The organism is Xenorhabdus sp. KJ12.1, assembly GCF_963876495.1.
Lineage (GTDB): Bacteria > Pseudomonadota > Gammaproteobacteria > Enterobacterales > Enterobacteriaceae > Xenorhabdus > Xenorhabdus stockiae.
Genome location: NZ_CAWNQH010000076.1, coordinates 1 through 47,863, shown reverse-complemented (window position 1 = coordinate 47,863; position 47,863 = coordinate 1). Strand labels below are relative to the sequence as shown.

The window sequence follows — 47,863 nt, the reverse complement described above, 5'->3', positions numbered from 1 at the left end:
AAGAGCATGTAGACCCCTTCAAGGGGTAGGCCAAAGCAGCAAAGACACTTAGCTTGAACGAAGAGAAAGCCGCGTCATTTAGGCGCAGTCGGTAACAAGCCCTTATAGGGCAAGAGCAAACCACCCGTTATACGGGTGGTTATGATTTTTATGAAGAATTTAAACATAATATTTTTATAATACGTAATTAATAATCGTTATTGACCCTAATTATTTGTTATATATATATACAGCAAGTGTTATAGTAGTTATATGTCTACATAAATATATTCTATATGGTTATAAGAGAATAACTATTAGCAATATAGAGCTGATATAAATTACAAAAAACATTCGTATATAAATTACAATTTAGGGACAGTGCTGATATGAAACTACAGCAATTACGTTATATCGTTGAAGTGGTTAATCACAACCTGAATGTCTCTTCTACGGCGGAAGGATTGTATACCTCTCAACCAGGGATCAGCAAACAGGTAAGAATGCTTGAAGATGAGCTGGGTATTCAAATATTTGCGCGCAGTGGAAAACATCTGACACACGTTACACCGGCTGGTGAGGAAATCGTCCGTATTTCACGTGAAGTCCTGTCAAAAATTGATTCGATTCGCTCAGTTGCCAGTGAACACACTTACCCTGATCGTGGGTCTTTATATATTGCGACTACACACACACAGGCAAGATATGCATTACCGCCTGTTATTAAAGGTTTTATTGAACGTTATCCTAATGTTTCCCTTCATATGCATCAGGGCTCACCAACTCAAATTGCAGAAGAGGTCTGTAAAGGGAACAGTGATTTTGCAATTGCCACCGAAGCGCTTCATCTTTATAGTGATCTCATCATGCTGCCTTGCTATCACTGGAATCGTTCGATTGTTGTCACCAAAGATCACCCATTGGCGACAAGGCAGAATGTTACCATTGAAGAGCTGGCAGAATACCCGATTGTGACCTACACCTTTGGTTTTACAGGGCGTTCTGAGCTGGATGTTGCTTTCGACCGTGCAGGGCTTAAACCTAAAATTGTATTCACCGCGACAGATGCTGATGTGATTAAGACATATGTCCGTCTGGGATTGGGAATAGGGGTTATTGCCAGTATGGCGGTAGAACCGGTTCAGGACAGTGATCTGGTTCGAATCGACATGCGTGATAAGTTCAGTTACAGCACAACTAAGATTGGTTTCCGTCGTAGCAGCTTCTTGCGTAGTTATATGTACGATTTCATCTGGCGTTTTGCTCCACATTTAACCCGTAATGTTGTGGATCAAGCGGTTGCCTTGCGATCTAATGAAGAGATTGAAGAAATGTTCAAGGATATTGAATTACCGATTATATAAAATGGTATATACACTTCGTCTTTCAAGTTGCCTCTTTGTTGGCTGCGCCCGTTCACCCCAGTCACATAGTTATCTATGCTCCTGGGGATTATCTCCCTTGCCGCCGCGACGCATCTTGAAATCCATTGTGTATAAGCGCAGTACGGGTCAGAGAAAAGCAGAGGAAAATAGCCAAGGCTATTTTCCTCTGCTTTTCTGTATCTCATGAATAAAAGCAAGCAATAAATAAACAATCTTTATAGAGTTAAAAGACTGTTTAATTATTCTCCGGTTCCGACGTTACGTATTTTCATATAATTAGCGAGTTCTTTATTGTCGGGCATTTTACTTTCCTTCAAAGCGGAAAAAACACCTCTTTGATCACCCTGATTTTTATGCTGCCCTAGTTTTTCTTTTGCATCTATTTTTGTGATGATGATTTTAAATCCGACAATTGCCTGACGTTGTTTATTGAGATATTCCTCTGGCATTAATTCCGTATTGTTCATTAACCCCGGCTCATACTTATTAACTAAATCTTCTAAAGCTGATTGAGTTTCATCGCCATTTAAAAATTTTGTGACACCGTAACAGTGAACAGCAGTATAATTCCAGGTGGGTACGGCGTGTTCAGATTCATACCATGTAGGTGAGATATAGGCATGAGGGCCGGTAAAAACGGCCAGAACAGGCTGATTTTCTAATTCTTTCCAGTGCGGGTTGGCCTTAGATATATGGCCGTATAGCGTACCATATTCTCCTTCATCGGGATTCAATACTAAGGGAAGATGTGTTCCGGCCAAAGAGGGAGAAACCAGCAATCCAAAGCTATAAGTAGAAATAAACTTAGTAATATCTTCTCTGTCCTGCATTTGCATTTTGTGAGGCGTATACATGTCTATCACTCCGATAACAATAAATTTAACTGGTTTCAGAATAACGCTGACATATTAATATAACAATCATATATGAATATATTATTCAAACCAAAATTTATAACTTTCTATTTTTAAAATTCACCGCTAAAAAAGTTATCTGATTTTTCTATTGATGCTCGTTTGTTTTTAAGAAGAAAATTTTCAAAAGCCGATTTTATTTCTGGGTCTTCCAATGCCTGATAATCAAATAGTGACACGCAGGAAGAGTAATTAAATTCAACATTGATAGTTTCATTGGAAGCGCAATTTGATGTAACTTCTGAATTTGTTCTGTCAAAATCCAGCTTAAAAAGCTTTATTTTGGGAATATATATGACTTGATTATCGTTACCGACCGCCTCAATGATGCTTGCCAGTGTGATTGTTGAATAATGGTCATCATTTTTTTTCAGCCCGAGCCTGATAGCATCCCCCTGTTTTTGCAGAAACTGTGAAAAACTCTTCATACCCGGAGAGTTAGTATTCACAACGATATCCATGATCAGCTGTAATAAATTGGTTGCGATAGAAAATCCTTTCATAACATGTTGATATGTTTGCTTTTCAATATTTCTGACGCTCATTAATGGCAGCTTTCCCATAATATCACCCCAGAACTGGACATCTGTTCTGTACTGTCGTCCACGGGTATCGGAGTATCTGATAATGTAATCAGTCGCAATAGAAGAAAGGGCTATCTGAGTTTTTTTTATATCGTCCATCTTCTTCATAACATGCGATTTATCATTGAGTTGTGAGGCAATGACAAATTGAACTAAGCCATCAGCATCGCTGAATCGATGGTCAGAGAGAGTGAAATGATCTTCAATATTATGACAGAAAAATTGTTCAGCCTGTTTTATCTGATTCAGATAATTTTCACGCTTAATAATAATTTCGTTATCCATAATTCGCCTTCCAATAGTTAATAAACAATAATATGGTTGATGATGATATTCGGGGCGCTGAATATCAGTTCCGGCCATCAATAGAACATATCTATTTTGTGGGTGTCATCACTAAAGTTTGTCAATAAGTGAGGAATTACAGCGGGTTGGCAAAATATGTGAAAGCTGAATAACAATTATCTACTAGTATGTTATGTTTAATCATATATATCCGTCGTTTTTCAAATTGAAATTCATAGGGTGTAGCTGGTCATAAATATAAAAATGGAGGAGTTATGTCGTCTAAATTGAAAACGGACTGTGCTTCAACACTTTCCATTAGCAGTGAAACTTCTGGCAGTAAGACCTACCATTATTACAGTTTACCTCTGTTATCTGAGCAACTGGGTGAAATATCCCGCCTCCCTAAGTCCCTGAAAGTTCTGCTTGAAAACCTCCTGCGTAATATTGATGGTGATTCTGTTGTTGAAGATGACCTGAAAGCGCTGGTGGCATGGCAACAAAGCGGTCATGCTGAGAGGGAAATTGCCTATCGTCCTGCCCGTGTATTAATGCAGGATTTTACCGGTGTACCCGCTGTCGTGGATCTTGCGGCAATGAGAGAGGCTGTTTTAAGGCTTGGTGGCAATGTAGATCAGGTGAATCCTTTATCACCGGTTGATCTGGTGATTGACCACTCTGTCATGGTGGATAAATTCGGCACTGAGCAGGCGTTTGAAGAGAACGTTCAGATTGAGATGGAGCGTAACTATGAACGCTATTTATTTTTACGCTGGGGGCAAAAAGCCTTCAATCGATTCCGGGTTGTTCCTCCCGGAACAGGTATTTGCCATCAGGTTAACCTTGAATATTTAGGCAAGGCGGTTTGGTATGAAAACCGTGACGGAAGGGATTTTGCCTACCCGGATACATTGGTTGGTACCGATTCTCATACCACAATGATTAACGGTCTCGGTGTGCTTGGTTGGGGCGTTGGCGGAATTGAGGCCGAAGCCGCTATGCTAGGGCAGCCAATTTCCATGCTGATCCCGGATGTGGTTGGTTTCAAACTGACAGGAAAATTACGCGAAGGGATCACCGCAACTGATCTGGTACTGACAGTTACACAGATGTTGCGTAAACATGGTGTGGTCGGCAAATTTGTTGAATTTTACGGCGATGGTTTGGCTGATTTGCCACTGGCAGATCGGGCGACAATTGCCAATATGTCGCCGGAATATGGCGCAACTTGTGGTTTCTTCCCTGTTGATGATATTACCCTGAGTTATATGCGGTTAACCGGACGCAGCGAAGATGAAATTACGCTGGTTGAGGCTTATAGCAAACAGCAGGGATTATGGCGTCATGCCGGAGATGAACCAATTTTTACCAGCAGTCTTGAGCTGGATATGTCTACGGTAGAAGCCAGTCTGGCAGGGCCAAAACGTCCTCAGGATAGAGTCGCGCTGGGTGGGGTTCCACATGCCTTTCAGTCCTCGATGGAGCTGGATATTAATAGAAAGCAGGGGCTGCAATCATCTATCCCTGTGACAGTAGATAATCAGACGTTTTCTTTGCAGGAAGGGGCGGTAGTGATTGCAGCTATTACCTCTTGTACTAATACTTCCAACCCCAGCGTATTGATGACCGCCGGCTTACTTGCTAAAAAAGCGGTTGAGAAGGGGTTACAACGGCAACCGTGGGTTAAAACGTCACTGGCACCGGGTTCTAAAGTGGTAACAGAATATCTGAACCTGGCCGGATTCATGCCTTATCTTGAAAAGTTAGGTTTTAATTTAGTGGGATACGGCTGCACCACCTGCATTGGTAACTCAGGGCCGTTACAGGATGAGATTGAGGCTGCGATTAAACAGTCTGACTTGACAGTCGGAGCCGTACTTTCCGGCAACCGAAACTTTGAAGGGCGTATTCATCCATTGGTCAAAACTAACTGGCTGGCTTCTCCGCCACTGGTCGTGGCCTATGCTCTTTCCGGTAGTATGAAGCGCGATCTGACCAGTGAACCAATTGGGCAGGATCAGCAGGGGCGTGATGTCTATCTGAAAGATATCTGGCCGAGCAGTAAGGAAGTTGCTGAAGCGGTGGAGAAAGTCAGAACCGAGATGTTCCACAAGGAATATAGTGCGGTGTTTGACGGCGATGAAAACTGGCAGGCACTGGAAGTCGAAAGTTCAGCCACTTATTCCTGGCAGCCGGATTCAACCTATATACGTCTTCCGCCTTTCTTTAGCCACATGACACAAGAACCTGAGCCGGTAACGGATATCCATCAGGCTAATATTCTTGCTATTTTGGGTGATTCAGTAACAACAGACCATATTTCTCCCGCCGGGAATATCAAGGCAGACAGTCCGGCAGGGCGATATTTACAGGAACATGGTGTTGCTCCGAAAGATTTTAACTCGTATGGTTCAAGGCGCGGAAATCACGAAGTTATGATGCGTGGAACATTTGCTAATATTCGTATTCGTAATGAAATGGTGCCCGGTATTGAAGGGGGATATACGCGCCACATCCCGTCACAAAGCCAGCTGGCTATTTATGATGCGGCTATGCGTTATCAGGAAGAGAAAAAATCGCTGGCCATTATTGCTGGTAAAGAATATGGCTCCGGTTCCAGCCGTGACTGGGCGGCGAAAGGAACCAGCTTATTGGGTGTAAGAGTGGTTATTGCGGAATCTTTTGAGCGAATTCACCGTTCCAATCTGATTGGTATGGGGGTATTACCGCTGGAGTTTCCACAAGGAATCACTCGTAAAACTCTTAACCTGACAGGGGATGAATTCATTGATATCGGCGGATTGAGTGATATCAAGCCTGGTCAGATTATTGTTGTGAAAATTACTTACCCTAATGGGGAGGTAACTCAAGTTAATGCCCATTGTCGAATTGATACCAATACAGAGCTCGCCTATTTCTATAATGGCGGCATACTGCATTATGTTATCCGCAATATGTTGAAGTAAAAATAAGCATTACTGAAATGAAAAACTGCGCCCACACCGACGCAGTTTTTATTTTCTTTTCTGTAGAAAGAAATTAGCTGGATTTGGACAGCAGATGCCCCATCAGGCGCGCTTTTGTATCAAGGTAGTAAGCGTTATTAGGGTTACGCCCTACAATAAGCGGCACACGCTCGACAATGTTAATGCCGGCTCCGACCATAATCTCCATTTTTTGCGGATTATTCGTCAGAAGACGGATAGCATGTACACCCAGTAATTTATACATGTCTGAACACAGAGTGAAATCTCGCTCATCGGCAGCGAAACCTAACTGATGGTTCGCTTCGACAGTATCAACACCTTTATCCTGCAATGCATAGGCCCGAATTTTATTCAGCAGACCAATATTGCGGCCTTCCTGGCGGTGATACAGCAGAACACCCCGACCTTCCTTGCTGATTTGTGACAGAGCAGCTTCGAGCTGAAAACCACAGTCGCACCTTAAGCTAAATAAAGCATCTCCGGTCAGGCACTCTGAATGGATACGGGATAAAACCGGCTCATCACCAGAAATGTCACCATACACAAGGGCAACATGATCGCGGCCTGTTTCTATCTCTTCAAATCCAATCATCAGAAATTCGCCCCAGGGAGTAGGCAGTTTGGCTTCAGCTACTCGTGTTAGCTGTATGTTTGTATTCATATGTTGATTTAGCTCGTTACAATGACAATATTGTGATACTCAGAACAATACCAGTTTGGAAATCAGCTAAAACTACGCAAAAATTTTCTCTGATTACAGCGCATGTACGCATCGCGAGTATAACAGAAATTATGCTTATGTCCGTAGATAAAGATATGCCGGATTTTCGGATAAAGCACAGGAGAGACTATTGCAGTTTGCAGTAATATTAACATGCTAAACTGTAAATATATTTTTGTAGACATATCCGGTGCCTTTATGCCGGTGAAAATTCATATATAGTGATACATCTAGTTATTTGTTTTATTTGGATATGCTTGTTCAACGGAAAACAGTGACGGAATTACAAGCAGCAAAGTAGAATATTGTCACAAAAAGGGTGAAATATTGGTTTAGTGCAATAAAATACTTCCTTTGCGTAGATGAGAAATGCTAATTTAGCAAGCCACTATGTCTGTTATTTGGCATATCAATCAGCAACAATCGATAACAGGAAACAATGTGAAATATTTTCTGATCTTATTACTGGCACTGGTTGTTTTTGTTATCTCAGTGACACTGGGAGCAAATAATAATCAAGTGGTAACCTTCAATTATTTGATTGCCAAAGGTGATTATTCGATATCCACTTTGCTGTCGTTTTTATTTGCTATCGGCTTTGCTCTTGGATGGGGAATTTGTGGCGGGTTTTATCTGCGCACCAACATGTCGTTAAGACGCGCAAAACGTAAAATTAAGCGCTTGGAGACCCAGTTGGAGCAGCCAGTTGAATTATCGACAAAAACTGCCTCCCAAGCCTCAGTGGTTCTGGACAAGGAATAATACTCCATGTTAGAGCTGTTGTTTCTGTTGCTTCCTATTGCTGCCGCGTATGGCTGGTATATGGGACGCAGAAGTGCTCAACAAGATAAGCAACAATCGGCAGACCGTCTGTCACGTGAATATGTTGATGGGGTTAATTTTTTACTTTCTAACCAACAGGACAAAGCAGTCGATCTGTTTCTTGATATGTTAAAAGAGGACAGTTCCGCGTTTGAAGCACATTTAACGCTGGGAAACCTGTTCCGCTCCCGTGGTGAAGTTGAAAGAGCCATCCGTATTCACCAGTCCCTCATGGAAAGTGCCTCCCTGACATTTGAACAACGTTTACTGGCTACTCAGCAGCTCGGTAGAGATTACATGGCTGCCGGGCTATATGATCGGGCAGAAAATATGTTTGTTCAGTTAATTGATGAAAAAGATTTTCGGGAGAGCGCGCTTAATTCTTTGCTGACTATCTATCAATCAACCAGTGACTGGAGCAAAGCCATCGAGGTGGCAGAAAAACTGGTCAGGCTGGGTAAACAGCAATTCCGCGAAGAAATCGCCCATTTTTATTGTGAGTTAGCTCTACAGGGAATGAGGGAAGACGGTTTCAGTGATGCTATCGGGTATTTGAATAAGGCTGCTCAGGCGAATAAAAATTGTGCCCGTGTATCGATTATGTTTGGCCGTATTTATATGGCGCAGAAAGAATATACCAAAGCAACTGAGGTGCTGAAACGAGTTCTCGAGCAGGATAAACAACTGGTTAGCGAAGTTTTGCCGATGTTGCAGGAGTGCTATAGGGATCTTGTTCAGCCGGAAGGGTGGGAGGCTTTCATCCTGCGTTGCGTGGAAGAAAATTGCGGAGCAATTGCAGAGATCCATCTGGCCGACATTATTGAGCAAAAAAAGGGCCGTGATACAGCCCAGATTTATATTAATCGGCAGTTGGAACGTCATCCGACGATGCGCCTTTTTTATCGCCTGATGGATTACCATCTGGCTGATGCAGAAGAAGGGCGGGCCAAAGAAAGTTTGCTTCTTCTGCGTAATATGGTGGGTGAACAGATCCGAACCAAACCCGATTATCGATGCCATAAGTGTGGCTTTACTTCTCGTTCACTTTATTGGCATTGTCCTTCGTGTCGTTCGTGGGACACAATTAAACCCATTCGTGGTTTAGACGGGCAGTGACAATGTCACTTTATTGGTGGCGTTTTTTATTTATAAAATTTTTATGCGCGAAATAAAATTCATTTTAAAATTAAAGGCTAAAAAATGACATCCCATACAGGTCAAGCTTTAGGTAAGCAAGTTGAATCACCGGTTGTTGTTGCGTTGGATTATGACAATCAGGATGCAGCATTGGCATTTGTTGACAAGATTGATCCTCAATCTTGTCGTCTGAAAGTGGGCAAGGAGATGTTTACATTTAATGGCCCGCAATTTGTCCGTATGTTGCACCAGCGTGGTTTTGACGTGTTTTTGGATCTCAAATTTCATGATATTCCTAACACCACAGCAAGAGCTGTAGCCGCAGCGGCAGAATTGGGCGTTTGGATGGTCAATATTCATGCCGGCGGTGGGGAAAGAATGATGACCGCTGCTAAAGAAATTTTATTACCTTATGGTAAAGATGCTCCATTATTAATCGCCGTTACTGTCCTGACCAGCATGGATCAGTCTGATTTGTTAGGCACCGGGATTGATGTGACACCCGCTCAGCACGCTGAACGTCTGGCGAAACTGACTAAACAGTGTGGTCTGGATGGTGTGGTTTGTTCAGCTCATGAAGCACAACAACTGAAAGCAGCATGTGGTCAGGAATTCAAACTGGTTACACCGGGTATTCGTCCTGAAGGTTCAGATGCCGGGGATCAACGCCGTATTATGACACCACCACAGGCAATTCAGGCCGGTGTGGATTATATGGTGATCGGGCGTCCGATTACCCGAGCTGAAAATCCAGCATTGGCATTGCAGCAAATTAATGAATCAATCGGGATTGTTCATGGATAATAACTCACGTCTGGTTTATTCAACAGATAGCGGCCGCATTCAGGAAGAAAAAACTCCACCGGCTCGTCCTAAAGGTGATGGGATTGTGCGTATCCAACGCCAGACCAGTGGACGTAAAGGTAAAGGCGTTTGTGTTATCACAGGAATCGATGCTGATGATCAAACCATTGCTAAGCTAGCCGCGGAATTGAAGAAAAAATGTGGCTGCGGTGGTTCAGTTAAAGATGGTGAAATTGAAATTCAGGGTGATAAGCGCGATTTACTAAAACAGTTATTGGAAGCGAAAGGCATGAAAGTCAAATTGGCTGGTGGCTGATTTAGCTTTTCATCTCACTTTATCAATCTTCACAAGCTATGCAATATAACAGACTTATGGCATAGCTTGTGTTCATGATTCCCGTTACAGAATCTTATTCAGCCTGAATTATTATACGAGCCGCTTCTGCTAAGACATCGGGGCGGGCTTTAGCATTTTTATCACCGGGTTGAGTGAAATAAGTCACCAACACCAGTGGTGCTCGGTTTCCTGACGGCCAGATTACGGCAATATCGTTGGTTGAGCCATAATCACAGCGACCGGTTTTATCCCCGACAATCCAGTCTTTCGGTACTCCGGCGCGAATACTGGCATTCCCTGTAGTATTTCCTTTCAGCCATTCCACCAGTTGCGTACGTTGATTTGTTGCGAGGAAATCACCTAAAGCTAGTTTATATAGGCTTTCTGCCATTGCTTGAGGTGTTGAAGTATCACGCTCATCACCCGGCTGAACCAGATTTAATTCCGGTTCTTTACGATCCAGCCGAAACATCATGTCACCGAGAGTTCGGGCAAATGTTGTCACCCTTTCAGGGCTACCTAACTGGTTAATGATCAGGTTCATGGCGGTATTATCACTGTATTGTAAAGTTGCTGCACTTAGCTCCGCCAGTGTCTTACCCGTTTCAATATATTTTCCAGTAATCGGACTGTATTCAACTAGATCAGACTGTTTGTAGTTCACTCTTTGCTTTAGCAAATTTTCATCTGTTTCGCTTTTTTTCAGCAGAGCAGAAACTGCCATAAATTTACTGGTGCTACATAATGGAAAACGCTCATTTGCGCGATAGCCGATGGTTGAATTGTCTGCGCTATTGATTAAGACCACGCCAAGATGCCCATTGGCACTTTGTTCCAAAGCAGTGAGCTGATTAATTATTTGCTTTTGCTGAACGTTACCGAAAGATGCCTGAGAAGGAAAAATTATCAGGGTACTCAGCAAAGGTAAGAGGGTTACAGCACCATGTATAAATTTGGGTATGAATTTAGAGATGATTTGTTGTGTAGGGAATTTCATATGAAATTAAACGATGATTTAAGTTTTGTTATGAAACTGCCGCCTATAATAGCGGCAGTGTGTTTATGTTCTGGAAATCCCCGTTTTATTGGGCATAGTCTATTATGTTGATCCTGTGTTAACTAACAGGACGCGCCACGATATTACGGGTTTCCATTCTGACTTCTTCAAGGCGCACATCGATAATATCGTTCAGGCGATAAACTGCTTCGCCTTTAATCAGGACAGAACCGGTTTCCTGACTGCATTGAAGCTCATCACGAACGGAATGCAGGAATGGCCCCGGAACGAAAGCAATTGCACCATTGTCGACCAAACGAACACGCAGGCCACCACGAGTGATATCAATAATCTCAGCAGCAAAGATTTTATCTGTGCCAGCATAAGGTTTGAGATAACGGGCATAGAGCCAGTCACCAACATCGCGTTCGGCCATACGGTTTGCGCGTCGACGTTCGGATAGCTGTAAACAGATCTCTTCAGCCGGTTTCTCTGCCTCAGTGTGTTGAATAACAGCTTTCAGCAAACGATGATTGATAATATCGCTGTACTTACGGATAGGGGACGTCCATGTGGCGTATGCGTCAAAACCTAACCCAAAGTGTGGACCCGGTTCAGTTTTAATTTCCGCAAAGGTCTGGAAGCGGCGGATACGACTATCAAGGAACTGAGTCGGTTGCTTATCCAGCTCACGGCGTAATTCACAAAATCCTTCCAGCCCAATAAGTGCTTCCGGGCAGGTTTCAATACTGTGTTCTTTGAGTACGTCAACAACCTGTTCAATCTGTGTTGGCTCAAAGCCGGTGTGAACGTTATAAATACCAAAGCCTAACTTATCGCGCAGGACTTTCGCAGCACAAAGGTTAGCTGCAATCATTGCTTCTTCAACAATGCGGTTTGCAGAACGGCGTTGTTCAGTGACAATATCAGTGACATTCCCGCCTTCATCCAGAATAAACCTGTAATCAGGGCGATCTTTAAACACCAGAGCGTGCTGTTGACGCCAGTTATTACGGCGTTCACACATCTCTTTCAACAGTGTGATTTGTTCAGTGACAGCATCTGAACTCGGTTTCCAGCCTTCCTTACCTTCCAGCCAATCAGAAATCTCGTCATAAACCAGTTTGAATTTCGATTCGACCCAAGCGGCAAAGAATTGAATATCATCACCCAATTGCCCGTCTTCCAGAATAGAAACCTGACAAACCAGAGCAGGGCGGCGGGCATTCGGACGAAGAGAACACAAATCATCAGAAAGTTCGCGGGGCAGCATTGGAATATTGAAGCCCGGCAGATAGTTGGTAAAGCTGCGTTGATAAGCGATTGTGTCAAGATCGCTGCCCGCCTTGATATAGGCTGTCGGGTCGGCAATAGCAATAGACAGTTTCAGGCTGCCATCATCATTTTTGACAATATGCAATGCGTCATCCATATCTTCAGTTGTTGCACTGTCGATTGTGACGAAATTAAGGGAGGTCAGGTCGATACGCTCAAGAGAATCATCATCCAACTGGCAATCTGCCATTGATGGTGCTTCACGTTCCAGACTGTGGCGAGTAAGAGTAACCCACCACGGAGCGAAGTGATCATCACCACGAGTAATATAGCCGGTTATTTCAGCATGAAACCCGCGATCACCTTTCAATGGATGACGGCGCATTTCAGCAACTGCCCAGTCACCTTGTTCAAAATTATGAGTGACCTGACTGGATGGTCGGCATGGAATAGAGTCTTTTAATAACGGATGGTCGGGAATAATCCACAGTCGGTTGTCGTTTTCTTTTTTCTGAACACGGCCAACAAAACGGGTCAGGAAAGGTTCAATGAGTTCTTCTGGTTCAGCGACTTCTTTTTCTTTATCGGTATGAATAGCAGCACTGACTCGATCGCCGTGCATCACTTTTTTCATATAAGGAGGAGGAATAAAGTAACTTTTTTGACCATCGACTTCCAGAAAGCCGAAGCCTTTTTCTGTTCCTTTGACTAAACCTTCTACGCGCAAGGTTTGAGAATGTAGTTGCTGTTTTAGCTGAGCAAGCAGCGGATTGTTTTGAAACATAATAATCAGGAGAGTTGTGGAGTTATTATCGATAATTTAGGTAATAGTTTTACGCGAATCGAGGGTATCGGGCAAGTAACATCTTATCAAAACACGAAAAAGTACCTAGTGAGAGTAATATTTATACAGCTCACGGATGATCATGCAGTAACAATAATAATATAAGATAAGGTGCTGAATATTCACTCAAAGGTTAGCGCTGAATTTAATATCTGATGAATATAGTTGTTTATTTAAATATTTTATTAGCTTTAATTAAATATTGTTAATTAAACATTTATAAACGTTATTTGACTAGATTATGTTGTTGTGTAAATTCATGGTTGATAATACACGAAGGTGTTTTTTCTTTTTCATCATAACTGAAGTCCTTTTTATCACTCCTGGTTTAATTTATCTTTTTGATTTTTATGTTTATTGTTTATTGTCTGTGCTTTTGGCTAACCTATTTTTCTTTAGGTATATAAGAGGCTCATAGCGATATTTACGCTATTAAAATAAATATAGCATTTAAATTGGTGACTATTAAAAAAGAGATAGGCATGGATAATTTTCAATTTTATTATCAGTGGGAATTGGATTACCTACAGCAAATTGAAAAATTAGCCAGTAAAGAAAAACCACATTTAGCAGAAAATTTTAATGGATGTGATCCTGATATTGAACGGCTGAATCAGGGTTTTTCTGTGTTAATGGCTCGTTTACATCAAAAAGTAGATGATACTTTTCCTGAAATTACTTTGCCTCTGCTACAACAATTAAAAGCATTACCTGTTAAAGGAATTCCAGCAACCAGTGTTGTTCAGTTTAGTGCAATGGAAGGAATTAAATCCGCCGATATATTACGGCGTGGATCAGAAATTTCATCAAATACAGGGGTAACTTTTGTTACAGGCAGAGAGTGCAATATTGAGCCTCTGATGCTGGTCGCTCGGGAGATGAGTTGTCAGGAGGAAACCAGCAGTATTACCCTGACTTTCCAATATACAGGCGGGGATGATTACTGGCCCATCAGCCCCATTAATCTGTTTCTCAGCCCTGATGAGACAGTAGCCGATGCTTTGATGCTTGCTCTGTGCCGCAACTTACGGGGTGCGATACTAAACCATAACGGATTGAGTTATTCGGCTGAACCCTTTTGGTTTGAACCTTTGTCGGGAATTTCACGCCTGATTTTACCAGCTCCCGCGTTAACAGCAGGGAACTGGGCACCTCAGATGTTAATAGAATCACTTTACCTGCCACATGTTCACCATTTTCTGACGTTATCGCTACCCACAGTCATGCGTAATCGGTTGTCCATGACCGAAAACCGACAATTCAGCATCACATTAAAGCTCAATGAAGCCTTGTTTCTTACTGAGGCCCAACTGGCCGATGCTTTTCATCTCCATTGTGTACCTGTAGTAAATCTAGAACGTGAATTGAAAATCACCCTTCCTTTTGCGCCGGATACCGCTCGTTACCCATTGCCTTTGCCATCAGAGCAGGGGATTTTACGCATTACTGAGCTTCAGCTAAAAGATGAGCCAGGTAAGGAGCGGGGAAAACGAATCCAATTTTTACCTATAAGCCAGTTCACGCATTTCTTTCGCGGCGCAGATGAAAAAACCTGGTTTTATGCGTTGGATATTACCCGTGATGCGTTCGAGCGTCTGGAATATGCACTGGTGTTTTATGACAACAATGCTTGCCTGATGGAACAGCCACCAGAGCAGGAATTCACCTGCCGCTTAACGACGTTTAATACTGCTTTGCCGAGTTTGGGGGGAGGGGATATCTGTTTAACGGAAGAGGATATTCCTGACGGGTTGCAGGCCAGAAATCTGACGCCTGCTTCTTGCGCCTATCCTCCCGTGACAGATTGTTCCCGTTACTGGGGAATATTGTCACACCATGCTGCCAACGGGTTCTGGCTGAATTCGGTATCTGCCCTTAAACAACTGCTGTTGGATTATGATTTTTATGCTGATTTGGATCGCAATACGCACCGCGAAATTCGACGAATGACGGCAGGTATTGTGGAGATCCGGTCTACACCCGGTGACTGGCTTATCCGGGGTGTGCCTCATCGTTGTGTCCATGTTGAGCTAATACTGGATGAATCAGCTTATATCAGTCAGGGAGAACTATTCCGGTTCGCTAACGCTCTCTACCAATTCTTACCATTTTGCCTTAGCGAAGATATGCGCATACGTATGACGATTATCTGGCAGAGCTCCAATATTCGATGGCTGCTATCACCTTGCCCGCTGCAAGGATATCGTCCAATTATGTAAGGAGATACAAATGGATGGGTTAGTTTTTACTTGTCAGATAGGTGCGTTATCTGGGACGACCTTTCAGGTTGTGAATTTCAGCTTACAGGAGGGGCTGTCACAGCTTTACCACTTGTCCCTGACGGTGGTCAGTTCCCTTAATAATATTGTTCTCAATGACCAACTGGGAACTTATGCTTCTTTAACAGTGACTCGCGATGGTAAAGCGGAGCGTAAAGTTAACGGTATTGTGGCAGGTGCTGTACAAGGCAATACTGACGGAAGGCAAACCTATTATATTTTCACTATTCGGCCAGAAATGTGGCGTATGACTCTTCATCAGGATAGCCGCCTTTTTCAGCGCCAGTCAGTGCCGGATGTCCTCAAAAAATTGTTGAAAGAACACCGCGTCAAATCTGATAGCAAATTCTATGAAGATAGTAATCTTCATCCTGTACGGGAATACACCACACAGAAACGTGAATCTGCCTATGATTTTTGGTGCCGGTTGGCGGCTGAAGAGGGTATTGCGTTTTGGTTTGAGGAGGAGCAACTCTTTTTCAGCGATTCCCATTTAGGTATGACAGCAGATCTGAGCCTGACTTATAACAATCAACCCAATACTGATAATAAAGATACTACAGCCTGGCAGTGGCAATATGGGGAATATCTCTGCCCGGATGAATACATCCATAAAGATTACAATTGGTTGCGGCCTTCTCAGCCCTTGCAGATTCAGGCCGATTTACCGCAAGGCGGGCGTCACCCAATATTTGAAAGTTCCGGTCGTTTCCCGTGGAGTAAAGAAGGTAAACCGCTGGGTGAAATACGCCTGAGCCAACTTAATAGCGAAAGTAAACTGGGTTCGGCCCAGACAAACTGTGTTCAGTTACGTCCCGGTAAAATTTTTACTTTGAAATCCCATCCGATTGCAGCCATGAACAACCGCTGGCAAATCGTTACCGTTAACCATTACGGTTCCCAGCCACAAGCGGCAGGTATTGCGGGAGAAGGCACAACCCTGACCAATAACGTCACTTTTATTCCGGGAAAAAACGACTGGCGACCACCATACCGTTATAAGCCGCGGGCAGATGGTGATGAGCTAGCAACGGTAGTAGGGCCACCGGGTGAGGAAATTTTTGTTAATGAACACGGTGCTATTAAAGTCCATTTTCACTGGAATCGCCACGATGAAGCAGGAGATAGTTCCTCCTGTTGGGTTCGTGTAGTACAGGGCTGGAATGGTAATGGATTCGGTTTTATGGCGATCCCCCGCATCGGGCAGGAAGTGATTATTTCTTACCTTAACGGTGATATTGATCGCCCCATCGTGACAGGCTGTAACTACAACGGCCACAATCGCTCCCCACTTAATTTGCCTGCTGAGAAAACTCGTACCACCTTCAAGACTCATACTCATAAAGGAGAAGGGTTTAATGAATTGCGTTTTGATGACGCGAAAGGTAGCGAAGAGGTGTTTATTCATGCCCAAAAAGATATGAACACCAAGGTACTAAATAACCGCACCACTCAGGTACAGGGTAATCACACTGAGGCAGTTGATGGAAAACAAGCTGTTATCGTGAAAAAGAATAGACAGGAAATGGTACAGCTTCGTAGTACTGAAATGGTTGGACTCACCAAAATATTGAGAGTAGGGGCAAGCTATAGGATTAATGTTGGTGCCAATATGAATACTTCAGTTTCTGTTAGCCAGAAAGAAACGGTGGGTATGCAGAAAAGTATTTCTGTGGGGCAAACTTTATCTATTAGAGCCGGTAAGGTGATTGAGCTGAAATGCGGTAAAAGCACATTAAGAATGGACAAAGATGGCAAAATTACCATCAAAGGCAAAGAGTTCAGGTTCGAAGCCAGCGGCCCTGTGCAAATCAGTGGCAAAGACATCGATTTGAACTAAGGAGGGTGGACGATGGAATTCAAAAACCTCACTCCTTTTTCGGTGATGAACTACCGAATGCTGGATACCGAAGATCAGGAATACGATGTTATTGTCATGAAAGTGGGTTATCAACTATTGCCTGCGGGTAAAGGCGAATATCTGGCTGAATTGCTTCCGGTAATGACTCTGTGTATACAGGATCAATATCAGGGAGGATTAAATGTCTCGCAGGTATTACAGGAAAGTGATCTGGCTCCTTTTAAACCTAAATGTGATGTAATTATTAATGGTACGGCTTATGCACCAGAAGGTAAGCCTTGTGCCTCTTTTCCTATCCGTCTGTCAGTGACAGAGGCTAATGGCAACACTCTGCTTGATAAGACACTGAATATATCCGGAGAGCGGGAATTTTTCCGCACGGATAACGGACAATGGCAACTCTCTGATCCTAAGCCGTTTGCAAGCTTACCTCTTGATTACCGTTACGCCTTTGGCGGGGAATGCCGGATTGAAGCTGATGATGACAAAGCGGTCGATGTGCTGGCAGAAGAAGATAAACTCACATCTGAACAGCTCAGCCAACACCCCGATGGCGATCAAGCGCCGGTAGCTCATGCCGTTTGGGAATATAACCCCATCGGTATGGGATTTGTTCTACCGTGGTATGCCCGTGCCAAAAACCAAGCTCGTTATCCAGCTCCGCGTATTATCCACCCGGATGCGCCAGTCACTGCACAGCACTTTGCCCAAATGCTGGCAGGCCAGCTTTCAGTGACAGAACTTGCCAGCCAGCCACAAGGGATGGGGATTATCGGTCGGGCGTGGCTACCGCGCCGAACGTTAGCCGGAACCTATGACCAGATATGGCTGGAACAGCGCCATCCTTATCTGCCACAGGATTTTGATTTCGGTTACTGGAATTGTGCGCCGCAAGATCAGCAAATTGACTGGCCTTCTACCGATATTTCACTGCAATTGACTAATTTGACACCGGATGGCTCTTTGCAAACTCAATTGCCGGGGCATCGTCCTTTTATCTTGTTCCGTATGGATGATGGTGCTCTTTTCCCGGTTCTGATGAACCTCGATACCCTGATTATTGATACCGATGCCATGACGCTGGAGCTGACTTTCCGGCTGTATTTCAGCATTGACCTGCCTATCAGAGTGGCTGAAGCCCGCTTTGAAATAAACCCGAAAGCACCTTTGATCACATTTGCACCTGAACAGGAACAGCATCATGGCGGATAACTATATTGCCCGAAAAGATACCCAATGGTTGATTATCAGTCTGGTTCCCGATGTTTGTAAAACCCCGATAGGGCCTGCCACACCACCGATCCCTTATCCGGTTATCGCCAAACTGGAAGACGCCTCTGCGCCGGTTTCATCGGTTCGGGCAAATGGGCAGCCAGTCGTAGTATTCGGGCAAAGTTTTGTTCCACAGACATTGGGGGACGAGGCGGGCACGGCGACGGGAGTGAAAAGTGGTACGGTGGGGGGAAAATGCCACCCGAAAGAGCATACGCAAACGGTACGGGCGGATGGCAAGCTAACGTTGCGCCATGCGGATAAATTCTGGATGAATGGATCATAAGGAAAGGGCTATGGCGAAAGGAGCAAAGAATGATAGTCCAACGGGTACAGGAAATACAGTGGGGACTATTGTTGGTCAGGCAAAGCAAGCTAAGAAGAGCGCAAGAGAAGCGAATCCCCCAGTTAAACCTGAAACAATGCAAGAATCACAATCTGCGAGCCATGTTAGGAGCAAAAGAGGTTTTTATGATGATCTATTAAAACCATTTAAATATTTTTTTAATAATCCGCCGGAACCGGTAAAAAAAATAGTATCTGGTAATAGCCTATATGAATCATTGAAATTTTTTATGAATAGCCCTCCAAAACTTTTTACAGAGAAAGCTTCTGCTGTCGTTCAGTGGGTTGACGAGCAAGGACATAACCTTATTGAAGCGGTTAAACACCCTCTAGAAGCAGTAAAAGGAGCAGGAAAGGGTTTTTTTAATTCTGTAGTCGAGTTAGCACAAGTTATAGAAAAGATTCCTGAAATGGAAATGAAAGCGCTGGGAATTGCATTTTCAAAGATTGGAGCAGAAAGCGCAGGCTCTGCGATTTTTAATTTTGGTCAGAAGTATGGTGATACAACTCAAGGATTTTTAGAATCTTTACATATGGAGTTAAGTAACCCTGCTCAGAAAGGTGGTGCTTTGATAGGTGATGTTGCTACTTTCTTCGTTGGTCCCGGTGAAGTAAAGATAGTAATCAAAGTAGGGACGGAGTCAGTGGCTTTTCTCTCAAAAGCAGTAAAAGGAGAAGGAGTAATAACTAAATTTCTCGCAACAGAAAAAGGATTAACTGAAGCCAAAGCCGTAACTAGAGCAGAAGAGCTATCAAAAACAAATCAATCAGGTAGTCGAATTAAAGGAGAAAAGACAGAAAGTCAATCTGCTGACACTAAGAAAAACAAAGAAAAAGAAAGCAAAAAAGAAAACGACTCTACAAACCCTTCGAATGAAAAAGGAAACGGCTGCTCCGGCCCCGGTTGTGCAACACCGGGTGAACCTGTCGATATAACCTCAGGGGATTATTTACAGAGTTTTTCAATTATTGCCATACCCGGCCTGTTGCCGATTACCTTAAACCGAACCTATCGTTCCACCGCCAGCCTGAGCGGATTATTAGGGCGAAAATGGGCTGATGACTGGTCACGTCAGTTAGTGATAAATGGCAAAATAGTCCATTTCACCGATGCTGACGGGCAGGTTTATGATTTCTCAACACCGGGAAATCAGATTTTAGGTCGCAACCGTCATATTCTGCATTGTTTACTGACAGGAGAACTTGATGGTGAACTACGTCTGGTAAATAAACAGAGTCAGCAAACTTTCCACTTTAATCATATTGACGGTAATCGGCGTCGGTTATCTGCTATCACTGATCGCCAACAGAATCATATACAGTTTATCTATAACGACCAGCATCAGTTAATTGAAGTCATACGAAATGACGGTTTTCGGTTAACCCTTCATTATCAGGATCACCAATTATGGGCAGTGGATTACCACTTTCAGCAGATACAACAACGTCTGGTCACCTGCCATTATGACAAGTACGGCTATCTGGCAGAATGCGACGCTTTTCAGCAAAATCACCTGTGGCATGAATACACAGCACAAGGGTATATGACCCGTTGGCATGACACGGATAAAACAGACTTTTATATTCACTACGATGACCGTGGGCGAGTCGTTTCCACGGATTCTCCTGAGGGTTATTGGGCAGATCGCTTTATTTATAACGATGATGAGCGTGTTACTACCTATCTTGATGCCGAAGGCGGAAAAACCCTTTTCTATTACAACCAGAATAATCGGGTGATCCGTCAGGTTGACTCGTTAGGGCGGGAAACACGTACCCAGTGGTACTACAGCCAGAAGGTTTGGGAAATTGACCCGCTGGGAGGATATACCACTTTTGAATACAACCATGATGGTGCTCTGACCAACATTGTACTACCAACGGGAGAGGCTTTTTATTATGACTACGATGAACATGGTCAGCTTATCGAAGCCACTTTACCTACCGGAGATATTTGGCAGTTCCACCATGATGAGCAGGGCAGTCTGACGGCTGTTACCAATCCACAAGGATATAGAGAAGAATATCAGTACGGTACTCACGGCGAATTGCGGCAACGCCTGCTGCCGGATGGCCGGCAATGGCATTATGCCTATGATGAACATCAGCGGCTGGCTGCAATTATGACACCTGATGGTCAGACAACGGGTCTGGAACTGGATGAACTGGGGCGTCTGCGTCGTACGACAGATGCACTTAAACAGGAAACCCGTTACCGCTACAGCACTGCTCATGCCAGTGTGAGTAATGGTAGTTTGACAGAAATTGAATTGCCGGATGGTGTTACCCGGCATTTTGAATATGACAGTGAGCGGCGTGTTATTGCGGTAACTGATGGGGAAGGTCGCATCACTCGTTATAGTTATGGTGCTTTTGACCTGCTGACACACGTTACCCGCCCGGATGGGACGACATTACACTTTGGTTATGACCGACTTACCCGTTTTTGTTCAGTTACGGCTTCTACAGGAGAAACTTATCGCTATGAGCGGGATGCAGCCGGGCAGGTTATTCGTGAAATCGACTTTACCGGTCGCACGATTGATTATCAGTATGATGCGTTAGGGCGTCGTGTTCAGGTTAGTTATCCAGATAACCATTTTCTGCGCTGGCATTACTCTTCGGCTGGTTTATTGACCCGACAGGAAGCGTGGTATCAGTCGGGAGAGAAGGAAGAACTGAAATCGGTTTCCACTTATGAATATAACGCACGTCGCCAACTTACCCGTGCAGTCAATGATGATGCGGTGGTTGAATATGAATACAACGCGGTTGGCCTGCCTGTTTGTGAGCGTATTAATGGACGGGAAGTGACCCGTGAGTGGAACGATCTTGAGCAAATATCTGCTGAAACTATCGGTGAGCATACGCTGCAATTTGGCTATAACTTGATGGGAGCGGTGAATCATTTCCAGTTTAACCAGCATAAGCCATTAACTTTGAGCCATGATGCTTTAGGACGGGAAACAGTACGGGAAAGTGCAGAAGGATTTATTCTTGCCAGCCGTTATACCACTACTGGACTGCTGGTACATCAATCAGCCGGGCGGGCAACAGCATTGTTCCGTGAAACGCTAGCACAAAATGATCGCCATTTTCCGCCACAGGCCACCGCAGTTAACCGCAGTTGGCAATATGACCGCGCCTACAGTATCAGCATGATCGATGACAGTATCTGGGGGCAGACTCGTTATCGTTATAATCAGAATGACCAGATAATCAGTGCTATATTTAACGGCCGATTGCCTTATGAAGAACAATTTGGTTATGACCCCAATGGTAACTTGAATTTGCATGTGCTGGTGGATGCAAAAGGAGTAATTGAACAGGTTGAACAACATCAGCAGGCAGGTCGGGTTGTTAAGCGTGACAATGTCACTTATCGTTACGATGATAACGGCAGGCAAGTGGAAAAAACTGAACATCATGATGGTTTCCGGCCACAGATATGGCGTTATCGTTGGGATGCCCAAAACCAGCTTACACACTGTGAAACACCCGATGGTTCACGTTGGCGCTATCGTTATGATGCGTTTGGGCGGCGTATCCGCAAATTAAAAGTGCATGATGGCAAACTGGCCGTTGCTAACCTGCAACGCTGGCTGGATGGCAAGCCGGATTTAACAGCAAAACCTGACACCATCACAGGCTATGATTACTTGTGGAGCGGTGATCGGATGGTTGAGGAAGTTCCGCTTTATGCGGGTGGCACACCTGCCTATGAGCGAAGTATTTGCTGGTTATATCAACCGGGTGTGTTAACGCCTTCAGCCCGCTATGAAAAAGGCAAACTGCATTATATCGTCAGCGATCATCAGGGAACAGCACGGGAAATACTGAGCGAATCCGGTAAACTGGTATGGGTCAGTCGGCTAAGGACGTGGGGAAAAGCTGAACGAATGCCATTATTGGCAGCCAATGATGAAGATTATCACGTTAGCTGCAATCTGCGTTTTGTTGGACAGTATGAGGATGAGGAAAGCGGGTTATATTATAATCGATTTCGGTATTATGATTGCGATACAGGGCAGTATCTGTCATCGGACCCGATCGGGCTGGTTGGCGGGTTTAATCCGTATTCATATGTCCATAATCCCACGAGCTTTATCGATCCATTAGGTTTAGTAATTGTTTATAGAAACTTAAGACCAGATGAAAGCATAGAAAGTGGCTTATCAGCTAAAATTCCAGGGAGAGATATGACCGCTGCAGGACATGTTAGAAATGGTAGTAACCCTAATTTTAAAGGTTCACAATATATATCTACGACTACTGATTGGGAAGTAATAGAGAAATATCGCGTGCCAGGTCAGACCACAGTGCAATTTGATACTAAAGATGTAATACCCGATATAAAAGGTAATCAGAGTATTATCGATGTATCGACTCGAGACAAAGCAGAAAGTGCAGGGCTAAAAGGCCCTGCACAAAATTATGCCGCAGCATCTAAAGAAATTTTAATAGAAGGTCGGGTCCCTTCAGATAAAATAACCAAATGTGGGTGACGATATGACATCAATGAATGAAGATATAGCTCAAAACATAGTATTTGATAAATTATTAGGTGAAAATTCTATACCTGTAAGGCTAAGAACGAAGAATTCGTTTTCTATGGATGAAATAAAAATACTTTACCACGCCTTAGATTTTTTAATTGATTTCTATCACGAGAAAACTGAAATACCTAAGAAACTAGCCCTTGCTTTCGTGGATGTGTATGGTGCATTTTCGTTTAGGGAGGGAATGTATGATAAAGAAATGCTAAATGAGCTTGAAGATATAGGAATCGAGCTACAGGATAAAGCTATTCAACTCCTATCTTAATTTGATTAAGATGTGATCATATTCACCCAGATTGTCGAAGAAAAGTGTCAATCTTATTTAGCATGGAACAAAAAGGCTGGAAGGATCCATTTTGCTCTTCCGGCCTTTTTATTATTACTCTACGTGTACAGAGTTTTAAGAATTAAAGCTCTCAAAGAGTGCATTTAATTGGGTTTATTTGGGATCTTTTACTTATAAATTTTTATCACTCTGTCTTATCCTCAAACTCACACAGATCTTCAATAATGCAAGATCCACAACGTGGTTTACGGGCAATGCAGGTATAGCGCCCGTGTAAAATCAGCCAGTGATGGCAATCAACCTTGAACTCATCGGGGACGACTTTCAGCAGTTTCTTTTCCACTTCATCAACGTTTTTCCCCGGTGCAAACTGCGTCCGGTTACTGACGCGGAAAATATGCGTATCAACCGCAATAGTCGGCCAGCCAAACGCGGTATTCAGCACAACGTTAGCTGTTTTACGGCCCACGCCCGGTAATGCCTCCAGTGCTGCGCGATCTTCTGGCACTTCACCCTGATGCTTTTCCAGCAGAATCCGGCAGGTTTTAATCACGTTCTCGGCTTTGGTGTTATATAGCCCGATGGTTTTTATATACTCTTTTAAGCCATCAACGCCTAAATCAAGAATAGTTTGTGGAGTATTAGCAACCGGATACAGTTTTGCTGTTGCCTTATTCACGCTGACATCAGTCGCCTGAGCGGACAGCAATACCGAAATCAATAATTCAAACGGTGAAATGAAAACCAGTTCAGTAGTTGGTGTTGGGTTGTTATCCCGTAAGCGGGTCAGAATTTCGACCCGTTTTTGTTTATTCATGCCTGATTACACCCTTAGCCTTTTGTGATATTGCTGCCACAGCCTTTATCCACTTCGTAGTGACGTGTTTTGCTTTCTGAACGGTTTCTGAGGCGTTCATCAATAATGTATTTCCCTGCCAGCATTAATCCTAATCCGATAAAGGCTCCCGGTGGCAGGATAGCGAGCAGGAATGGGGAATCCATATGAATAATTTCAATCCGCAGGACTTTAGCCCAGTTGCCTAATAGCAGATCTGCTCCATCAAACAGGGTGCCATTACCCAGAATTTCACGCATCGCACCTAGAACGAACAGGGCAAACGTTGCTCCGAGTCCCATAGCAATGCCATCAACCGCTGAGTGATAGATAGAATTTTTTGATGCGTAGGCTTCTGCACGGCCGATAACGATACAATTAGTCACGATCAGCGGAATAAAAATTCCCAGTGATTCATATAACCCGAATGCAAAGGCATTGATTAACATCTGAACGGCACTGACGACAGAGGCAATGATCATCACATAAATCGGAATACGGATTTCATGGGGAACCCAGCGACGTAGAGCGGATACAGCAATATTGGTACTCAATAGCACCAGCGTTGTTGCCAGTCCCAATCCCAATGCATTGGTGGCAGTAGAAGAAACGGCTAAAAGGGGGCAAAGCCCCAGAAGCTGTACTAATGCAGAGTTGTTCTTCCATAACCCTTGAAAAAATAGGTTCTTGGTTTCACTCATTTATTTGGCTCCACATGTCGGTAATGAAGAGAGTTGTGCTGGAATGGTTTCCATATAGATTGCTGTGCGTTTAACGGCGTTGACCACAGCACGTGGGGTAATGGTTGCTCCGGTAAACTGATCAAATTCTCCGCCATCTTTTTTCACCGCCCAGTGCGGATCACTTGGTGAGGTAATTTTTTTGCCGGAAAACGCATAAATCCAATTGGAGATACGGGTATCAATTTTATCCCCTAATCCCGGTGTTTCATGGTGCTCAGTTACACGAACACCAAACACCTTTCCGGAAAAGTCAGCCCCGACCAATAATTGGATGGCACCTGAATAACCATCTGGCGCGGTGCTTTCCAGTGCTGCCGCAACAGGAATTCCATTTTTACGGGCGAGATAGAGGCGATGAGGTTGTTGGCTGCCCAGAGCATCGGCTGTTACCAGATAGCATTCATTAGGCATATCGTTGTCATAGAGGGCTGGTGGAACAACCTGATCCAGTAATATTTTATGCTGTAATGCAGCCTGCTCTGCAATCCTGTCTTTTGTTAAAGAGTAGACAACCGCAGTTAACCCTGTCGTGCAGGCGGCAAAAATAGCGAGAGTAATACCGTGACGTCGCATAGTTTCTAACATAGTCACTCCCTTATTTATGACCGTAAGCACGAGGCTGAGTGTAATTGTCGATCAGTGGTACACAGATGTTTGCCAGTAAAACAGCAAAAGCGACAGCATCCGGGTAACCGCCATAAACTCGGATTATCCAAATCAGTAAACCAATAATGGCACCGTAAATCAGGCGGCCTTTCGGTGTTGTTGAGGCACTGACCGGATCGGTTGCGATAAAAAATGCACCTAACATAGTTGCTCCGGAGAAAAGCTGTAGTAAAGGCGGTGAATAACGGCCGGGATCAATCAGCCAGCTAATCAGGGCACAGCTTCCCAGTACCAGAATAAATGCTGTTGGAATATGCCAGCTAATGATTTTGCGATTCAGCATGATTAATCCGCCAATCAGGTAAGCCACATTGATCCACTGCCAGCCAATGCCAGCCAGAGTCCCTTGCAAGATGGGCTGTTGTAATACTTCACTTATATCATGTGTTAGTCTGCCGGTTTTGAAGCTGTCCAACGGCGTGGCCTGACTTAACCCATCAATACCTTGTAAAAGTTGTAACAGAGTCGAGCCGTCAGGTGTATGGCCTGTGAAAATGACCATCAGACACTCCCAGGGCGTTAAAGTAACGGCCTGTAAGGAAGCGGGTGGCATCCAGCTGGTCATTTGTACCGGAAATGAGATAAGAAGAACCACATAACCGACCATCGCCGGATTAAATGGGTTTTGTCCCAGACCGCCATAAAGATGCTTGGCAATAATAATGGCGGAGAAAGTCCCTAGTACGATCAGCCACCACGGTGCCAGCGGTGGCAGGCTGATCCCAAGTAATAACCCGGTGACTAAGGCAGAGTTATCTTTCAGGTAGGGAATAACCAGCTGTTTTTTTAATGTGATAGCAGCGGATTCTGCTAACAAAGCGGTAATGACTGCCAATAAGATCTGGATCAGTGTTCCATAACCAAAGAAGTAAGTTTGTAGTGCGATACCGGGTATGGCAGCAAAAACCACCCATAACATAATTTGGCTGGTATTTTTTTTACTGTGTGTAAAAGGCGAACTGGCGACTTTTAACAGGTTATTGTCAGTGTTGACTGGCCTAAATTTCATCGATAAATGTCACTATTCTGTTAGAGTTTCTTGTTTTTCCTGAGCAGCTTTCTTCGCTTTTACACGAGCAATGGCTGCTGCGACAGCGGCTTTACGCGGGTCTGCCTCTTCTGCAACCGCCGGCTGAATCTCTGACGCGGGTGCCGGTTCAGGTTGAGCCTGAGCCGCTTTTTTCGCTTTGGCACGGGCAATGGCCGCCGCAACAGCGGCTTTACGCGGATCTGCTTCTTCTGAAACCGCAGGTTGAACCTCTGGCGCGGGTGTTGGTTCAGGTTGAGCCTGAGCCGCTTTTTTCGCTTTGACACGGGCAATGGCTGCCGCAACAGCGGCTTTACGCGGGTCTGCCTCTTCTGAAACCGCAGGTTGAACTTCTGGTGCGGGGGTCGGTTCAGGCTGAGTCTGAGCCGCTTTCTTCGCTTTGGCGCGGGCAATGGCCGCCGCAACAGCGGCTTTACGCGGATCTGTTTCTTCCGAAACCGTAGGCTGAACTTCTGGCGCGGGTGCTGGTTCAGGTTGAGTCTGCGCGGCTTTTTTCGCTTTGGCGCGGGCAATGGCTGCCGCAACAGCGGCTTTACGCGGATCTGTTTCTTCTGAAACCACCGGCTGAACTTCTGGCGCGGGTGCTGGTTCAGGTTGAGTCTGCGCGGCTTTTTTCGCTTTGGCGCGGGCAATGGCTGCTGCAACAGCGGCTTTACGCGGGTCCGCCTCTTCTGCAACCGCCGGCTGAATCTCTGGCGCGGGTGCTGGTTCAGATTGAGTCTGCGCGGCTTTTTTCGCTTTGGCGCGGGCAATCGCTGCCGCAAGAGCCGCTTTACGCGGATCTTCTTCGTTTTCTACAGAGGCTGCTGCGGTTGCTGGTGTAGTCGCATTCGCTGTCTGTTTTTCAGCCTGGCGAGCGCGTAATTGTTCCTTTCTTGCCTTACGTGCTGCAATTGCTGCTGCATTATCAGGTAACTGACCAGCTTGTACGGTGATTTCCTCTCCCGCAGAGGATTGTTTTTCCTTCACACGAGCCAGTGCTGCTTGTACTGCACTTGTATCCTGATTGCCCACCTGAACGGCGGCTTTTTTATGACGTTCTTCACGAGCCAGTTTTTCGCGCTCCATACGTGCTTGCTTGGCTTCAAACCTCAGTTTAGCTTCGGCAGCCCGGCGAGTTTCAGCATCAATGGCGCGTATTTCGGCTTTTTCTTGTCGGTAGTATTGAACAAGCGGGATATTACTAGGGCAGACATAAGCACAGGCCCCACACTCAATACAGTCAAATAAGTTATGGTTCTTGGCTTTTTCGTGTTCCTGTCCCCGGCTGAACCAGTAAAGTTGTTGAGGCAATAACCCGGCGGGGCAGGCCTCAACACATAAACCACAACGAATACAGGCTTCTTCCGTAGTTTTTGGCTCCATTTCCTGTACAGAAGGAGCAAGTATACAGTTGCTGATTTTGACGATGGGGACATTCAAATCAGGAAGAGTAAAACCCATTAACGGGCCACCCATGATGACCATCTGCTCTGACTGAGGAATAAACCCGGCCTGTTGCAACAGAAACTGAACAGGTGTTCCTAAACGTGCCCAGAAATTGCCGGGTGAAGCAACAGCTTCTCCTGTCAGAGTAACCACGCGCTCAATCAATGGTTCCCCATCAATAATAGCCCGCTTGATAGCCACCACAGTACCGACATTCTGCATCAGGGTACCAATATCAGAAGAACGGCCACCAGACGGGACTTCTTTGCCTGTCAGTATCTTGGTTAGCTGCTTTGCACCACCGGAAGGGTATTTTGTCGGAATGACTCGCACGGTAATCGATTTATCACCTTGCAGAGCAAGATTCAGAGCGCTGATCGCCTCTGGTTTGTTATCTTCGATACCAATCAGAACCTGCTTCGGATTAAGCAGATGCATCAGAATACGGATGCCTTCAATGATCTCGCTGGCATGTTCCTGCATCAGACGATCATCTGCGGTGATATAAGGTTCACATTCAGCCGCATTGATGATCAATGTGTTGATGTAGCTCCCGCCACCTTTCAATTTTGCTGCTGTCGGAAATCCTGCTCCGCCAAGGCCAGCAATACCTGAGGCATGAATACGTTGTAGTAAGGTATTAGCATCAAGGGATGTGTAATCTAAGGTTTTAACTTGTTCGCACCATTGATCTTGACCATCCGGCAGTAAACGGACGCATAATTCTTTCAGACCCGATGGGTGAGCTGTAACACAGGGTTCAATGGCAGTGATCGTACCGGAAGTTGAAGCATGAACAGGGACGGTTCTACCAGAACCTTGTGTCAGTGGCTGGCCTTTCAATACCTTATCTCCGGTTTTCACCAGCAACTCTCCCTCCGGGCCAATGTGCTGCTGGAGGGGAATAATTAATTCTTCTGGTAACGGAGCATAGCGTAATGGTGTCCGGCTGGATTGCAGCTTCATTTCCGGTGGATGAATGCCACCATCAAAATCCCATATTTTGTTTTTGTTGGTAAGCAAATTGAGTAGGTTAAACATTGGCTTTAACCTCAACAGGCTTAACAGATGACATAAACAGAGAATGGGAATCAGCAGGAATATTTTTGACCGGAATGGCATTCAAATCCCATTTCCAGTTGGATGTGGTAGTGGCTACAGGGATCATCGTGATGCAATCGGTCGGGCATGGGGCGACACATAAATCGCAGCCAGTACAGAGATCTTCAACTACGGTATGCATTGCGCGGTTTGCACCGATAATCGCATCAACAGGGCAGGCCTGAATACACTTTGTGCAGCCTATGCAGTTTTCTTCATCAATAAAAGCAACTTTTCTGGCCGGATTTTGTATGCTTTCATCGCCATCCAGCGGCTGTGGATCAACGCCGAGCAATTCAGACATTTTGAGCATCACTTGCTCTCCGCCCGGAGCACATTTGTTGATCATCTCTCCATTGTTGATAACCGCCTCGGCATAAGGGCGGCAGCCCGGATAACCACATTGCCCACACTGGCTTTGCGGCAACAGATTATCAACTTTCTCAACGATTGGATCTTCTTCCACTTTAAAACGGCGAGCAGCAAAACCCAGAATTAATCCGAAAATTAACCCGAGTACACTGAGTACACCGACAGCAATCCATAAAGATATCATCAGAATTTCACCAAACCACTAAAGCCCATAAATGCAAGGGACATTAACCCCGCAGTGACAAGCCCTATCGATGAACCACGAAAAGGGGCAGGTATATTGGCAACAGCCAGACGTTCACGAATGGCGGCAAATAGCACCATAACAAGTGAAAACCCGGCCGCAGCGCCGAAACCGTATACAGCGGACTGTAAAAAGTTATGCGATTGATTGACATTCAGCAGAGCTACGCCGAGTACAGCACAGTTTGTTGTTATCAGAGGCAGGAAAATGCCTAATAAACGGTAGAGTGAAGGGCTGGTTTTACGGACGGCTAACTCAGTGAACTGAACGACAACAGCAATTACAAGAATGAAACTTAATGTGCGTAAATAAACCAAATCCAATGGAATAAGAATATAAGTATTTACCAGCCATGAACTGATGGAAGCAAGCGTCAGAACAAATGTGGTCGCCATTCCCATACCAATAGCGGTTTCAAGTTTTTTTGAAACACCCATAAACGGACATAGGCCCAAAAACTTCACTAAAACGAAGTTATTGACCAGAACCGTGCCAATAAATAACAGAAGGTATTCAGTCATTGCTATACCTGAAAATAAGATTATTTGATGAAAATTATATAGTCGTGAAAGTGACAGAAACTCCCCACGTTGCGGTGAGGCAAGTGGGGCAATGATAACAACCAATTGTGGGGGATGTTATCGATCTTGTGTGAAAGTCATTTTTACCCGATAAGAGCGCTTAATATAAGGAACAAAAACAGCAGCCGCTAATAGTGACCAAAGTAATGAGCTGACTGCAAGTTCATCTGAAATGGGGGAGAATGCAAAAGCTTTGACAGCTATAAGTACTGAAAGTGTCAGCCAGATGATAAAAATACGTGGGAATCGTTTTGAACGAATAAAAAGCAATTTTAATACCCAAAGCGTAAAACACCACATAATAGCCGTGGTTAATACGGATATATACCATTGGACTGCGAAATCGCCACCTATTCGATGAATTAACGTACTTTGATAGGAATAGGTTATCCCATATAACACTAACATTGTACTGGCAGCAATAAATGTCATGACTAAATAAGCAGCAGGGGCTAATAGCCAACCATTAATACGGTAATAATCATTGGATTGATACATACAAAACATTCTCTCCATGATGGGTATTCAAATATAAAAAAGATAGTAACACAGGAAGTAGGATTATTTGCTAATGAGTCACCGCAGGTGATATTTTCTTATCCTTTTTGTAAATGTTGAGAGGTCATTATGAGTCATCTTCTGAAGGTTGGTCTGGTTGGATATGGTTATGCCAGTAAAACGTTTCATGCACCATTGATTGCGGGAACGCCGAATGTAGAATTAGTTGCTATTTCCAGCTCTGATGCCGAGAAAGTCAAAAAAGACTGGCCGGACATTAATGTTGCTTCTTCTCCAGAAGCATTATTTAACGATCCTGACATTGATCTTATTGTGATCCCAACGCCTAACGATACACATTTCCCATTAGCACAAAAAGCGTTGGCTGCCGGAAAGCATGTTGTAGTCGATAAGCCTTTCACAATTACGGTGGCAGAAGCCGAAGCCCTCAAAAAACAGGCAGAAGAGGCTAATTTATTATTATCGGTATTTCATAATCGTCGCTGGGATTCAGGTTTTCTGACAGTTCAGTCACTACTGAAAGACAATGTGTTGGGCGAATTAAAGTATTATGAATCTCATTTTGACCGTTATCGCCCGGCTGTACGTCAGCGCTGGAGAGAGGCGGCAGGCGCAGGCAGCGGGATTTGGTATGATTTAGGCCCTCATTTGTTGGATCAGGCAGTGCAGCTTTTTGGCAAACCTCAGGCCATTACAACCGATTTGGGCATAATACGTCCAAATGCTGAAACTGCTGATTATTTTCATGCTCAGTTAAAATACCCTACGCTGAAAGTTGTATTACATGCATCAATGCTTGTTGCCGCAGAATCCCCGATTTATACCTTACATGGTATGTCTGGCAGTTACGTAAAATATGGTTTAGATACACAGGAAGATTGTCTGAAGGCCGGGGAAAGTCTGACACAAGAAAATTGGGGATATGATGCGCGTGATGGTCATGTGACAGTGTCACAAAATGATAATCTGATTACGCAGACTGTTCCTAATTTACCGGGTAATTATGGCGCGTATTATGCTGCTGTCCGTGATGCTATTTTGGCGGGAAAACCGAATCCTGTGACGGCGGAGGAAGCTATCCTGATTATGAAACTGATTGAAGCAGGTGAAAAATCAGCGAAAGAGCAACGCACAGTAGTTATCGATTGACTGATTTAGTGATGGAGTAATCCTAAGGCAAGAGGTAGGGTACTGATGAATTGGTTGCAAAAATTAAAAATAGATCCTTTTCTGTTAACACTGCTTACTGTGGTCATGATTGCATCGTTTTTTCCCTGTGAAGGGGAAGTGAAAACGTGGTTCCAGTACCTGACTACGGCAGCCATTGCACTGTTATTTTTTATGCATGGAGCCAAACTTTCGCGTGATGCCATTCTGGCGGGAATAGGGCACTGGCGTTTGCATCTGGTTATTTTTCTGAGCACGTTTGTTTTGTTTCCTGTACTGGGTATGGGGTTACATTTCATTGTACCGGAATGGATGTCACCGCCCGTTTACATGGGGTTTCTGTATCTTTGTGCATTACCAGCCACGGTGCAGTCAGCCATCGCTTTTACCTCCGTTGCTAAAGGAAATGTTGCCGCAGCGATATGCAGTGCTTCTGCTTCCAGTTTACTGGGAATATTTCTCTCACCTCTACTTGTCGGCTACCTTATCCAGACGCATGATGGTGGAAGCCATCCTGATACATGGCAGGCGATAAAAGATATTATCCTGCAATTGATGGTACCTTTTATTGTTGGCCATCTGTCACGTCCATTGATTGCTAAATGGGTCGAAAAGCATAAAAAATTGGTTAATATCACCGATCGCTCATCTATTTTGCTGGTGGTTTATGTTGCATTCAGTGAAGCCGTTGTCGAAGGAATCTGGCATAAAATTGATGCTTACTCACTGGTCATGATAGGTATTATCTGCTGTGTTCTGCTTGCTGTGGTATTAACTATCAATGTATACAGCTCACGCTTACTGGGGTTCAGTAAAGAAGATGAGATCACAATCGTTTTTTGTGGTTCGAAGAAAAGCCTTGCTAATGGTGTGCCGATGGCAAATGTGCTATTTCCGGCTGCGATGGTGGGCATTATGCTGTTGCCACTGATGATATTCCATCAAATCCAGCTGATGGTTTGTGCTGTACTTGCCAATCGATATGCCAGACGTTCAAAAAAGGTCTAATTGTTCAAAAAAGGCAGAAGTTACTCTGCCTTTATACCCTCATATCATCAGCCTGATATAAGCTTAAATCGCCTGTTAACGATTTGCGACTTTCATTCTTAATGCCTGTTTCTCTGTTTCGCTGAGGAATGCGGTTTCCAGACCATTTATCTGTGCCAGTCGGATTTGCTCCGGTGACAAACCAGCGGCAGGGGCAGCAACATGGTACTCATGGCGAATTTCAATTCCTTCAACAGCCGGATCATCAGTATTGATGGATGCCAGAATGCCATGTTCAAGGAATTTTTTCAGTGGGTGAGCGGATAAAGCACTGACAGTACTGGTTTGCAGGTTTGATGTCAGGCAGGATTCAATACCAATACGGTGCTCTGCTAAATAATCCATTAGTGCCGGATCGGTAATGGCTTTAACACCATGACCAATTCGGGTTGCTCCCAATTCACGAATCGCGTGCCAGATGCTTTCTGCACCTGCTGCTTCTCCGGCGTGTACGCTGATATTCCAGCCTGCATCACGGGCCTGAATAAAATGTTGTTCAAATAAATGCCCGGGGAAACCCAGCTCATCACCCGCTAAATCCATTGCAGTAATATGTTGCTTATGAGCGAGCAGACCGGCTAACTCCTCAGAACAAGCTTTTTCTCCGAACGTTCTGCTCAGAATACCAATCAGATGGATTTGGATATCGTGCTGCTTGCTGGCGGAATGAATCCCATCGATGACGGCTTCCACGACCCCCTCAACAGGAAGCTGGTGTTTCATTGCCATATAATAAGGAGAGAAACGTAGCTCAGCATAATCCAGTCCGGCATTAACGGCATCTTCTACGTTTTCTACAGCAACGCGGCGGCAGGCATCCAAATCAGCCAGTACAGCAACGCCCCAGTCAAGTTTTTGTAGGAAACTGACGAGATCTGGCTCACTTTCAATGAGCTGAACATGAGGACGCAGAGCTTCCAGCTCATAGGCAGGAAGAATGATATTGTGTTGACGACCAAGATCCAGAATCGTTTCGGGACGAATGTTACCGTCAAGGTGGCGGTGTAAATCGGTCAGCGGAAGCTGTGTATCAATCATTTTTTATCCTTTTTGTTTATAAAGTTATCATAAAAAGTATACAAAAAAGCCAGTCAATGCATTGACTGGCAATGAAAGTACTATCTATCGGTTTTTTTACGATGTTTTCGCTGTTTAGGCTTCTCCAGCCTCAGCATGTACTTTCTTATAGAGAACCTTGATAGGGTTTTGTGTTACTCAGCCGCAGGAAGACTAGCTTCATCATCATGCTGATTTTGCTCATCGGCATCATCATAGGAGTCGATGAGGTTATGATCAAGCAGGAATTGATGCAGGTTGAACTCTTCACCGTTAAATTTGACTTTGTCATCGGCATAGTTGAGATTCATGTCAATGGAGTCATCAGTATGGGTAAATAAATTAAGTGCCGTAGCCTGTGCTTCAATCATTTGCATAACACTTTTTCCGGTAGCATCGGCTGATTCTCTGTCTTCACCTCTGACCATCGCAGACAGAGCGATAGATTCTGTCAGCATTGGTTTTGATAGCTTAATGTCAAGTGAGAAGTTTTTGATCAGACTACGAATGATTTCTTCTTGATTACTATTCTGTAGTTTACTGAAATCGTCAGGAAGGTTATTCAGGGTTGTTGTGAAGTTAGCTGTACTTTCGCCTTTGCTATTTTTGAAGCTAAGAGTTTCGAGGGTGAATGTTGGATTATGTTGCAATAATGCTGGCAGGTTTTCCATCAGCGCAGCGTCTGTAATCTGAGAATATTTTTCTATATCAAAAGAATTAATTGTTTTGAAGAGAGCATCATAAGTTGCCCGGTCTACCTTACTGTAAGCTTGGTTATCAATATGGTACATGGCTAACACAAATTTGGCTGAACCAAAATCCAGGTTTTTAACTTTGATGCCATCAATGGTAAGAGAAGATTTTCCATCCAGATTGTTCTTTTCACCTTCAGTAAAGGTAGAAAAAGATTTGATACCGTTAATGGACATCATATCTTCACCAAATCCACTCAGGCTCACTTCGTCTATGTTTGATGAAGTGTCACCGAGATAGACACCAAATTGGTTTTTTTTGCTATTAAATGAAAAACTTAAATTTTTCATTTTAAATTCGGTGTTTTGCTGAGCAGGCTGAACAAATTTTATTTCATCGCTTTTCCCTGTGGATGTAATTTCACTGAAATCCTTATTAGTATCTACAGTTATATCTGCTCCTGAAATGACCCAATGGAGGCCTTTTTCAGTGGTGTAATCAACAGGAATAATATTGATACCAAAAGATAAATTACCATCATATGCGACACGGGTATCTACATTAAGTAAGGATTTATTTTTGGTGATTTCGAACAGTTCTTTCAGTAATTCACCGTCTTTTAGTTCGGAATGGATTGATGCTAATTTAGGGCTAAATTTAAATTTAGCAATATCGGAAAGAGGGAAGGGTCCATGCTCAATATTGGATGCGATAACAATACCTTCTTTCTTATCAAGTTTGCTAGTAAGAGCAAGTTGGACATCCGTGCTAAAGATGCCGCGTTTCACATCTTTTTTCTGCAACTCTAATCCAAGGTCTGGCATCTTTTCGGCCAGTTTTGTATTTGCTTTTTGGAGTGCTTCATCCATACGCGCTTCAACCTGCTTCCCTGTGTACCAGGACGCGCCTGTCCATGCTGCACCTAAAGCAACAATAACACCTACAGCTACTAGCGATTTTTTCATGTGGGAATTCCATCCTTTTTTGCGCATACGGCATTATTGCCATATGCGATATGTCTTTGTGTAAAAAATAGTTGTTAATTGTATAGATTAACTAGAGAACTTTTAATCACTTTTCAATAAAAGTGTGATTAGCTACTGATGGGTCATTTTGTAACTATATGAATCACAATTATTTATTAGATACTAAGGCAAGTTTTCCATTACCATAAATAGTTACATTTTTCTCTGCCGCGGCTAAGAAGATGGATTCACCAGCATATAGTTTCAGTTCCTGCTCAGCAGACTTGACTGTAATCTGACCGCAAGAACAAAAGAGAACCGATGCGGAATCATTTTCCAGCGTTATCGGCTGCCCTGAAACAGCATAAATAGAAAAATGAAAATCGTTGACTGGAACAGAATAATTCAGAGCTTCTTTTTCTTGTGTTGGGATAGTTAACAAGGTGGCAGCGGGTTTAGAGGTAAACTCCAGATTTGCCATCAATTCAGGAACATCGATATGTTTGCTGGTTAAGCCGGCGCGAAGGACATTATCTGAATTTGCCATAACTTCTAATGCAACACCTTCAAGATAAGCATGTGGAGTACGGGCATAGAGAAACATAGCCTGACCCGGTTGTAATTCCACAATATTGAGCAGGAGAGGAGTAAACAGACCATTATCGTCGGGATAAAATTCTGTCATTTTTTTAATCGTCTCCCATGGCTCTCCCTGACGGCTATTCAATGCCGATTTCAATACCGCAATCGCTAAACTTTTCTGTTTACCCTGCATATTTAGCAGCTGAGCAAAAAGGAACGATAAACCTTGCTCGGTAGGGTGTTGAATAAATGGCTGAATATCGGGATGTGCGTTCGAGACATAACTCAGCAGCTCAGTTATTTCTGATAAAGGCCGGAAAGCATTCATCGCTCTGAATGGAGTCAGCGCATACACTAATTCAGGCTTATGATTATCATCTTTATAATTACGCTGGGATGAATTCAGAGGAATACCCGCAGCATTTTCTCTGGCAAAACCTTTTTCTGCCGATAATTTATCCGGATGCACCTGAATAGAAAGTGGCTGAGCTGCGCACAAGACTTTAAATAAAAAGGGTAGCCGACCGAACTGCGTGGTGACTTTTTTACCCAGATATTTTTCTGGATCTTGAGCGATAAGCTGATTCAGGGCAATAGGCTGGCCCGTTTCAGGATCAGCTACCTGAGAACTGCATTTGGGATGTGCGCCCATCCATAGCTCTGCCATAGGCTGATTATCCGGATTCGCGATACCATAAATATCGGTCAGTGCGGTTGTACTTCCCCAATCATAATGTTGGATTTGGTTGGTCATTTTCAGCATGGCGGGTTTCCTGTAATAAAAAAACTTATTTATACAACAACTTTATATGACAACAATACAATAAACACGATTAGGTCGCATTATCGATAATAAATTTATGGCATTATAAAGAGATGCCGATTAATTTATCTGCACTGTTGGGTGAGTTAAAAACAGTTGGATCCGGCGTATTCAATTATTCTGTGTGCTAAGGAGATAGTAATGGCAGCCACTCGCATTGAAAAAGACTCAATGGGACCTATCGAAGTACCTGCTGACCAATTATGGGGAGCGCAAACTCAGCGCTCACTGGAGCATTTCCGCATTTCTCAGGAAAAAATGCCTGTTGCATTGATTCATGCTCTTGCGTTAACCAAGCAGGCCGCGGCCAGTGTTAATATGGATCTGGGCCTTTTACCTAAGGAACGCGGTGATGCAATTATCGCTGCGGCGAAAGAGGTGTTGGAAGGTAAACACCCGACAGAATTCCCTCTCGCTATCTGGCAGACGGGTTCTGGCACTCAAAGTAACATGAACATGAACGAAGTGCTGGCGAACCGTGGTAGTGAGATCCTTGGTGGTCAAAGAGGTAATGAACGCCTGATCCACCCTAATGATGATGTTAATAAGAGCCAAAGCTCTAATGACGTCTTCCCGACAGCAATGCACGTTGCGGCAGTTATCGCATTACGTGAACACTTGTTGCCTGAGTTGAAAGTTCTGCAAAAAACGCTGGCAGATAAAGCCGAAGCATTTAGAGATATCGTAAAAATTGGCCGTACTCACCTACAGGATGCAACACCACTGACTTTAGGTCAGGAAATTTCAGGTTGGGCAGCAATGCTGGCTCATAACCTGAAACACATCGAAAACAGCATCCCTCATGTTTGTGAACTGGCGCTGGGCGGAACAGCGGTTGGTACAGGTCTGAATACTCACCCTGAATATGCCGTTCGTGTTGCGAAAAAAATCGCTGAATTATCCGGTCAGCCTTTTATCACTTCACCAAACAAATTTGAAGCATTAGGTACTTGTGATGCACTGGTTCATTCCCATGGTGCACTGAAAGGTCTGGCTTCATCATTGATGAAAATTGCCAACGATGTTCGCTGGTTGGCTTCCGGCCCTCGCTGCGGTATCGGTGAAATTTCTATTCCTGAAAATGAGCCGGGCAGCTCCATTATGCCGGGCAAAGTAAATCCGACTCAGTGTGAAGCTATGACTATGCTGTGCGCTCAGGTTATGGGTAACGATGTGGCTGTCAATATTGGTGGTGCGTCCGGTAACTTTGAACTGAACGTATTCCGTCCAATGGTGATTCATAACTTCTTGCAGTCTGTCCGTCTGTTGGCTGATGGTATGCGTAGCTTCAATGAGCATTGTGCTATTGGAATTGAGCCTAATCGTGATCGCATTACTCAATTACTGAATGAATCGCTGATGCTGGTAACTGCTCTGAATACCCATATTGGCTATGACAAGGCAGCAGAAATTGCTAAAAAAGCACATAAAGAAGGTCTGACTCTGAAACAATCAGCAATGCAGTTGGGTTACCTGACTGAAGCTGAATTTGACGCTTGGGTTCGTCCGGAAGATATGGTTGGTAGTATGAAGTAACTCTTGCCTATTAATGGCTGATGTGGAACCGGAGGTATTTCCTCCGGTTTTTTGCTTATATTTCCCGATAAAGATGTAAACGGGGGATTACTAGCTCAAGCGGTTTAGCTTTGGGTTTGTGGCGGTATTTGATTGTATTGGCGTTATAATTTGGCAGTGAACCTACTTTGGGGGTTACGTTACTATCTTTTGTATAAAAAGCGATGATGGGGAGAGGGCAGGCATATTGAACCTGCTTTTGTATTTCTGAGTACCAGACGCGTGCGATAGGCTGTACTTTTACTGGTCGTTTAATTTTCAAAACAACATCATCAGGCAACTTCTTAATATCGGTGATTTCCAATGCGACCAACGCGGTCCACTGATCGCTGGAGTAGGGGGGGACTGCACGACCGGAATTATAACTCTTTTCCAGCCTTTCCAGAATTTGTTGCTTTGTCACTTTATTAATGATGTTTTTATTGGCCCAACCAAAGTTGATAGTATCCGGATCTACAAGTGGGGTAATCGTTCGATAGGCATTTAAGGTAATTAAACCGCGTAAATGATCATGAACGAATTCAAACCGCTGTTCTTTGCTGACACCTGACTCCTTAGTTACTATATTTTCCAGTTCTGTTTTTAACTCGTTGACATCATTAATAATACTCATAGCCGCTTTATATTGTTGCTGGCTGACAGAAAAACATAATGCTCCTGGTAATCGGCTTGCGGCTTTGCTGCTGATATTGGGATGATTATGATGTATGAATAACTTCTGATAAAACCGTAAACCTAAGTTAAGGGCACCTTCACCTTGTAGAGGAGTGACTTCAATTTCAGTAATCTGATCATGTTCATCGCCTTTTTCAATTTGTGGTAATTGGAATACCCGGGCATCAATAAGGGGATATTTCATCAACAGTTCAGCTAATTCAGCTAATTTTTTTTCCTGTTTTTTAAAGCAAGAAGTAAGTGACTCTATTGAAAGGTATTTATTCATATTCGAACGCTCACACTCGTATTCTAGTGGATCTCCTCAATTTTAGTTACAACATACTTATTAAAACACAAAAAATCCAGTGTAACCTTCGAAAACAGAAGAAAATAAAGTCAAATAGGGAAGTTCATGGCAAATTATCTTTTAAATTGGTTATTGCCAATTATTTCTACATTATGATAAAAGCTAAAAATAGATGCTTGCTATCAGTGTCAGTGCGATTACTTCTCTCTTGGGAGAGTTTTTTGAAATCGGTTGGATAAAACGCTTTTCATTTCTCAAAACGTATGAGAAAAATTTTTATTTTTTATGGGCGTTATTCTGGGGTGGTTTGATATGAATAAACTAATTAAGCCAGTGAATTCTTTTAATAAAATTATTGATGCATTATTACCTTCTTCTGAAGAAATTTTATCCGATTTACCAACGCAAGGTTCATTAATTAAAATTGAGAATGAATTTGCCAAGTTTTTTTTACTAGTGCAGGGATATGTGAACATACGCAGAGTAGAAGATAATTTAATTATTTCGACTGTTTTTTCTCCTTATATCTTAGGGTTATCTTTTTATTCTGGATCAGAAACCTATTATTCTATCGAGCTTGGCCCTGATTGTAAGATATATCAATTGCCTCGTGTTAGTGCATTGAATGCAATAAAAAAACACGACCTTTACAGAGAGTGGATGAGAGTGATTTCATATAAAATGGCTTTCCTATATGCCAGAGATATGAGTATATTCCGTCACGGCGCTAAAGATATAGTATGTAGTCTATTATCCCGTCTTATCACGTTACCTGATGAATTCAGAGAAAATATCTCAGCTATTAAATATATAGAGCAGCGATGTACACTTTCGCGCAGTTGTATTCAGCGCATATTAGCTTCTTTGAAAAAAAGTAAAAATATTGAGATTATTGATGGTTATTTAGTAAAGGTGATTTTTTTGCCAACAGAATCATATTATTAATAATCATATCTGCCTTTTTTAAGTCAATTTTTTATTGATTGTACTTAACAATAATCGTTTTTATAATATATGATTATCTATATTTCTCTGGATTTTGAGAGGGTTCTGCCTCTCAAAATCCATTGGATATGTTTTGTTATGCTGCTAGTTTATTGAGCTTCATTCCTATATAAAAAGCTATTATTGTTAATAGTGAAATAAAAATAGCAACACCGTTCCATTGATAGTAAAACCAAAATATTCCACCTAATGTTCCTGATATACTCGAACCCGCATAATAACAGAACAGATAAAGTGATGAGGCCTGTGCTTTGGCTCGTTTAGTTCTTGCGCCTATCCATCCACTGGCTACGGTATGAGCGGCAAAGAAGCCCATTGTCAAAATTGTCATACCAAGGAACAAAGCCCAGAGAGAGGAAAAAACCATGATTAAATTACCAATCAGCATCATACTGATCGCAATGAGTAAAACCTTTCCTCGTCCATGCTTACTCAGTAATGAACCAGCTTTTGTTGCACTGTAAACACCTGTCAGATAAACAATGGATAATAATCCGACTACTGTCTGGCTCAAATGATAGGGAACATCTAATAACCGATAGCCAATATAGTTAAACATTGTAATAAAGCTTCCCATCAATAAGAAAGCTTCGGCGAATAAAAGGGGCAATCCTTGATCGCGGAAATGTAATTTCAGATTAATAAATAATGTCTTAGGCTTCAGAGAACTGGATTTAAAATGTTGGGAGGAAGGAAGCATCACCCAAAATACGATAGCGGCAATAAGTGAAAATGAACCTAATAAAATGACAGCGAGATGCCAGGAATAATAATCTGTCATTACACCGGTTACTAATCGCCCACTCATTCCACCAAATGAATTTCCACTGATATACAGTCCAATCGATAAGGCTGCGCAACTCGGATGAATTTCTTCACTTAGATAAGTCATTGCAACGGCCGCTACGCCGCTTAAAGACAAACCTACCAAAGCCCGGATAATTAAAAAACCATACCAACTGGTAGTCATGCTACTTAAAAGTGTAAGTAAGGAAGCGAAAATCAGAGAGATAACTATCACATTTTTACGACCAATTGCATCAGACAGAGGGCCAGTGATCAATAATCCCAGTGATAACATGCCAGTAGATAATGAGAGAGCTAAGCTGCTATTAGCCGGTGAAACTGAAAACTCTTTCGATAAGATAGGTAATATAGGTTGGATAAAGTAAAGCAGGGCAAAAGTTGCCAACCCGACCGCAAAAAATGACAAAGTAACACGTAGGTAGGCAGGGTCGCTGCTCTGTATGTAGCCACTATGTTCCCTATAACGAACTTCTTTTTCAGTATCTCGTGTAACATCAGCATTTACTGAATTTCTACTGATATCAGAGATTGTACCCATTCTACTTCCTTAAAATCCCTTCATTCAGGATTTATACTAAGAGGCTAAAAAAACGTTAATGTTTTGTTTCATAAAAAGGTTCCGGGATAAGGGTAGGAAGTTGTCAATATTTTGTCTAATATATTAATAATAATAAATGATATTTTAAACATATCAATTGACGGAAGATGATGAATATTAATATTGAATTAAGGCACTTACGTTATTTTATTGCGGTTGCAGAAGAATTGCATTTTGGGCGAGCAGCAGAACGACTGAACATTTCACAGCCTCCATTAAGCCAGCAGATCCAGTCTCTTGAAGCAAATATTAAAGCTAAATTGCTGGCACGTAATAATCGTACTGTTACCCTTACACCAGCGGGTCATATGTTCCTCAAAGAGGCCTATCAGATATTATCTCAAGTTGATGCTGCGGCAACTAAAGCAGCCAGAATGCAGCAGGGTGAATTAGGCGAAATATCAATCGGTTTCACATCCACCACACCTTTTATGCATAAAGTGGCGCTTAGTTTACGTCAGTTTCGGGAGCGTTACCCTGATGTATCGGTTCATATGCATCAGATGAACACCAAAACTCAGATTGCTCCATTGCAGACTGGTCGGATTGATATCGGGATCATGCGTAATACGTTATTACCTGATAATTTGCAGCACCGGCTATTGTTTCGTGAACGTTTTATGCTCGCTGTGTACGATGGCCATCCTTTACTAGAGCGTGTAAACGAAGGGATCACAATAAAAATGCTATCTGAATACCCTTTGGTGTTTTTTGAACGAGATGTGGGAACGGCTTTATATGATGAAATTATTGCATTGTTTATCAGTGCCGGAGTATCTCCGATGATTTCACAAGAAGCGGGTGAAGCGATGACTATACTTGGCCTTGTTGCCGCTGGTTTGGGAATTAGTATTGTTACGGAATCATTTATACGGATGAAAATCGATGGGGTGCAATATATTCCGTTAGCTCATACGTCGGTTCACTCTGAAGTGTGGCTGGTTAACCATAAAAAACGGCAGAACAATCCGGCAGTAGAGAGGTTAACTGATCTATTGCTCTCAAATATCTACAGTTGACAGAGAGTGGTTAAACAAACGTAACAATCACGAGAAATTCGTGTGAAAGATCACATTTTTGTTCTAAACGGATATCTTCAAATTTAAACAACGACATAATCATTACTAATTATTTAGAGGTGTAAATTAAATAGCGGGAGGCTCAGTGAGTATAGACGTACAACCAAGCCATGTTGACCAAATCAAACAGATTAATCTTGGTTTGGTTTACGGTTTAATAGATCAATATGGGCCTATTTCACGTATTGCACTTTCTAAAAAATCTCAGTTAGCACCTGCCAGTATTACAAAAATTACCCGAGAACTGTTCGATGCTCACTTAGTGAAAGAAGTTGAATTTCCTGATCTAGGGTTTCGTGGGCGTCCGGCAATCGGGTTAAAAACCGACAGTAAAGGATGGCAATTCTTATGTATACGGATTGATAAAGATAGCATTGTATTTGGGCTTAGAGATTTGGGAAATAACCTTATTATTGAAGAAGAGCTATCCTTATCTGCTTCTGAAAACCAGTCTTTTTTGAATTGTCTTGCTGAGCTGATCGACAATTTTTTTTCCCGGCATCAATCCCACCTTGAACGTTTAACGGCTATCAGTGTGACCACAAACGGGATTGTTGACCCGATTAATGGAATTATTCATAACTCACCGCATTACAGTATCCAGAATCTTCCTCTCAACACATTTTTATACCGACGTATCGGCGTGCCGGTTTTTTTGCAGCATGGTATTACCGCATGGACAATAGCTGAATCTTTATATGGTGCAGGGAAGGGATGCCAGAACATTATTCAGATTGTTATTGATGATAACGTTGGTGTTGGCATTATGATCGCCGGGAAAATGCTTCATGCAGGAAATCAGAGTGTTGTTGAAATTGGGCATACTCAGGTCGAACCTGATGGCGAGCGTTGCTATTGTGGCAATACGGGCTGTCTGGAAACCGTTGTCGGCATTAAAAATATTTTGCTGAAAGCACGAGAACTAGCCAGCCAATACCCCGATTCATTAATATCTCCGGCAACGCCTCTGACAGTGGAATTGCTTTGTCTGGCAGCTAATCAGGGTGATCCTCTGGCAACAGAGATTATCCGGGGTGTAGGGGAAAGAATAGGGCACATCATGGCGATTATGGTCAATATCTTCAATCCCGATAAGATATTGATTGGTTCACCGCTGAATGAGGCGAAACATATTCTTTATCCTGTCATTCAACAGAAAATAACGCAGCTTTCACTTCCCGGATACAGCCAAAGAGTCAATATAACAGCGACCGCATTTGCTAATTCAGGAACCTTACCAGCCGCATCATTGATCAAGCAATCCTTGTACAGTGGTCATTTACTGCTCGAAATTATGCAGGGATAGCACACATCAGGCAAAACATTGAGCTAACGCAATCCCTATCTCAAACACTTCACCTAAACTTCAACTCAGTTCTCTAGTTACAGCAAAGAGTAACCAGTCTAATCGGTTATTACGGAAATAAATTTATGTTAACGCGCTTATTTGTTACAGGCACGGATACCAACATCGGTAAAACGGTTGTTACCCGCGCATTACTGCAATTGTTTAATCATGAAAAGGAAATTGCTGTAGGGTATGAACCTATAACAGGGGAAGGAACTTCGGTTGATTTTGCTCAAATGACTGACTGTCTTAATAAGCTGAGTCATAAGGCAGATCGTGTGATTGTTGACGGAAATGGTGGCTGGCGAGCGTTATTACAAGATAATTCTTTCTATTCTGACTGGGTTGTGAAAGAAAAACTACCCGTAATTTTGGTTGTCGGTATTCAAGCCGGGTGTGTTAATCATGCCATTTTGACTGCACAATCCATTATCAGTGATGGTGTGCCATTGCTTGGTTGGATAGCTAATCGCATCAATCCTGGTTTAGCACATTACGCTGAAGTACTGGAAAGGTTACGTTGTCACATACCAGCCCCTCAACTGGGTGAAATTCCTTATCTATTAAGGCCAGAAGAGCGGGAATTACCCCATTATCTGGATAGCACCGTTATATCGACGTTTGATCATCTGTGAATACAAGAAGGGAGTGAGCACAGCAGCACTCCCTTCTTGTGATGTCATTACTTGTGGCGATAGATTAGTGAGTAGATTGGCTTTCGTCATTAGTGTGAAGAAGTCGGGTATAAATAATTTTCTGTTTGCCACGGTTACAGCTTCCAACGACTTTCTCATCACTGTTAACCACTTGATCATTATCGATAACTTCAAGCTTAAAGTTTGCTTGTTTAACGCCGTTGTTAATAATTTTCTGCGCTATTTGCTCTTTTAGAACATCACATGTTACAACTTTATTTGTCACTACATTGGATTGCGGATTTTGATCTTGTGATGCCTGAGTTACAAAAGATGTAGCTGCAGTCATTAAAATAGCCCCGGCTAGTAAGAATTTTTTCACCTTATCTCCTTGTTTTATTGGTATGAGTATAGCCTATTCAGGATTAATAGGGCGACCTGTATTCACATCCAGACAGCGCTTTGTTTTTGGTTCCCAATAAGCATTCAGGTTGAAGTTTTTCAAACAAGCATCCTCATTGTCAACGTCATTCTCATATTCTTCAAATCTCTTTTCTTTGCGTTTATTAATTTTATTACGTAAATCACGTTGTGCGTTCCACTCTTCTCTATCCTGTCTGGCTGTCTCTCTGGTTATAGAATTCTCACCACCGCCATTAATAATGACGCAGTTATCTGATGTGCAAGGATTAGATCTGGATAGTGCAGGAGTTTGCCAAAATAGTAGTAAAAGAAGGGCAATGGCAGGGAAGTACTTAGATATTAAGGGATTATGAACATTCATGCTTTAACCTCTCTCACAAAGTATTCATTGAATGATACCCGAAATAATTGAAACCTCTTTTAAAGAGCCGCCTTATTATTTCGGGTATAAAATAACACCTATACCATTACCCATTGATCAACAGATTAAATTTTTAAGCTCTATGTATAGTCAGGCCTGCAAATGTCTGGCAAACAGGCATCATTTCTAATGTATTAATATTGACGCGACCTGGCAGGTTAGCAACCCAGAATACAGCTTCTGCAATATCATCCGCAGTCAGTGCATCTGCGCCTTCATAGGTTTTATTCACTTTTTCACCATCACCTTTAAAGCGAACCTGAGAAAACTCCGTTCCTCCGACCAAACCCGGTTCAATATCTGTAACCCGAACTTTCTTCCCTTGTAAATCAGCACGAAGACCCAGGCTGAACTGTTTTACAAATGCTTTGGTAGCACCGTAAACGTTACCGCCGGCATATGGCCAGCTTGCTGCAACTGAACCAATATTAATAATATGACCATGATTCATTTTTACCATGTTAGGTAATAAGGCGCGGGTCATATTCACTAAGCCTTTTGTATTGGTATCAATCATCGTTTCCCAATCATCAAGGTTAGCCTGATGAGCGGGCTCCAGCCCTAATGCCAGACCTGCATTATTCACGAGAATATCGATATTACGTAAGTTATCAGGCAAATCCTGCATCACTTTCTCTATTGCAGCACGATCTTTCACATCCAGTTGTATAGGATAAAATTTTTCACCTAATTCTTCCCTTAATTTATCCAGACGTTCTTTACGACGCCCGGTAGCAATAACGATGGAACCATGTTCAATAAATTTTCGTGCAATTGCTTCACCAAAACCAGCTGTTGCTCCAGTCACAAAAACAATCATAGTCGTCCCCTTTTACCGATTATTAACTAATTTTCCTATTTAACTATTAATTAGAGAAAGTTATTTATCTTTAGTCAAGAAAGAATTTAATAAGTTCTTTAGTTGTGATGACCAAAGGAAGGGTGTTCAGATCCCATTGATTAATGTAACCATATGATATTGATTTGATTTACTGATTTTTCATCTTCATAAAACAATGGGAGTCATTTCGATAATTAACCATAATGAGTTATTTTATGGGTTGCAGAAAATCATGGGAATACAATATTAATTCCCTGCCACTTGCAGCAGGGACGCTGGCCCTTAATTTTAATGGCTTGAACTATTTAATGAATAGCCCAAATCTCTGTAGCTGATTGATTTGGTTAAAAACTCACCATAATATTTATTTTCTTCTACAGTATCATTTGCAGAATATTTGCCATATATTGTAGATAAATCAATGGTTACTTGGTTAATTTCTTCCCAGAGTTTATCGTAAATATTCGGATTGTCGGAAGATTTAATCTGATTTAATAATGAAACCAATTTTTCTGCTTCTTTCTGGGTCATGCTCCCAATGATTAGATCTTGTGATAAACTCCCTACTTTTTATTCTGGGTGAGATATGGCTAAAGTGGATGTGATTTGTCGTTACTGTCATAA

The 47,863-nt window shown here is 43.0% G+C and carries 42 protein-coding genes; 20 read left to right on the top strand and 22 right to left on the bottom strand.

Annotated elements, in window-relative coordinates; translation table 11 throughout:
- Positions 1 to 368: 368 nt before the first annotated feature.
- Complete coding sequence (gene cysB / locus AACS92_RS13495; protein WP_099111480.1) at positions 369 to 1,343, top strand: HTH-type transcriptional regulator CysB; 975 nt, start codon at positions 369 to 371, stop codon at positions 1,341 to 1,343.
- Positions 1,344 to 1,603: 260 nt separating this feature from the next.
- On the opposite strand, the gene AACS92_RS13490 is transcribed toward cysB, so the two are convergent.
- Positions 1,604 to 2,218, bottom strand: coding sequence for an FMN-binding negative transcriptional regulator (locus AACS92_RS13490; RefSeq protein ID WP_099111479.1), 615 nt, complete (start codon positions 2,216 to 2,218; stop codon positions 1,604 to 1,606).
- Positions 2,219 to 2,331: 113 nt separating this feature from the next.
- Complete coding sequence (locus AACS92_RS13485; protein ID WP_099111478.1) at positions 2,332 to 3,147, bottom strand: hypothetical protein; 816 nt, start codon at positions 3,145 to 3,147, stop codon at positions 2,332 to 2,334.
- A gap of 275 nt (positions 3,148 to 3,422) precedes the next feature.
- Here AACS92_RS13485 and acnA point away from each other — a divergent pair, with 275 nt between their 5' ends.
- Complete coding sequence (gene acnA / locus AACS92_RS13480) at positions 3,423 to 6,113, top strand: aconitate hydratase AcnA (protein WP_099111477.1); 2,691 nt, start codon at positions 3,423 to 3,425, stop codon at positions 6,111 to 6,113.
- A gap of 73 nt (positions 6,114 to 6,186) precedes the next feature.
- Here the strand turns inward: acnA and ribA are convergent, their stop codons facing one another.
- Positions 6,187 to 6,783, bottom strand: coding sequence for a GTP cyclohydrolase II (ribA, locus tag AACS92_RS13475; RefSeq protein ID WP_169926679.1), 597 nt, complete (start codon positions 6,781 to 6,783; stop codon positions 6,187 to 6,189).
- 513 nt (positions 6,784 to 7,296) lie between these two features.
- Here ribA and AACS92_RS13470 point away from each other — a divergent pair.
- The 4 genes from AACS92_RS13470 (at position 7,297) to yciH (ending at position 9,934) form a co-directional block, all read left to right on the top strand.
- The gene (locus AACS92_RS13470; RefSeq protein ID WP_099111484.1) at positions 7,297 to 7,617 is read left to right on the top strand and encodes a LapA family protein; all 321 of its coding nucleotides are present in this window, start codon (positions 7,297 to 7,299) and stop codon (positions 7,615 to 7,617) included.
- 6 nt (positions 7,618 to 7,623) lie between these two features.
- A complete protein-coding gene (gene lapB / locus AACS92_RS13465; RefSeq protein WP_099111475.1) occupies positions 7,624 to 8,793 on the top strand; it encodes a lipopolysaccharide assembly protein LapB in 1,170 nt (389 codons plus the stop codon).
- Positions 8,794 to 8,877: 84 nt separating this feature from the next.
- A complete protein-coding gene (gene pyrF / locus AACS92_RS13460) occupies positions 8,878 to 9,618 on the top strand; it encodes an orotidine-5'-phosphate decarboxylase (RefSeq protein WP_099111474.1) in 741 nt (246 codons plus the stop codon).
- Positions 9,611 to 9,934, top strand: a complete 324-nt coding sequence (yciH, locus tag AACS92_RS13455) for a stress response translation initiation inhibitor YciH (protein ID WP_099111473.1) — start codon at positions 9,611 to 9,613, stop codon at positions 9,932 to 9,934. The genes pyrF and yciH overlap by 8 nt, the downstream gene beginning before the upstream one ends.
- 94 nt (positions 9,935 to 10,028) lie before the next feature.
- Here the strand turns inward: yciH and bla are convergent, their stop codons facing one another.
- Together bla and AACS92_RS13445 are read right to left on the bottom strand one after the other, a co-directional pair.
- Positions 10,029 to 10,931 carry a class A beta-lactamase gene (gene bla, locus AACS92_RS13450; RefSeq protein WP_369800401.1) on the bottom strand — a complete coding sequence of 301 codons (903 nt, stop codon included), beginning with the start codon at positions 10,929 to 10,931 and terminating at the stop codon, positions 10,029 to 10,031.
- Positions 10,932 to 11,070: 139 nt separating this feature from the next.
- Positions 11,071 to 13,011, bottom strand: a complete 1,941-nt coding sequence (locus AACS92_RS13445) for an exoribonuclease II (RefSeq protein WP_099111471.1) — start codon at positions 13,009 to 13,011, stop codon at positions 11,071 to 11,073.
- Between the two features lie 542 nt (positions 13,012 to 13,553).
- Between AACS92_RS13445 and AACS92_RS13440 the strand changes: the two genes are divergently transcribed.
- From AACS92_RS13440 to AACS92_RS13410, 7 genes are all read left to right on the top strand, one after another.
- Positions 13,554 to 15,290 carry a type VI secretion system baseplate subunit TssF gene (locus tag AACS92_RS13440; RefSeq protein ID WP_099111470.1) on the top strand — a complete coding sequence of 579 codons (1,737 nt, stop codon included), beginning with the start codon at positions 13,554 to 13,556 and terminating at the stop codon, positions 15,288 to 15,290.
- Between the two features lie 10 nt (positions 15,291 to 15,300).
- Complete coding sequence (tssI, locus tag AACS92_RS13435; RefSeq protein WP_099111469.1) at positions 15,301 to 17,190, top strand: type VI secretion system tip protein TssI/VgrG; 1,890 nt, start codon at positions 15,301 to 15,303, stop codon at positions 17,188 to 17,190.
- Between the two features lie 12 nt (positions 17,191 to 17,202).
- Positions 17,203 to 18,423, top strand: a complete 1,221-nt coding sequence (locus tag AACS92_RS13430; protein WP_099111468.1) for a DUF2169 family type VI secretion system accessory protein — start codon at positions 17,203 to 17,205, stop codon at positions 18,421 to 18,423.
- Complete coding sequence (locus AACS92_RS13425; RefSeq protein WP_099111467.1) at positions 18,413 to 18,769, top strand: DUF4150 domain-containing protein; 357 nt, start codon at positions 18,413 to 18,415, stop codon at positions 18,767 to 18,769. The genes AACS92_RS13430 and AACS92_RS13425 overlap by 11 nt, the downstream gene beginning before the upstream one ends.
- Before the next feature lie 29 nt (positions 18,770 to 18,798).
- Positions 18,799 to 18,969 carry a hypothetical protein gene (locus AACS92_RS13420; protein WP_339373553.1) on the top strand — a complete coding sequence of 57 codons (171 nt, stop codon included), beginning with the start codon at positions 18,799 to 18,801 and terminating at the stop codon, positions 18,967 to 18,969.
- A gap of 89 nt (positions 18,970 to 19,058) precedes the next feature.
- Positions 19,059 to 23,333 carry an RHS repeat-associated core domain-containing protein gene (locus AACS92_RS13415; protein WP_339373552.1) on the top strand — a complete coding sequence of 1,425 codons (4,275 nt, stop codon included), beginning with the start codon at positions 19,059 to 19,061 and terminating at the stop codon, positions 23,331 to 23,333.
- Positions 23,334 to 23,337: 4 nt separating this feature from the next.
- Entirely contained in the window at positions 23,338 to 23,652 is a 315-nt protein-coding gene (locus AACS92_RS13410) for a hypothetical protein (RefSeq protein WP_241538009.1), read from the top strand.
- Positions 23,653 to 23,857: 205 nt separating this feature from the next.
- Here the strand turns inward: AACS92_RS13410 and nth are convergent, their stop codons facing one another.
- From nth to AACS92_RS13370, 8 genes are all read right to left on the bottom strand, one after another.
- A complete protein-coding gene (nth, locus tag AACS92_RS13405) occupies positions 23,858 to 24,490 on the bottom strand; it encodes an endonuclease III (RefSeq protein WP_099111465.1) in 633 nt (210 codons plus the stop codon).
- 14 nt (positions 24,491 to 24,504) lie between these two features.
- The gene (locus tag AACS92_RS13400) at positions 24,505 to 25,209 is read right to left on the bottom strand and encodes an electron transport complex subunit E (protein WP_099111464.1); all 705 of its coding nucleotides are present in this window, start codon (positions 25,207 to 25,209) and stop codon (positions 24,505 to 24,507) included.
- On the bottom strand, positions 25,210 to 25,836 hold the full coding sequence (gene rsxG, locus AACS92_RS13395) for an electron transport complex subunit RsxG (RefSeq protein ID WP_099111463.1): 627 nt from the start codon (positions 25,834 to 25,836) through the stop codon (positions 25,210 to 25,212).
- 10 nt (positions 25,837 to 25,846) lie between these two features.
- Positions 25,847 to 26,926 (bottom strand): electron transport complex subunit RsxD, encoded by a 1,080-nt coding sequence (rsxD, locus tag AACS92_RS13390; RefSeq protein WP_099111462.1) that lies wholly within the window; start codon positions 26,924 to 26,926, stop codon positions 25,847 to 25,849.
- Positions 26,927 to 26,938: 12 nt separating this feature from the next.
- Positions 26,939 to 29,434 carry an electron transport complex subunit RsxC gene (gene rsxC, locus AACS92_RS13385; protein WP_099111461.1) on the bottom strand — a complete coding sequence of 832 codons (2,496 nt, stop codon included), beginning with the start codon at positions 29,432 to 29,434 and terminating at the stop codon, positions 26,939 to 26,941.
- A complete protein-coding gene (gene rsxB / locus AACS92_RS13380) occupies positions 29,427 to 30,050 on the bottom strand; it encodes an electron transport complex subunit RsxB (RefSeq protein ID WP_099111460.1) in 624 nt (207 codons plus the stop codon). Before rsxB ends, rsxC begins: the two co-directional genes overlap by 8 nt.
- On the bottom strand, positions 30,050 to 30,631 hold the full coding sequence (gene rsxA / locus AACS92_RS13375; protein WP_099111459.1) for an electron transport complex subunit RsxA: 582 nt from the start codon (positions 30,629 to 30,631) through the stop codon (positions 30,050 to 30,052). Before rsxA ends, rsxB begins: the two co-directional genes overlap by 1 nt.
- Positions 30,632 to 30,748: 117 nt before the next feature.
- A complete protein-coding gene (locus AACS92_RS13370) occupies positions 30,749 to 31,189 on the bottom strand; it encodes a DUF2569 domain-containing protein (RefSeq protein WP_099111458.1) in 441 nt (146 codons plus the stop codon).
- A 129-nt stretch (positions 31,190 to 31,318) separates the two neighbouring features.
- On the opposite strand from AACS92_RS13370, the gene AACS92_RS13365 reads away from it, so the two are divergent.
- Entirely contained in the window at positions 31,319 to 32,359 is a 1,041-nt protein-coding gene (locus AACS92_RS13365) for an oxidoreductase (protein ID WP_099111457.1), read from the top strand.
- A gap of 45 nt (positions 32,360 to 32,404) precedes the next feature.
- Positions 32,405 to 33,385: a bile acid:sodium symporter family protein gene (locus AACS92_RS13360; protein WP_099111456.1), complete on the top strand. Its 981-nt coding sequence runs from the start codon at positions 32,405 to 32,407 to the stop codon at positions 33,383 to 33,385.
- Positions 33,386 to 33,460: 75 nt separating this feature from the next.
- On the opposite strand, the gene add is transcribed toward AACS92_RS13360, so the two are convergent.
- The 3 genes from add to manA form a co-directional block, all read right to left on the bottom strand.
- Positions 33,461 to 34,462 carry an adenosine deaminase gene (gene add / locus AACS92_RS13355; protein WP_099111455.1) on the bottom strand — a complete coding sequence of 334 codons (1,002 nt, stop codon included), beginning with the start codon at positions 34,460 to 34,462 and terminating at the stop codon, positions 33,461 to 33,463.
- A gap of 173 nt (positions 34,463 to 34,635) precedes the next feature.
- A complete protein-coding gene (locus tag AACS92_RS13350) occupies positions 34,636 to 36,165 on the bottom strand; it encodes a YdgA family protein (protein ID WP_099111454.1) in 1,530 nt (509 codons plus the stop codon).
- 142 nt (positions 36,166 to 36,307) lie between these two features.
- Positions 36,308 to 37,483: a mannose-6-phosphate isomerase gene (gene manA / locus AACS92_RS13345; protein WP_099111453.1), complete on the bottom strand. Its 1,176-nt coding sequence runs from the start codon at positions 37,481 to 37,483 to the stop codon at positions 36,308 to 36,310.
- Positions 37,484 to 37,684: 201 nt separating this feature from the next.
- Here manA and fumC point away from each other — a divergent pair, with 201 nt between their 5' ends.
- Positions 37,685 to 39,079, top strand: a complete 1,395-nt coding sequence (gene fumC, locus AACS92_RS13340; RefSeq protein WP_099111452.1) for a class II fumarate hydratase — start codon at positions 37,685 to 37,687, stop codon at positions 39,077 to 39,079.
- A gap of 55 nt (positions 39,080 to 39,134) precedes the next feature.
- On the opposite strand, the gene tus is transcribed toward fumC, so the two are convergent.
- Positions 39,135 to 40,061, bottom strand: coding sequence for a DNA replication terminus site-binding protein (gene tus, locus AACS92_RS13335; protein ID WP_099111451.1), 927 nt, complete (start codon positions 40,059 to 40,061; stop codon positions 39,135 to 39,137).
- A gap of 333 nt (positions 40,062 to 40,394) precedes the next feature.
- On the opposite strand from tus, the gene AACS92_RS13330 reads away from it, so the two are divergent.
- A complete protein-coding gene (locus AACS92_RS13330; RefSeq protein ID WP_099111482.1) occupies positions 40,395 to 41,027 on the top strand; it encodes a helix-turn-helix domain-containing protein in 633 nt (210 codons plus the stop codon).
- 136 nt (positions 41,028 to 41,163) lie between these two features.
- Here AACS92_RS13330 and AACS92_RS13325 read toward each other — a convergent pair whose 3' ends face one another.
- A complete protein-coding gene (locus AACS92_RS13325; RefSeq protein ID WP_099111450.1) occupies positions 41,164 to 42,432 on the bottom strand; it encodes an MFS transporter in 1,269 nt (422 codons plus the stop codon).
- A gap of 176 nt (positions 42,433 to 42,608) precedes the next feature.
- On the opposite strand from AACS92_RS13325, the gene AACS92_RS13320 reads away from it, so the two are divergent.
- The 3 genes from AACS92_RS13320 to bioD all read left to right on the top strand — a co-directional run bounded on the left by AACS92_RS13320 (position 42,609) and on the right by bioD (position 45,554).
- Positions 42,609 to 43,511 carry a LysR family transcriptional regulator gene (locus AACS92_RS13320; protein WP_099111481.1) on the top strand — a complete coding sequence of 301 codons (903 nt, stop codon included), beginning with the start codon at positions 42,609 to 42,611 and terminating at the stop codon, positions 43,509 to 43,511.
- A gap of 145 nt (positions 43,512 to 43,656) precedes the next feature.
- Positions 43,657 to 44,877: a sugar metabolism global transcriptional regulator Mlc gene (mlc, locus tag AACS92_RS13315; RefSeq protein ID WP_099111449.1), complete on the top strand. Its 1,221-nt coding sequence runs from the start codon at positions 43,657 to 43,659 to the stop codon at positions 44,875 to 44,877.
- A gap of 125 nt (positions 44,878 to 45,002) precedes the next feature.
- Positions 45,003 to 45,554 carry an ATP-dependent dethiobiotin synthetase BioD gene (gene bioD, locus AACS92_RS13310; protein WP_099111448.1) on the top strand — a complete coding sequence of 184 codons (552 nt, stop codon included), beginning with the start codon at positions 45,003 to 45,005 and terminating at the stop codon, positions 45,552 to 45,554.
- Positions 45,555 to 45,618: 64 nt separating this feature from the next.
- Here bioD and AACS92_RS13305 read toward each other — a convergent pair whose 3' ends face one another.
- The 4 genes from AACS92_RS13305 to AACS92_RS13290 form a co-directional block, all read right to left on the bottom strand.
- Positions 45,619 to 45,936: a DUF1161 domain-containing protein gene (locus tag AACS92_RS13305; protein ID WP_099111447.1), complete on the bottom strand. Its 318-nt coding sequence runs from the start codon at positions 45,934 to 45,936 to the stop codon at positions 45,619 to 45,621.
- A 33-nt stretch (positions 45,937 to 45,969) separates the two neighbouring features.
- On the bottom strand, positions 45,970 to 46,338 hold the full coding sequence (locus AACS92_RS13300) for a DUF1283 family protein (RefSeq protein ID WP_099111446.1): 369 nt from the start codon (positions 46,336 to 46,338) through the stop codon (positions 45,970 to 45,972).
- 133 nt (positions 46,339 to 46,471) lie between these two features.
- Positions 46,472 to 47,218 (bottom strand): bifunctional NADP-dependent 3-hydroxy acid dehydrogenase/3-hydroxypropionate dehydrogenase YdfG, encoded by a 747-nt coding sequence (gene ydfG / locus AACS92_RS13295; protein WP_099111445.1) that lies wholly within the window; start codon positions 47,216 to 47,218, stop codon positions 46,472 to 46,474.
- Positions 47,219 to 47,527: 309 nt separating this feature from the next.
- Positions 47,528 to 47,770: a hypothetical protein gene (locus AACS92_RS13290; protein ID WP_099111444.1), complete on the bottom strand. Its 243-nt coding sequence runs from the start codon at positions 47,768 to 47,770 to the stop codon at positions 47,528 to 47,530.
- Positions 47,771 to 47,863: the final 93 nt, after the last annotated feature.

Coding starts and splice junctions, on each gene's coding strand:
- cysB (WP_099111480.1), top strand. CDS start 369: ATGAAACTACAGCAATTACGTTATATCGTTGAAGTGGTTAATCACAAC.
- AACS92_RS13490 (WP_099111479.1), bottom strand. CDS start 2,218: ATGTATACGCCTCACAAAATGCAAATGCAGGACAGAGAAGATATTACT.
- AACS92_RS13485 (WP_099111478.1), bottom strand. CDS start 3,147: ATGGATAACGAAATTATTATTAAGCGTGAAAATTATCTGAATCAGATA.
- acnA (WP_099111477.1), top strand. CDS start 3,423: ATGTCGTCTAAATTGAAAACGGACTGTGCTTCAACACTTTCCATTAGC.
- lapB (WP_099111475.1), top strand. CDS start 7,624: ATGTTAGAGCTGTTGTTTCTGTTGCTTCCTATTGCTGCCGCGTATGGC.
- pyrF (WP_099111474.1), top strand. CDS start 8,878: ATGACATCCCATACAGGTCAAGCTTTAGGTAAGCAAGTTGAATCACCG.
- yciH (WP_099111473.1), top strand. CDS start 9,611: ATGGATAATAACTCACGTCTGGTTTATTCAACAGATAGCGGCCGCATT.
- AACS92_RS13445 (WP_099111471.1), bottom strand. CDS start 13,011: ATGTTTCAAAACAATCCGCTGCTTGCTCAGCTAAAACAGCAACTACAT.
- AACS92_RS13440 (WP_099111470.1), top strand. CDS start 13,554: ATGGATAATTTTCAATTTTATTATCAGTGGGAATTGGATTACCTACAG.
- tssI (WP_099111469.1), top strand. CDS start 15,301: ATGGATGGGTTAGTTTTTACTTGTCAGATAGGTGCGTTATCTGGGACG.
- AACS92_RS13430 (WP_099111468.1), top strand. CDS start 17,203: ATGGAATTCAAAAACCTCACTCCTTTTTCGGTGATGAACTACCGAATG.
- AACS92_RS13425 (WP_099111467.1), top strand. CDS start 18,413: ATGGCGGATAACTATATTGCCCGAAAAGATACCCAATGGTTGATTATC.
- AACS92_RS13420 (WP_339373553.1), top strand. CDS start 18,799: ATGATAGTCCAACGGGTACAGGAAATACAGTGGGGACTATTGTTGGTC.
- AACS92_RS13415 (WP_339373552.1), top strand. CDS start 19,059: ATGAATAGCCCTCCAAAACTTTTTACAGAGAAAGCTTCTGCTGTCGTT.
- AACS92_RS13410 (WP_241538009.1), top strand. CDS start 23,338: ATGACATCAATGAATGAAGATATAGCTCAAAACATAGTATTTGATAAA.
- nth (WP_099111465.1), bottom strand. CDS start 24,490: ATGAATAAACAAAAACGGGTCGAAATTCTGACCCGCTTACGGGATAAC.
- AACS92_RS13400 (WP_099111464.1), bottom strand. CDS start 25,209: ATGAGTGAAACCAAGAACCTATTTTTTCAAGGGTTATGGAAGAACAAC.
- rsxG (WP_099111463.1), bottom strand. CDS start 25,836: ATGTTAGAAACTATGCGACGTCACGGTATTACTCTCGCTATTTTTGCC.
- rsxD (WP_099111462.1), bottom strand. CDS start 26,926: ATGAAATTTAGGCCAGTCAACACTGACAATAACCTGTTAAAAGTCGCC.
- rsxC (WP_099111461.1), bottom strand. CDS start 29,434: ATGTTTAACCTACTCAATTTGCTTACCAACAAAAACAAAATATGGGAT.
- rsxB (WP_099111460.1), bottom strand. CDS start 30,050: ATGATATCTTTATGGATTGCTGTCGGTGTACTCAGTGTACTCGGGTTA.
- rsxA (WP_099111459.1), bottom strand. CDS start 30,631: ATGACTGAATACCTTCTGTTATTTATTGGCACGGTTCTGGTCAATAAC.
- AACS92_RS13370 (WP_099111458.1), bottom strand. CDS start 31,189: ATGTATCAATCCAATGATTATTACCGTATTAATGGTTGGCTATTAGCC.
- AACS92_RS13365 (WP_099111457.1), top strand. CDS start 31,319: ATGAGTCATCTTCTGAAGGTTGGTCTGGTTGGATATGGTTATGCCAGT.
- AACS92_RS13360 (WP_099111456.1), top strand. CDS start 32,405: ATGAATTGGTTGCAAAAATTAAAAATAGATCCTTTTCTGTTAACACTG.
- add (WP_099111455.1), bottom strand. CDS start 34,462: ATGATTGATACACAGCTTCCGCTGACCGATTTACACCGCCACCTTGAC.
- AACS92_RS13350 (WP_099111454.1), bottom strand. CDS start 36,165: ATGCGCAAAAAAGGATGGAATTCCCACATGAAAAAATCGCTAGTAGCT.
- manA (WP_099111453.1), bottom strand. CDS start 37,483: ATGCTGAAAATGACCAACCAAATCCAACATTATGATTGGGGAAGTACA.
- fumC (WP_099111452.1), top strand. CDS start 37,685: ATGGCAGCCACTCGCATTGAAAAAGACTCAATGGGACCTATCGAAGTA.
- tus (WP_099111451.1), bottom strand. CDS start 40,061: ATGAATAAATACCTTTCAATAGAGTCACTTACTTCTTGCTTTAAAAAA.
- AACS92_RS13330 (WP_099111482.1), top strand. CDS start 40,395: ATGAATAAACTAATTAAGCCAGTGAATTCTTTTAATAAAATTATTGAT.
- AACS92_RS13325 (WP_099111450.1), bottom strand. CDS start 42,432: ATGGGTACAATCTCTGATATCAGTAGAAATTCAGTAAATGCTGATGTT.
- bioD (WP_099111448.1), top strand. CDS start 45,003: ATGTTAACGCGCTTATTTGTTACAGGCACGGATACCAACATCGGTAAA.
- AACS92_RS13300 (WP_099111446.1), bottom strand. CDS start 46,338: ATGAATGTTCATAATCCCTTAATATCTAAGTACTTCCCTGCCATTGCC.
- ydfG (WP_099111445.1), bottom strand. CDS start 47,218: ATGATTGTTTTTGTGACTGGAGCAACAGCTGGTTTTGGTGAAGCAATT.
- AACS92_RS13290 (WP_099111444.1), bottom strand. CDS start 47,770: ATGACCCAGAAAGAAGCAGAAAAATTGGTTTCATTATTAAATCAGATT.